The sequence below is a fragment of the Phenylobacterium sp. genome (genome assembly GCF_041691455.1).
Classification (GTDB): Bacteria; Pseudomonadota; Alphaproteobacteria; order Caulobacterales; family Caulobacteraceae; genus Phenylobacterium.
This window is the reverse complement of the sequence record NZ_JBEPUO010000002.1, coordinates 494,493-548,368: the sequence shown is the minus strand read 5'-3', so window position 1 is coordinate 548,368 and position 53,876 is coordinate 494,493. Positions and strand designations below refer to the sequence as shown.

62 protein-coding genes and 1 tRNA gene (2 of these 63 cut by a window edge) are annotated in these 53,876 nt (G+C 67.5%); 30 read left to right on the top strand and 33 right to left on the bottom strand.

All coding sequences use genetic code 11. The features are described 5' to 3' along the window. The 3 genes from ACESMY_RS06430 to ACESMY_RS06420 form a co-directional block, all read right to left on the bottom strand. Positions 1 to 655, bottom strand: partial view of an efflux RND transporter periplasmic adaptor subunit gene (locus ACESMY_RS06430; protein WP_372783362.1) — the beginning only. 812 nt of this gene lie to the left of the window's left edge; only the first 655 of its 1,467 coding nucleotides appear in the window; its start codon is at positions 653 to 655; the stop codon falls past the left edge of the window. Continuing rightward, positions 652 to 1,887, bottom strand: coding sequence for a TolC family protein (locus ACESMY_RS06425; RefSeq protein WP_372783360.1), 1,236 nt, complete (start codon positions 1,885 to 1,887; stop codon positions 652 to 654). Before ACESMY_RS06425 ends, ACESMY_RS06430 begins: the two co-directional genes overlap by 4 nt. Positions 1,888 to 1,958: 71 nt before the next feature. Beyond that, complete coding sequence (locus ACESMY_RS06420) at positions 1,959 to 2,324, bottom strand: hypothetical protein (protein ID WP_372783358.1); 366 nt, start codon at positions 2,322 to 2,324, stop codon at positions 1,959 to 1,961. A gap of 62 nt (positions 2,325 to 2,386) precedes the next feature. On the opposite strand from ACESMY_RS06420, the gene ACESMY_RS06415 reads away from it, so the two are divergent. The 3 genes from ACESMY_RS06415 to ACESMY_RS06405 all read left to right on the top strand — a co-directional run bounded on the left by ACESMY_RS06415 (position 2,387) and on the right by ACESMY_RS06405 (position 4,543). Continuing rightward, positions 2,387 to 2,917, top strand: coding sequence for a hypothetical protein (locus tag ACESMY_RS06415; protein WP_372783356.1), 531 nt, complete (start codon positions 2,387 to 2,389; stop codon positions 2,915 to 2,917). 221 nt (positions 2,918 to 3,138) lie between these two features. Beyond that, positions 3,139 to 4,248 carry an EamA family transporter gene (locus ACESMY_RS06410; protein WP_372783354.1) on the top strand — a complete coding sequence of 370 codons (1,110 nt, stop codon included), beginning with the start codon at positions 3,139 to 3,141 and terminating at the stop codon, positions 4,246 to 4,248. A gap of 157 nt (positions 4,249 to 4,405) precedes the next feature. Continuing rightward, positions 4,406 to 4,543 carry a hypothetical protein gene (locus ACESMY_RS06405; protein ID WP_372783352.1) on the top strand — a complete coding sequence of 46 codons (138 nt, stop codon included), beginning with the start codon at positions 4,406 to 4,408 and terminating at the stop codon, positions 4,541 to 4,543. A gap of 98 nt (positions 4,544 to 4,641) precedes the next feature. On the opposite strand, the gene ACESMY_RS06400 is transcribed toward ACESMY_RS06405, so the two are convergent. The 4 genes from ACESMY_RS06400 to ACESMY_RS06385 all read right to left on the bottom strand — a co-directional run bounded on the left by ACESMY_RS06400 (position 4,642) and on the right by ACESMY_RS06385 (position 6,786). Beyond that, a complete protein-coding gene (locus ACESMY_RS06400; RefSeq protein WP_372783350.1) occupies positions 4,642 to 5,034 on the bottom strand; it encodes an MAPEG family protein in 393 nt (130 codons plus the stop codon). A gap of 104 nt (positions 5,035 to 5,138) precedes the next feature. After that, positions 5,139 to 5,615, bottom strand: a complete 477-nt coding sequence (locus ACESMY_RS06395; RefSeq protein WP_372783348.1) for an SRPBCC family protein — start codon at positions 5,613 to 5,615, stop codon at positions 5,139 to 5,141. Position 5,616: 1 nt separating this feature from the next. Next, on the bottom strand, positions 5,617 to 5,913 hold the full coding sequence (locus tag ACESMY_RS06390) for an ArsR/SmtB family transcription factor (protein ID WP_372783346.1): 297 nt from the start codon (positions 5,911 to 5,913) through the stop codon (positions 5,617 to 5,619). Positions 5,914 to 6,126: 213 nt separating this feature from the next. Beyond that, a complete protein-coding gene (locus ACESMY_RS06385; protein ID WP_372783344.1) occupies positions 6,127 to 6,786 on the bottom strand; it encodes an ArsR/SmtB family transcription factor in 660 nt (219 codons plus the stop codon). A gap of 121 nt (positions 6,787 to 6,907) precedes the next feature. Between ACESMY_RS06385 and ACESMY_RS06380 the strand changes: the two genes are divergently transcribed. The 7 genes from ACESMY_RS06380 (at position 6,908) to ACESMY_RS06350 (ending at position 13,053) form a co-directional block, all read left to right on the top strand. Next, positions 6,908 to 7,645 carry an MBL fold metallo-hydrolase gene (locus ACESMY_RS06380; protein ID WP_372783342.1) on the top strand — a complete coding sequence of 246 codons (738 nt, stop codon included), beginning with the start codon at positions 6,908 to 6,910 and terminating at the stop codon, positions 7,643 to 7,645. After that, a complete protein-coding gene (locus ACESMY_RS06375) occupies positions 7,642 to 8,895 on the top strand; it encodes an MFS transporter (RefSeq protein WP_372783340.1) in 1,254 nt (417 codons plus the stop codon). Before ACESMY_RS06380 ends, ACESMY_RS06375 begins: the two co-directional genes overlap by 4 nt. Then, complete coding sequence (locus ACESMY_RS06370; protein WP_372783338.1) at positions 8,892 to 9,884, top strand: nucleoside phosphorylase; 993 nt, start codon at positions 8,892 to 8,894, stop codon at positions 9,882 to 9,884. The genes ACESMY_RS06375 and ACESMY_RS06370 overlap by 4 nt, the downstream gene beginning before the upstream one ends. Then, entirely contained in the window at positions 9,884 to 10,942 is a 1,059-nt protein-coding gene (locus ACESMY_RS06365; protein ID WP_372783336.1) for a helix-turn-helix domain-containing protein, read from the top strand. Before ACESMY_RS06370 ends, ACESMY_RS06365 begins: the two co-directional genes overlap by 1 nt. Positions 10,943 to 11,028: 86 nt before the next feature. Beyond that, positions 11,029 to 11,826, top strand: a complete 798-nt coding sequence (locus tag ACESMY_RS06360) for a sterol desaturase family protein (RefSeq protein WP_372783334.1) — start codon at positions 11,029 to 11,031, stop codon at positions 11,824 to 11,826. Positions 11,827 to 11,877: 51 nt separating this feature from the next. Continuing rightward, entirely contained in the window at positions 11,878 to 12,318 is a 441-nt protein-coding gene (locus tag ACESMY_RS06355; RefSeq protein ID WP_372783406.1) for a DUF2147 domain-containing protein, read from the top strand. Between the two features lie 66 nt (positions 12,319 to 12,384). After that, entirely contained in the window at positions 12,385 to 13,053 is a 669-nt protein-coding gene (locus tag ACESMY_RS06350) for a class I SAM-dependent methyltransferase (protein WP_372783333.1), read from the top strand. A 122-nt stretch (positions 13,054 to 13,175) separates the two neighbouring features. On the opposite strand, the gene ACESMY_RS06345 is transcribed toward ACESMY_RS06350, so the two are convergent. From ACESMY_RS06345 to copC, 10 genes are all read right to left on the bottom strand, one after another. Continuing rightward, complete coding sequence (locus ACESMY_RS06345) at positions 13,176 to 13,853, bottom strand: hypothetical protein (RefSeq protein ID WP_372783331.1); 678 nt, start codon at positions 13,851 to 13,853, stop codon at positions 13,176 to 13,178. 256 nt (positions 13,854 to 14,109) lie between these two features. Then, positions 14,110 to 14,607 (bottom strand): nuclear transport factor 2 family protein, encoded by a 498-nt coding sequence (locus ACESMY_RS06340; RefSeq protein WP_372783329.1) that lies wholly within the window; start codon positions 14,605 to 14,607, stop codon positions 14,110 to 14,112. Between the two features lie 16 nt (positions 14,608 to 14,623). Then, positions 14,624 to 15,208 (bottom strand): RNA polymerase sigma factor, encoded by a 585-nt coding sequence (locus ACESMY_RS06335; RefSeq protein WP_372783327.1) that lies wholly within the window; start codon positions 15,206 to 15,208, stop codon positions 14,624 to 14,626. After that, positions 15,205 to 15,645, bottom strand: coding sequence for a Spy/CpxP family protein refolding chaperone (locus tag ACESMY_RS06330; RefSeq protein WP_372783325.1), 441 nt, complete (start codon positions 15,643 to 15,645; stop codon positions 15,205 to 15,207). The genes ACESMY_RS06335 and ACESMY_RS06330 overlap by 4 nt, the downstream gene beginning before the upstream one ends. Continuing rightward, a complete protein-coding gene (locus ACESMY_RS06325; RefSeq protein WP_372783323.1) occupies positions 15,642 to 15,935 on the bottom strand; it encodes a hypothetical protein in 294 nt (97 codons plus the stop codon). The genes ACESMY_RS06330 and ACESMY_RS06325 overlap by 4 nt, the downstream gene beginning before the upstream one ends. A 74-nt stretch (positions 15,936 to 16,009) precedes the next feature. Beyond that, complete coding sequence (locus ACESMY_RS06320) at positions 16,010 to 16,327, bottom strand: copper-binding protein (protein ID WP_372783321.1); 318 nt, start codon at positions 16,325 to 16,327, stop codon at positions 16,010 to 16,012. 83 nt (positions 16,328 to 16,410) lie between these two features. After that, positions 16,411 to 16,899 carry a hypothetical protein gene (locus ACESMY_RS06315; protein ID WP_372783319.1) on the bottom strand — a complete coding sequence of 163 codons (489 nt, stop codon included), beginning with the start codon at positions 16,897 to 16,899 and terminating at the stop codon, positions 16,411 to 16,413. Positions 16,900 to 16,936: 37 nt separating this feature from the next. Continuing rightward, positions 16,937 to 17,677: a PepSY domain-containing protein gene (locus tag ACESMY_RS06310; RefSeq protein WP_372783317.1), complete on the bottom strand. Its 741-nt coding sequence runs from the start codon at positions 17,675 to 17,677 to the stop codon at positions 16,937 to 16,939. Positions 17,678 to 17,723: 46 nt separating this feature from the next. Beyond that, entirely contained in the window at positions 17,724 to 18,650 is a 927-nt protein-coding gene (gene copD / locus ACESMY_RS06305; protein ID WP_372783315.1) for a copper homeostasis membrane protein CopD, read from the bottom strand. Positions 18,651 to 18,656: 6 nt separating this feature from the next. Further along, complete coding sequence (copC, locus tag ACESMY_RS06300; RefSeq protein WP_372783313.1) at positions 18,657 to 19,019, bottom strand: copper homeostasis periplasmic binding protein CopC; 363 nt, start codon at positions 19,017 to 19,019, stop codon at positions 18,657 to 18,659. 213 nt (positions 19,020 to 19,232) lie between these two features. On the opposite strand from copC, the gene ACESMY_RS06295 reads away from it, so the two are divergent. From ACESMY_RS06295 to ACESMY_RS06285, 3 genes are all read left to right on the top strand, one after another. Then, positions 19,233 to 21,098, top strand: coding sequence for a copper resistance system multicopper oxidase (locus ACESMY_RS06295; protein WP_372783311.1), 1,866 nt, complete (start codon positions 19,233 to 19,235; stop codon positions 21,096 to 21,098). Beyond that, positions 21,095 to 22,282, top strand: a complete 1,188-nt coding sequence (locus tag ACESMY_RS06290; RefSeq protein ID WP_372783309.1) for a copper resistance protein B — start codon at positions 21,095 to 21,097, stop codon at positions 22,280 to 22,282. The genes ACESMY_RS06295 and ACESMY_RS06290 overlap by 4 nt, the downstream gene beginning before the upstream one ends. A 230-nt stretch (positions 22,283 to 22,512) precedes the next feature. After that, entirely contained in the window at positions 22,513 to 23,034 is a 522-nt protein-coding gene (locus tag ACESMY_RS06285; protein WP_372783307.1) for a DsbA family protein, read from the top strand. 22 nt (positions 23,035 to 23,056) lie between these two features. Here ACESMY_RS06285 and ACESMY_RS06280 read toward each other — a convergent pair whose 3' ends face one another. Beyond that, positions 23,057 to 23,563, bottom strand: a complete 507-nt coding sequence (locus ACESMY_RS06280; RefSeq protein ID WP_372783305.1) for a hypothetical protein — start codon at positions 23,561 to 23,563, stop codon at positions 23,057 to 23,059. Further along, positions 23,560 to 23,700, bottom strand: coding sequence for a hypothetical protein (locus tag ACESMY_RS06275; protein WP_372783303.1), 141 nt, complete (start codon positions 23,698 to 23,700; stop codon positions 23,560 to 23,562). Before ACESMY_RS06275 ends, ACESMY_RS06280 begins: the two co-directional genes overlap by 4 nt. Positions 23,701 to 23,819: 119 nt before the next feature. Between ACESMY_RS06275 and ACESMY_RS06270 the strand changes: the two genes are divergently transcribed. Beyond that, entirely contained in the window at positions 23,820 to 24,395 is a 576-nt protein-coding gene (locus ACESMY_RS06270) for a TetR/AcrR family transcriptional regulator (protein WP_372783301.1), read from the top strand. A gap of 34 nt (positions 24,396 to 24,429) precedes the next feature. Here ACESMY_RS06270 and ACESMY_RS06265 read toward each other — a convergent pair whose 3' ends face one another. Continuing rightward, positions 24,430 to 24,705 carry a metal-sensitive transcriptional regulator gene (locus ACESMY_RS06265; RefSeq protein WP_372783300.1) on the bottom strand — a complete coding sequence of 92 codons (276 nt, stop codon included), beginning with the start codon at positions 24,703 to 24,705 and terminating at the stop codon, positions 24,430 to 24,432. A 92-nt stretch (positions 24,706 to 24,797) separates the two neighbouring features. Here ACESMY_RS06265 and ACESMY_RS06260 point away from each other — a divergent pair, with 92 nt between their 5' ends. From ACESMY_RS06260 to ACESMY_RS06250, 3 genes are all read left to right on the top strand, one after another. Then, the gene (locus tag ACESMY_RS06260) at positions 24,798 to 27,125 is read left to right on the top strand and encodes a heavy metal translocating P-type ATPase (RefSeq protein ID WP_372783298.1); all 2,328 of its coding nucleotides are present in this window, start codon (positions 24,798 to 24,800) and stop codon (positions 27,123 to 27,125) included. Between the two features lie 93 nt (positions 27,126 to 27,218). Then, the gene (locus ACESMY_RS06255; RefSeq protein ID WP_372783296.1) at positions 27,219 to 27,518 is read left to right on the top strand and encodes a hypothetical protein; all 300 of its coding nucleotides are present in this window, start codon (positions 27,219 to 27,221) and stop codon (positions 27,516 to 27,518) included. A 112-nt stretch (positions 27,519 to 27,630) separates the two neighbouring features. Beyond that, the gene (locus tag ACESMY_RS06250) at positions 27,631 to 28,824 is read left to right on the top strand and encodes a hypothetical protein (RefSeq protein WP_372783294.1); all 1,194 of its coding nucleotides are present in this window, start codon (positions 27,631 to 27,633) and stop codon (positions 28,822 to 28,824) included. A gap of 645 nt (positions 28,825 to 29,469) precedes the next feature. Here the strand turns inward: ACESMY_RS06250 and ACESMY_RS06245 are convergent. From ACESMY_RS06245 to ACESMY_RS06235, 3 genes are all read right to left on the bottom strand, one after another. Beyond that, complete coding sequence (locus ACESMY_RS06245) at positions 29,470 to 29,898, bottom strand: hypothetical protein (protein ID WP_372783292.1); 429 nt, start codon at positions 29,896 to 29,898, stop codon at positions 29,470 to 29,472. A gap of 589 nt (positions 29,899 to 30,487) precedes the next feature. After that, positions 30,488 to 30,572: transfer RNA gene (locus ACESMY_RS06240), tRNA-Leu, on the bottom strand. Positions 30,573 to 30,664: 92 nt separating this feature from the next. Further along, positions 30,665 to 31,606 carry a polysaccharide deacetylase family protein gene (locus tag ACESMY_RS06235; protein ID WP_372783290.1) on the bottom strand — a complete coding sequence of 314 codons (942 nt, stop codon included), beginning with the start codon at positions 31,604 to 31,606 and terminating at the stop codon, positions 30,665 to 30,667. 225 nt (positions 31,607 to 31,831) lie between these two features. Here ACESMY_RS06235 and ACESMY_RS06230 point away from each other — a divergent pair, with 225 nt between their 5' ends. Then, positions 31,832 to 33,148, top strand: coding sequence for a hypothetical protein (locus tag ACESMY_RS06230; protein ID WP_372783288.1), 1,317 nt, complete (start codon positions 31,832 to 31,834; stop codon positions 33,146 to 33,148). Between the two features lie 442 nt (positions 33,149 to 33,590). On the opposite strand, the gene ACESMY_RS06225 is transcribed toward ACESMY_RS06230, so the two are convergent. Further along, positions 33,591 to 34,139, bottom strand: a complete 549-nt coding sequence (locus tag ACESMY_RS06225; RefSeq protein ID WP_372783286.1) for a DUF488 family protein — start codon at positions 34,137 to 34,139, stop codon at positions 33,591 to 33,593. A gap of 275 nt (positions 34,140 to 34,414) precedes the next feature. Between ACESMY_RS06225 and ACESMY_RS06220 the strand changes: the two genes are divergently transcribed. The 8 genes from ACESMY_RS06220 (at position 34,415) to ACESMY_RS06185 (ending at position 41,707) form a co-directional block, all read left to right on the top strand. Beyond that, positions 34,415 to 34,666 (top strand): hypothetical protein, encoded by a 252-nt coding sequence (locus tag ACESMY_RS06220; protein ID WP_372783284.1) that lies wholly within the window; start codon positions 34,415 to 34,417, stop codon positions 34,664 to 34,666. A 56-nt stretch (positions 34,667 to 34,722) separates the two neighbouring features. Continuing rightward, positions 34,723 to 35,493 carry a lysostaphin resistance A-like protein gene (locus ACESMY_RS06215; protein ID WP_372783282.1) on the top strand — a complete coding sequence of 257 codons (771 nt, stop codon included), beginning with the start codon at positions 34,723 to 34,725 and terminating at the stop codon, positions 35,491 to 35,493. Between the two features lie 442 nt (positions 35,494 to 35,935). Then, entirely contained in the window at positions 35,936 to 38,911 is a 2,976-nt protein-coding gene (locus tag ACESMY_RS06210; RefSeq protein WP_372783280.1) for a YdbH domain-containing protein, read from the top strand. Next, positions 38,908 to 39,096, top strand: coding sequence for a YnbE family lipoprotein (locus ACESMY_RS06205; RefSeq protein WP_372783278.1), 189 nt, complete (start codon positions 38,908 to 38,910; stop codon positions 39,094 to 39,096). Before ACESMY_RS06210 ends, ACESMY_RS06205 begins: the two co-directional genes overlap by 4 nt. 11 nt (positions 39,097 to 39,107) lie before the next feature. Beyond that, positions 39,108 to 39,464, top strand: coding sequence for a YdbL family protein (locus ACESMY_RS06200; RefSeq protein WP_372783276.1), 357 nt, complete (start codon positions 39,108 to 39,110; stop codon positions 39,462 to 39,464). 51 nt (positions 39,465 to 39,515) lie between these two features. Continuing rightward, complete coding sequence (locus tag ACESMY_RS06195) at positions 39,516 to 40,253, top strand: SIMPL domain-containing protein (protein WP_372783274.1); 738 nt, start codon at positions 39,516 to 39,518, stop codon at positions 40,251 to 40,253. 36 nt (positions 40,254 to 40,289) lie between these two features. Continuing rightward, the gene (locus ACESMY_RS06190; RefSeq protein ID WP_372783272.1) at positions 40,290 to 41,120 is read left to right on the top strand and encodes a class I SAM-dependent methyltransferase; all 831 of its coding nucleotides are present in this window, start codon (positions 40,290 to 40,292) and stop codon (positions 41,118 to 41,120) included. A 125-nt stretch (positions 41,121 to 41,245) separates the two neighbouring features. After that, complete coding sequence (locus ACESMY_RS06185) at positions 41,246 to 41,707, top strand: pyridoxamine 5'-phosphate oxidase family protein (protein WP_372783270.1); 462 nt, start codon at positions 41,246 to 41,248, stop codon at positions 41,705 to 41,707. Positions 41,708 to 41,768: 61 nt separating this feature from the next. Here the strand turns inward: ACESMY_RS06185 and ACESMY_RS06180 are convergent, their stop codons facing one another. The 3 genes from ACESMY_RS06180 to ACESMY_RS06170 all read right to left on the bottom strand — a co-directional run bounded on the left by ACESMY_RS06180 (position 41,769) and on the right by ACESMY_RS06170 (position 44,804). Then, positions 41,769 to 42,146 (bottom strand): hypothetical protein, encoded by a 378-nt coding sequence (locus ACESMY_RS06180; RefSeq protein ID WP_372783268.1) that lies wholly within the window; start codon positions 42,144 to 42,146, stop codon positions 41,769 to 41,771. Between the two features lie 731 nt (positions 42,147 to 42,877). Beyond that, complete coding sequence (locus ACESMY_RS06175) at positions 42,878 to 43,396, bottom strand: glycine zipper 2TM domain-containing protein (protein ID WP_372783266.1); 519 nt, start codon at positions 43,394 to 43,396, stop codon at positions 42,878 to 42,880. Between the two features lie 268 nt (positions 43,397 to 43,664). Beyond that, positions 43,665 to 44,804, bottom strand: coding sequence for an NADH:flavin oxidoreductase/NADH oxidase (locus tag ACESMY_RS06170; protein ID WP_372783264.1), 1,140 nt, complete (start codon positions 44,802 to 44,804; stop codon positions 43,665 to 43,667). Positions 44,805 to 45,297: 493 nt separating this feature from the next. Between ACESMY_RS06170 and ACESMY_RS06165 the strand changes: the two genes are divergently transcribed. Next, entirely contained in the window at positions 45,298 to 46,830 is a 1,533-nt protein-coding gene (locus tag ACESMY_RS06165; RefSeq protein ID WP_372783262.1) for a carboxylesterase/lipase family protein, read from the top strand. Between the two features lie 49 nt (positions 46,831 to 46,879). On the opposite strand, the gene ACESMY_RS06160 is transcribed toward ACESMY_RS06165, so the two are convergent. Further along, positions 46,880 to 47,869, bottom strand: coding sequence for a site-specific integrase (locus ACESMY_RS06160; protein WP_372783260.1), 990 nt, complete (start codon positions 47,867 to 47,869; stop codon positions 46,880 to 46,882). Between the two features lie 230 nt (positions 47,870 to 48,099). Here ACESMY_RS06160 and ACESMY_RS06155 point away from each other — a divergent pair, with 230 nt between their 5' ends. The 3 genes from ACESMY_RS06155 to ACESMY_RS06145 all read left to right on the top strand — a co-directional run bounded on the left by ACESMY_RS06155 (position 48,100) and on the right by ACESMY_RS06145 (position 50,744). Continuing rightward, positions 48,100 to 48,432 carry a ferrous iron transport protein A gene (locus ACESMY_RS06155; RefSeq protein ID WP_372783258.1) on the top strand — a complete coding sequence of 111 codons (333 nt, stop codon included), beginning with the start codon at positions 48,100 to 48,102 and terminating at the stop codon, positions 48,430 to 48,432. Next, entirely contained in the window at positions 48,429 to 50,318 is a 1,890-nt protein-coding gene (locus ACESMY_RS06150; protein WP_372783256.1) for a ferrous iron transporter B, read from the top strand. Before ACESMY_RS06155 ends, ACESMY_RS06150 begins: the two co-directional genes overlap by 4 nt. 75 nt (positions 50,319 to 50,393) lie before the next feature. Beyond that, positions 50,394 to 50,744, top strand: coding sequence for a hypothetical protein (locus tag ACESMY_RS06145; protein ID WP_372783254.1), 351 nt, complete (start codon positions 50,394 to 50,396; stop codon positions 50,742 to 50,744). Positions 50,745 to 50,754: 10 nt separating this feature from the next. Here the strand turns inward: ACESMY_RS06145 and ACESMY_RS06140 are convergent, their stop codons facing one another. The 5 genes in view from ACESMY_RS06140 to ACESMY_RS06120 are tightly spaced (at most 32 nt apart) and all read right to left on the bottom strand, a layout consistent with a single transcriptional unit that may run on beyond the window. Further along, positions 50,755 to 51,216, bottom strand: coding sequence for a MarR family winged helix-turn-helix transcriptional regulator (locus tag ACESMY_RS06140; protein WP_372783252.1), 462 nt, complete (start codon positions 51,214 to 51,216; stop codon positions 50,755 to 50,757). Then, a complete protein-coding gene (locus ACESMY_RS06135; protein ID WP_372783250.1) occupies positions 51,213 to 52,217 on the bottom strand; it encodes a fumarylacetoacetate hydrolase family protein in 1,005 nt (334 codons plus the stop codon). Before ACESMY_RS06135 ends, ACESMY_RS06140 begins: the two co-directional genes overlap by 4 nt. Positions 52,218 to 52,249: 32 nt before the next feature. Then, entirely contained in the window at positions 52,250 to 52,519 is a 270-nt protein-coding gene (locus ACESMY_RS06130) for a hypothetical protein (RefSeq protein ID WP_372783248.1), read from the bottom strand. Beyond that, positions 52,516 to 53,652: a homogentisate 1,2-dioxygenase gene (locus ACESMY_RS06125; protein ID WP_372783247.1), complete on the bottom strand. Its 1,137-nt coding sequence runs from the start codon at positions 53,650 to 53,652 to the stop codon at positions 52,516 to 52,518. Before ACESMY_RS06125 ends, ACESMY_RS06130 begins: the two co-directional genes overlap by 4 nt. Next, positions 53,652 to 53,876: the 3' end of an isoaspartyl peptidase/L-asparaginase family protein gene (locus ACESMY_RS06120; protein ID WP_372783245.1), read on the bottom strand. It continues 759 nt past the right edge of the window; the window shows 225 of its 984 coding nt (coding positions 760-984); the start codon falls outside the window, past its right edge; its stop codon occupies positions 53,652 to 53,654. The genes ACESMY_RS06125 and ACESMY_RS06120 overlap by 1 nt, the downstream gene beginning before the upstream one ends.

The following is a 53,876-nucleotide window of genomic DNA, read 5'->3' as shown; positions in this document are numbered from 1 at the left end:
TGATGACCCCGCCGGTCGGTGTGGACACGGTGACGACACTTCGGGCATGGCCGGTCTTCTCCACCGCCTCGATGAGCGAAGGCGGCATTCCCAGCAGCTTCAGGCGTTCGCGCGAAGCCTGGATCAGCGCCGGATCGCCCGTGTGCTGCACGGCCAGATATTCGCCCTGGGCGCCGGCCCATTCGGGAACCAGAAGGTCCGCCAGCGGCGCGCCGGCCGCCAGGGTGTCGCCGGGCGCGCGGCCGTAGACCCGCTGCACGAAGCCCGCGGCCTTGGCCTGCACCACCGCCACGTCGCGTTCGTTGAATGCGATGACGCCGGTGGCGTTGACGCCGCCCGGGAGGGCGCCGCGTTCGACGGTTGCGAGCCGGACGCCAAGGTTCTGCGCCTTGGCCGGATCGATCTGTACGCCCGCCGCACCGGGCGCCTCGGCCGCGTATTTCGAGATGAGCGTCATGTTCATCGACGATTTGCCCGGGCCGGAGTGGCGCTCCATGGGGATCATCGGGTCGTACCAGTAGAGAATGCGACGCGCGCTCTGCTGGACCGGAAGGGCGGCCCTGGGCTGCGTCGCCGTCAGCCGCCCGACGCCGAAGCCGAGGATGGCGACCAGGCCGGCGCCGGCCGCCGCGAAAAGGATCAGGCGGGGATTCATTGGTCGCTCCCATAGGTCAGGACGATGCGCGCGCCATCGCGGACGACCGTCGCCTCGCGTTCCAGGGCGGTGAGCTTGGCGTCGGCCAGGGCAGTCATGGCGTCGAGGACATCGGCCAAGGTCGCCGTGCCCGCGGCGTAGCTGGCGGTCTCAAGGTCGGCCCGTTGCTTGGCCGCCGGGACCACCACGCCCGTCGTGCGCATCCATCGCTCGTGGTGCATCTCGTGGTCGGCCAGGTCGGCGTCGAGCAGAGCCGCCAGACCGCGCCGGGCGTCCTCCCGGTCGGCATGCACGCGGGAGGCGTCGGCCCGCCGCGCCGCGAGCAAGGGCTCCTGCCGAGTGCTAGCGAACAGCGGAAGGCTCATGGTCACGCCTGCCGACAGCATGTCGCCGAACCTGGGATCGCGGCGCTGGTAGGCGACCTCCCATCCCCAGTCCGGATGTTCGGCGGCCTTGGCGGCGTTCACCTCGGCGTCGGCGCGGGAGGCGGCCGAGTGATAGGCCAACAATGTGGGGTTGGTCTCCAGCGCCGCGCGCAATCCGGTGGGATCGATGTTGAACGCCGGCGGGGCGCCTATGACGGAGGGTGCGGTCTCGCCTGTCCATCGCGTCAGCTCGGCGCGAGCGCGAGCCAGGTTGGCGACCCGCTCGGTGCGCTGATCCTCCAGCGTCGCTCGCATCTGGATCGGCGAAAGCGCTTGCCCCGGCCGCTGGCGGCCCGCCGCGACGGCGGATGGTTGCGCCTCCCACAGCGGGCGCAGGCTGGTCAGAACCTGATCCACCGCAGCGAGGCGGCGCTCTGCGTAGGCCACGTCGATCCAGGCCAGGGCAGTCGCCACCCTGACCTTCCGCAGCTCCACAAGCCGAGCGGCTTCAGCCTGCGATACGGCCGCGGTTGCGCCCGCCACCGCCGCCTGCCGGCGTCCCTTGTTCGGCACGTCCTGCATGATCCCGACCTTCACGTCGGAGAAGTCGTCGCGCGATGGGTGGCCAGCGTTCGGGCCGGAGATCGGGAAGCCCTCGACGCCGACGCTCAGCTTCGGATCAGGCAAGGCGCCGGCGGCGCGTGCGGACGCCCGAGCGGCCTCGGTTTGCAGCGCGGCGGCCTGAAGGCTGGGCGCGTCCGCGGCGGCGCGATCCAGCGCCTGGGCGAAGGTGAGCGGTCCGGCGTGGGCCGGGCTCGCCAGGGCCGCGGCGACCACGAGGGTCGGCAGCCATCGAATGGGAGACATGCTCTTAAAGTCCTGTTGACGGCGCGCATGCGCCAAGGTCCGGCGGTTGGAGCCGCCGGGTCACGAGGAGATCAGAGCTGTATGGGCGGCCTCAGCGTCGGGTCGGGGGGCCGCGAGGGGGCCGCGAGCGCGCCGACGAGATCGTGCGCGGTGGTTTCAGCGAGCAGGACCGTCTCGACCGCTGTCTGCGGAAGCAGCGGCACGGCGAAGGCCGTCTGGCAGACCGCCGTCGATTTGCAGGGCGTCTCGGCCCTGCCGCTCTTCCCTGGCGCCTGGTCTTGGTGGTCAGCCATCGCGCCGGCCTGGGCCATCTGCGCCATCATCGGGCAATCGGGCGGGCAGGGATTGCAGGGGTTCGAAGTCGCACTCGCGGGCGCTCCGCCGACCATCAGGATGATCGCGGCGAGCAGGCCGAGAAGGACACGGACGCGCTGCATGCTACCCTAGGATGGAGAGTGAAGACCTTGAGCGCAAGGCTCGGCTGTCTGCCGGAGACCCAATGGCCGATCCCCTGACCGTCATGGCCGGCATTCCGATCCCCTCGACCTCTCCGCTCTTCCTGGCCATCGTCGGGCTCCACATACTCGCCGGCCTAGTCTGTGTGGTCGCCGGGGCCATCGCCATGTTGTGCCCCAAGGGCCACGGCCGTCATTCGGACTTCGGCACGGTCTACTTTTGGGGTCTCGCCGCGGTGTTCGTGTCGGCGTCCGGCTTGTCGGCAATGCGTTGGGCCGAAGACCATCTGCTGTTCGGTCTTGGCGCGTTGGCCTTCCTGCTGGGCCTGTTTGGTCGAACCGCTCTTAAGCGTCGCTGGCGGGCTTGGCCGCGGCTCCACATCGCGGGCATGGGCGGTTCGTACGTGGTGTTGCTGACCGCCTTCTATGTGGACAACGGCAAAATCCTTCCGGTTTGGAGTTCACTCCCGCCGCTCACTTACTGGCTTGGTCCGGCCTTGATGGGCTTGCCGATCATCCTCTATGCGATGCTGCGTCACCCTATCGCCCGCAGTGGCGGCCACAGCATCCGCTAACCGGCCGCCTGCAGCATCTCCGGCACGGGGTGACCTTCAGCGCCGCCGCCTTGAAGCGGCTCTATCCCCATGCGATCTGAGCGATGAAACAGCTTCCCTTGGCGACGGTGGTCGGCCTCGCCGGAGTGGCTGTGGCTGTGGCTGTGGCTGTGGCTGTGGCGGTGGCATGGTCGCGTCGTCCTGCTGCGCGACCCCGATGGCTCTAGGGTGACGATGTAGAGTTGACGCTGGAGGACCGGCCGCTGGCTTCGATCAAGAGTTTGCTCGCGTGGCCGGGCGCGCCGCTGGCGATCACCTCGGCTGCGCTCTTCGGCGCGAGCACGCCGCTCGCCAAGGCGCTGCTCGGCGGCGGGGTCAGTCCATGGCTGCTGGCGGGGCTCCTTTATCTCGGCTCCGGGTTGGGACTGGCGGTCCTGCACTATGGCCGGCGGCTGGTCCGGCGGCCCTCGTCGGAGGCGCCGCTGGCGCGCGGCGATTGGGGCAGGATGGCTCTTGTCGTCCTCTCGGGCGGCATCGCCGGTCCGGTGCTCTTGATGCTCGGCCTTTCGACAACTCCGGCCGCCAGCGCCGCCCTTCTGCTCAACCTCGAGGGGTTGGCGACCATGGTCATCGCCTGGCTGGCGTTCCGCGAGAATGTGGATCGGCGCCTGCTGCTGGGCGCCGCGGCGATTCTGGCGGGGGCGCTCCTGTTGTCATGGCATGGTCGCTCGCAGTTCGGAGGCTTCGGCTTCGGCTCGGTCCTGATCGCCGGCGCATGTCTCGCCTGGGGCATCGACAACAACCTCACGCGCGGGGTCAGCGCTTCCGACCCTGTACAGATCGCTATGGTCAAGGGGCTCGCCGCCGGTGCGGTAAACCTGACCCTGGCGATTGTCGGAGGCGCTCGCTTTCCGACCGGCCTCCTGCTCGCCGGGGCAGGCGTCGTGGGCTTCCTCGGATATGGCGTGAGCCTGGTGCTGTTCGTCCTCGCCCTGCGGTTCCTCGGAACCGCGCGAACTGGCGCCTACTTCTCGACGGCGCCCTTCATTGGCGCGCTGCTGGCGGTGGCGATGTTCGGAGAGCCCGTAACCTGGCGGCTCATCGCCGCCGCCTTGCTCATGGCGGGGGGTCTCTACCTGCACCTCGTGGAGCGGCATGAACACGAGCACATCCATGAGCCGCTGGAACACGAGCACCCGCACGTTCACGACGAGCATCACCAACACACGCACGCGGCTGGCGAACCGCCCGCCGAGCCGCACACTCACCGCCACACGCACACGCGCCTGGCGCATAGCCATGCCCATTTCCCCGACCTGCATCACCGGCACGACCACGCTCACCCGCCTTAAGCGGCTGGCGTAGGACCACAGTCCCGCGCGCGCTTGGACCTGCGGCCGAGGGCGCTGGTGTGAAGGCTGCCGGGCCGACGCGGTCGCCCGGCCAGAAGGTTCGCCATCCAAGACCCCGCTCCTGTCGGGACGGCCGCGAGCCGGGCGGAAGCGGCACATGGCCGACGCCTTCGGCCAGCGCGGTGGCGAGCAGGGTGATGCTGCCTCTTCCACCCGAGAGGCCCTGGCCCATGATCCCGAGGCCACAACAGGCGTGACGTTTCCCACTAAGGGCAGCGCCGACGTTCGCATCTGACTTATCGCGGGCGTGCGGGCGGTCCGCTTTCGAACTGAGACCCAAAGATCGCGATCCACCCATTGCGGACGTTCAGATGGTCCGCCTGGCAGATCACGCTAACCGCCGAGGAGGTGTCTCGCGACGCCGATGGTCGCCCACAGGAAGAGCAAGATGCAGGCGCTCGATTGGATGAAAAAGCCGGGCAAACGCTTCTCAACGGCCTGGGTATAGCCAACAGCATAGATGATCCGCCCGATCAGCCAAACGACTCCAAGCGCGGCGGCGCCCACATCGCTCAGCGACAGGGCGCATAGCCATAGCGGGACCAGGAAGACCAGCAGCCATTCGTTGGTGTTCTGATGGATCCGGAAGATGCGCTCGAAGTCCGCGTTGCCCGAGGTGGCCGGAAGGCCGACACCAAACCGGCCACGCGCCCTGGCGACGCGCAAGGCGAAGGCGAAATAGAGCACTACAGCGAGCAGCGTCACGAGTGCGGTGTAGGGTGGCATGCTCGTTCCCTGTGGGGGTGCTGCGGGCCGTGCGCGGTCCGCTGCGGCGCAAACAAGTCGGACCGAGGCGTTGGTCTCGGTTCGACTTGCGTTGGATTGGCGGCTTAGCGCGCAGCCTCCGCAAACCGCTGGAGATAGAGCGGCCAGCCCTGATCGCCCCGGACGCCTTCGGCCAGGCCCTGCCAGCCCTCGCCGTGCCGCTCAAGGTTGCGGTGGTCCAGCTCCACCCGAGTGCGCCGCTCGCCCTCTGCGATGAAGCGGATCTCCACTTCGCTAGCGTGGGTGGGGTCGGTTTCAATCTGCCAGCGAGGGCTGATGTCCCAGGTGAAGACCAGGCGCGTCGGCGGCTCGTAGGCAAGCACTCGGCCCCATTGGCACTCGCTACCGTCGACGCCGCGATCGAAGATGCGACCGCCGACCTTGGGCTCGAAAACCGACTGGGCGATATCGACGCCCAGCATGTTGTGCTCGCGCGGCTTGATCTGGTCGAAGCGCTCCGTGAACACCCGGAAAGCGCGCTCGAGGGGAACCTCCAGCGTGATCTCCGTGGTGACGGTGGCCGGGTCAGCGTCGATGCTCATGCTATTGATCCTCTTGCTCGGCGATCTGTTTGAAGTTGAGGAGGGTTTGACCCCAGAACCGGTCGAGCTGCGCGCGAAGCGCGGCCAGGCCCGCGGGGTTGACGCGATAGATGCGCCGGGCGCCGGCCGCCTCGTCGATGACAAGGCCCGCCTGCTTCAGCAGCTTGAGGTGCTGGGAAACCGCGGGCCGGCTCACGGGAAGGCGATCCGCAAGCTCGCGTACAGCCCGCGGGCGGGCCGCGACGAGCTCCAGGATCGTTCGCCGCGTGGGGTCAGCAAGGGCGCTCCATCCATCCATAAAGGGTCACATATCACTTACCGTAAGTAAATCCTAACCGGAATTCGAGGCGGCAATCCAGCTTGCACAGCGGCGAATCCATTCAGGTCGGAGAAGGTGCTTAGGCGCGCGACCCCGCACGGCGACAGGCCTCCCCTCTTGCCGCTGTCCCATGATCCGCAACTGGTCGCGGGCAAGGCCTTCCCGAGCTTCGGTTACGACCCAGCCCGAACGTCAGGCGACCTCGACCGGCAACCCCGCGCGCCGCCATTCGGGTAGGCCCCCGTCAAGCCGCCGGGCGTCGCGACCGGCTTCGCGCAACAGGGCCACCGCCTCGAACGCCAGGACGCACCAGGGGCCCCGGCAGTAAGCGATGACCTCGGCGCCAGGCGGGATTTCGTCGAGGCGCGCCCTGAGTTCGGCGAGGGGGATATTCCGTGCGCCGGGCACGTGGGCGGCGACGAATTCGTCGGCGGGACGCACGTCGATGAGCGTGACGAGGCCATCCCCCATGCGCTGTTCCAGGGTGGCGAAAGGTACCGCTTCCAGAGCGTCGCGCGCCTCGAAGTAGTCGCTCACCACCGTCTGGACCGCATCCGCGTGGCGTTCGCCCACGGCGCGCAACGCCGCCATCAGGTCCAGGACGTCGTCGCCGGACAATCGGTAGACGACCTGTTTGCCGCGGCGCTCGCCGATCACCAGGCCGACGCGGCGCAAGGCCTGCAAGTGCTGCGAGGTGTTGGCAAACGTCAGGCCGGTCTTGGCGGCCAGCGCCTCGACGCTCTTTTCACCCTGGGCCAGATGCTCCAGCAGGTCGAGGCGGTGGGCGTTGCCCAGGCCGCGCGCAATGTCGGCGAAGGCGGCGAAGAGATCGAGTTTAGCGCCCAGGGCCAAGCTCCAGATCGGGGTTGACGTTCATTCAAGAGAGTTCTTGAATATAAGCGATGGCTCCCGTGGTCAAGACGGGCCCCCGATTCTGCTGCGCCGGCAGCCTGTTTCATCGCCCGAGGACTCCATGATCCTGCGCCAGTTCCTCCACACCGATCCCGTGGCGATCTCCTACCTGTTCGGCTGCGGCGGCCAGGCCATCGGCGCGGTGGTCGATCCGGTGGGCGAGATCGCGCCCTACCTGCGGGCGGCTGCGGACACCGGCATGGCGCTGCGCTATGTGATCGACACCCACCTGCATGCCGACCACCTTACCGCGGGCCGCCGCCTCGCCAAGGCGGCCGGCGCCGCCTACGTTCTGTTCGCCGAGGCGCCGGCCGCGGCGCCGTTCACCGGCGTCGAGGATGGGGCGGTCTTGCCCCTCGGCAACGTCGAGGCCCGCGTGCTGCACACGCCCGGCCATACGCCCGAACACATCTGCCTGCTGGTGACCGACCGCAAGCGCGCGGACGAGCCCTGGCTCGCGTTCACCGGCCATACCCTCATGGTGGGGGACCTAGGCCGCACGGAACTGGCGGCCTCGGCGGAGGAGGGCGCTCGTGCGCTGTTCCGCTCCATCGGGCGGCTGAAGGCGTTGCCCGACTATGTGGAGGTCCTGCCCGGCGCCTATTCGGGATCGGGTGGCCGCACCCTGAGCGGCAATCCTTCGTCGACCATCGGCTTCGAGCGCCGCCACAACGCGGCTTTCCGGATCGACGACGAGGACACCTTTGTCCGCGCCATGCTGGCCGACGTCCTCGAGGCGCCGCTCCAGGCCGCCGAACTGCGCGCGCTGAACGCCGGCGTGGCGCCTGCAGCGGCGTGACGAAGCCCACCGCCGCCAACCCCGAAGCGACCGCCGGCGTTCGCCTCGGCCTGGCCGAGAACTGGCGCCAGTTCGCGCTGCTGGTCGTCGTCAACGCCTTCGTCGGCGGGATGGTCGGCCTGGAGCGCACGGTGGTGCCGCTCATCGGCTCCGAAGAGTTCCGCATCGCGTCAACGACCCTGGTGACGGCGTTCATCGTCAGCTTCGGTGTGGTGAAGGCTTGCACCAACCTGGTCTCCGGACACTTCGCCGAGGTCTACGGGCGCAAGCCGCTGTTGGTGGCCGGCTGGGTCGTCGCCCTTCCGGTCCCCTTCATGATCGGCTGGGGCCCCGGCTGGGGGTGGATCGTCGCGGCCAACGCGTTGCTGGGCGTTAGCCAAGGGCTCGCATGGTCGATGACGGTGATCATGAAGATCGACCTCGTCGGCCCGAAATCGCGCGGCCTTGCGGTCGGTCTCAACGAGTGCGCCGGCTATGTCACTCTGGGCCTCACCGCCCTCGCCACGGGCTTCATCGCCGAGCGATATGGCCTGCGGCCAGCGCCGTTCTATCTCGGCGTCGCCTATGCCATCCTGGGCCTTGGCCTGTCGGTCTTCGTGGTCCGTGACACGCTCCGGCACGTGGCGCTTGAGACCGCTGGCCATGCCGTCGCCGCCGAGCCGGTACGGTTCTGGGAGGTCTTCCGGCGAACCTCCTTTGGTGACCGCAACCTCTTCGCCGCCTCCCAGGCCGGGCTAGTGAACAACCTCAACGACGGCATGAGCTGGGGGCTCTTCCCCTTGTTCTTTGCTGGCTTCGGACTAACGGTCGGGCGCATCGGCGTGTTGAAGGCCGTCTATCCCATCGTCTGGGGCGCGCTGCAGGCCGTCACTGGGCCCTTGAGCGACCGATGGGGGCGCAAGGGCCTGATCGTCGCCGGTATGTGGGTGCAGGCCTCCGGCCTCTTCCTGACCGCGGCGACCCGCCAGTTCGGCGGGTGGCTGGCGGCCAGCGTCCTGCTCGGCCTCGGCACCGCGATGGTCTACCCGGCCCTGATCGCCTCGGTCTCCGACGCGTCGCATCCGTCTTGGCGCGCCCGCTCGCTCAGCGTCTACCGCTTCTGGCGCGACATGGGTTACGCCATCGGCGCACTCGCGGCCGGGATCGTCGCCGACCTCTTCGGGGCGAGCTGGGCCATCGGCGCGGTGGGCGTCCTGACGGCGCTGTCTGGCGCCGTGGTGGCCGCCGTCATGCGGGAGCGGGCCTCGTGAGGCGGCCGCCGATCCTGGCGGACAAGGTCCACGGCGCGCCCTCGGCGTTCCGGCCCGAGAACCTGCTTCGAGAAGCCCGCCGCCAGAAAGGCCTGCCCGACCGGGCGGCGCCCGCGGTGTGCCTGCTGGATCCGGATGGCGACATCGTTCGCCAATTGAAGGCCGATGGCCGGGCCCGGCGCGACCCGGCCTGGGCCTGCTACCACACCGAACTCTACCGGTTCGACATGGCCGGGCGTGAGTATGGCATCATCGGCTGCGCGGTTGGCGCGGCCTTCGCCGTGCTGGTCGCCGAGCAACTGTTCGCGAGTGGCTGCCAATTGCTGCTCAGCATGACCTCTGCGGGCCAGCTCGCGACGGTCGGCGCCGAGCCGCCGTACTTCGTGCTGATCGACCGCGCCCTGCGCGACGAGGGCGTCAGCTACCACTATCTCCCGCCCAGCGATTTCAGCCTCGCCGGGGCGGACCTGCTGGCCACGGTCGATGGCGTCTTCGCCGGGTTGCGGGCGCCCGTGGTGCGCGGCGCGAGCTGGACCACCGACGCCCCCTTTCGCGAGACCGCTGCGCAGATTGCCGTCATGCGCGAGCGCGGGCTGCTGGCCGTCGAGATGGAGGCCGCCGGGCTCTATGCCTTCGCCGAGGCTTGCGGCCGGCCCGTCCTCTGCTTCGCGCACGTCACCAACCAGATGGGCCAGGCCGGGGACTTCGAAAAGGGCGAGGCGGACGGCGCGGTCGACGCGCTCGCCGTCCTGGACGCCGCCGCCTACAGGCTGATGAAGGATCGCCCGTCAGGTTTTCGAGCGCCGCGAACATCCACCTGGACCGCAAGGCCAGCAACCCGGTCGATCCGCGATGTGGAGCCGGCCCTGTGGCCCGACTTGGCCTCCGATGAGAACGTTGTCGGGATCACCAATGTCGCGGCGTCACCCGGCAGGCTGCGCGGCTCCCCTGGCTCCGCATCGACAGCCGCGCTAAGCCCACCTAGCTGATGACGCCGCAGATCCCCATCGCCGAGTTCCTGATCCGCGGGGCCGCGGCCGGCGGCTTCATGCTCCTGGCGCTGGCGATCGGGCACGCCCGTCGCATGCCGATCCGGGTCACCGGCGCGCTCTTCTGCCTGGGCGCGGCATCCCACACCTTGACGCAAGTGCGCCCGGTGTTCGAGGCGCTGGGCTACCTCAAGTCGCCGATCTGGGCCCTGTCGGTGATGGCGTCGGGCCTCTTCTGGGGCTTCGCGATCGAGCTCTTCGGCGACAACCGGCGGCTCGCGCCGACCCGGTTCATTCCCGCGGCCGCCCTGCTCGCCGATGGCTTGGCCGCGGTGGCGGCGCCTGAGCCGGTTTCCCGCGCGTTGTGGCTGCTGCAGAACCTCATCGGCGCGGGCCTTATGATCCATGTCCTGGTCGTGGTCTGGACCGGCTGGCGCGCCGATCTGGTCGAGGCCCGCCGGCGCCTGCGCGGGCCGCTGCTGGGCGCTGCGGCCATCTATGCGCTGGTGATCGTCTCGGTGCAGTCCGCCGAGCTCTTCGCGCGGACGCCCGAGCAGCTCTCGCTGGTGGCGGCCGTCAGCCTGCTGGCGCTGAGCATCGCCGGTGGCCTGGTGTTCCTGCGCGCCGAGCCGCAGCTGTTCGGCTCGCCGGCGGGCTCCTCTGAGGGGCGGCCGGTCGATGCCCGCGACCAGGCGCTGCTGGCGCGCTTGCGGCAGGCGCTGGACGCAGACGAAATCTGGCGCGAGGAGGGCCTGACCATCGGCGCGCTCGCCAGCCGGCTCGGCGCGCCCGAGCACCATCTGCGCCGGCTGATCAACGAGGGCCTCGGCTACCGCAACTTCATCGCCTTCATCAACGAGCGCCGGATCGCCGCGGCCAAGCAGGCGCTGGCCGATCCCGCCAAGGCGCGGACGACCATCGCCACGGTCGCCTACGAGGTGGGCTTCGGCTCGCTCGGGCCGTTCAACCGGGTATTCCGGCAGATCACCGGGCAGACGCCGACGACTTGGCGCAAGGCGGCCCAGGCCGACTGGCCGATGCCTGGCGCGGCTGCCTGATCCCGAAGGAGTCTGGCTGATTTCGAAACCGGAGAGACGGGCCCGGCGCGCGTCAGGCTGGCTCGGCGCTCGCTTTGGAGCCGACCATGTCCCTGTCCCCGACACTTACGGCCTACGCCCAGCACTGGGTCACTAACCTCTCGTATGATCTGTCGCGCTACGCGATGTTCGCCATCGCCGTCTGGCTGGTGATCTGCGTCCTGCTGCGGGTCCCGCTCGCGCGCCGCAAGCTGCGCGACACCAGTCCGGCCGCCCGCCAGCTGATCACCGAGTTCGCCACCTCGCTCAGGACCGTGGCGATCTTCTCCACGGTCGGCCTGATCGCCTTCACACTCGAACGGGTGGGCATGCTGCCCGGCGCCGCCTTCGCGCTCCGCCTCGGCTGGAGCTGGGGCGTTGCATCCCTGATCCTGATGATCCTCGGTCACGATGCCTACTTCTACTGGACGCACCGCGCGATGCATGACCCGCGGCTGTTCCGGGCGTTCCATCGGCGCCATCACCGATCGCACAATCCCTCGCCGTTCAGCGCCTACAGTTTCGATGTGGCCGAGGCCGCGGTGATGGCCGCCTTCGTCCCAATCTGGATGCTGCTCGTGCCGACGAGCTGGCCGGTCGTTGGCCTCTTCATGCTCCACCAGATCGTCCGCAACACCATCGGCCATTGCGGCTATGAGCTGTTCCCCGCCAACGCTGAGGGTCGCCCGCTGCTCGGCTTCCTGACCACCGTCACCCACCACGACCTGCACCATGCTCAGGCCGGCTGGAACTACGGCCTGTACTTCTCATGGTGGGACCGCTGGATGGGCACCGAACACCCGGAGTACCTGACGCGCTTCGCCGCCGCGAGCGGTCGCCGGCTCGAATTGCAGAGCGCGGCCTGATGTCGACCGCGAGGATAGCGCTCATACTGTCGGGCGGCGGTCACCGCAAGCATCGCAGCAGTTGTCGATGCCCGGGCGCAACCGGCGGACCTCGCCGGTCGCTGGGCGACGCAGGGCTTCGGCTCCGTCGTCGAATTCCATCCCTGCGGCGGCGCGAAGACGACGGTGTGCGGGCGCATCGTCTGGCTGCGGGAAAAGAACGACGTCTCAGGACGGCGCCGAACCGACCAACACAACCCGGACCGGGCAATGCGGTCGCGACCGCTCTTGGGCGTCGAGATCGTGCGGGGCCTGCGCCAAACCGGCGAAGGCCTATGGAGCGGCGGCAAGCCCTACAATCCCGACGACGGTCGCACCTATACGGGCACGGTCCGTCTCCGGGCCGGCGGCCTGGCCTTGCGCGGGTGTGCGCTCAGGCTCGTCTGCCAGACGCAGACTTGGCGCAGGCCGTGGGACGCGCCGGCGGCAGGTCAAGGTTCGGGAAGGTCCTGAACCCACATGCGTAGGCCGCGCTTCATCGCCGAACAGGCGCGTCACGCCCGAGGGCCGCTCGGGAGATTGATCGCCTACATCATGGCGTTCGAGACCTGGGGTGAGAACCAGCGCGCGATCGATGCGCTGGCGATCGAGAGCGGTGACCAGATCCTCGACATTGGCTGCGGTCCGGGTCGCAGCCTGGCGGAACTAGCGGCGCGCGCGCCAAGCGGGCGCGTCGTGGGCGTCGATCCCTCAGACGTCATGGTGGCGAGCGCCGCGCGCAGGAACCGCCAACTCATCGCGGCCGGCCGGGTCGGCGTGGCGCCAGCCGGTGTCGAAGCGCTGCCGTTTCCTGACGGGTCGCTCGACAAAGCGCTCTGTGTCCACGTGGTCTATTTCTGGACCGATCTGGATGCGGCCCTACGAGAAATCGGCCGGGTGCTGAAGCCTGGCGGGCGCCTTGTTTTGTGTTTCCGATCCAGTGTTGACGAAGCTGCTGTTCGCGCGTTTCCGGCGGACGTCTACCGGTTTCCCGCACTCGCCGATGTCCTTGCCTCGTCCGTTTTCGCCGGCTTCGACGCCAAGCTCATCGCCAGGCCGTCCGAACCGGAATCGGAAAGCGCCGTGCTCATCCTCGCGACCAAACAGGCGGCGTGCCTCCCGGAGGTGCTTTCGCACGCCGGAGGCTTTCCGACGCCTAAGCCGTCTGCGAGCGCACGGCTTCACTTTACGCATCCGTTCTTCGAATAAAGAGTGCCGTCACCCTAGACCTGAACATTGCAGCTATGAAAAAAACGGCCCGGCGAGGGGTTCGCCGGGCCACTTCGTTTTGACCCGTTGGCCGGTCTGATTCGTCGGGTTGGCTTTGCGTACTATCGGCGGTAGTTGTTGTCGCCGTAGCGATCCTGCAATTCATGACCCCGCTCGTGCGCGGCGTGCATCGTCTCGTGCAGGCGTTCGAGCCGAGCCTGGGTGTCCTCAGGATCGTAGCGGCCCTGCCGTTCCATATGGTTGGCGCGGGAGCGGATCTGCTGCATTGAGCGGTAGAAGCCTTGAGCTTGGCGGCGCGTGTAGGAGCCGTCGCTGACGCCGTGCTGAATGTTCTGCCAGATGTGCTGATATTCCTGGTCGAACTCGGCATAGGTATCGCCGCCGTTGTTCCAGGTGTCGCCGGATTGAGCGCGGTCCTGGGCAGCGTGGCCCTCGGTGTGGGCCTCATGCATCGTCTCATGCAGCCGCTCGAGGCGCGCCTGGGTGTCCCGCGGATCATAACGCCCATCGCGTTGCATCACATCGGCTCGGGCGCGGATGTCTTGCATGGCGCGCATATATTGCTGGGCCTGGGGCCGGCTGTAGGACCCATCGCTCAGGCCGTGCTGAATGTTGTCCCAGATGTGCTGGTATTCCTGGTTGAAGTCGGCGTAGCTGGCCCCGCCGTTGTTCCATTGCTCGGCTGCGCCAGGCGCAGGATGGTCGTCAGGATGCGCCAGGGCAGGGACCGCAAAGGCCATGGTGGAGGTCGCCAGCAAGGCGATCATTAGGCGTTTCATCGTCAGCTCCAATTGTTCGCCCATCGCGGGCATGTCCATTGTTTCAACATGGACACGGTGAGCGAACGCTGAGCCGCACAGTCACGTTCCGTTCACGCCCGGCCGGCGCGTGACCGGTCAGGCCAAGCGGGCAGCCGACGTAGCGATTGGGGTCGGCGCCACGTCGATCGCCATCATCAGACCACCGCCGTTGCTCTCGACGTTGTTGTTCGGTGTGTGGCGCCCCAAGTGGCCGTGGATCGGCCGACAATCGGGGTCAGTGAGCGGCCGTCACGGCGCGCGACGACCAGTGGACGTGGACGATCTTCCAGCCCTCGGTAGTTCGACGCAGGACCATGGTCTCGGTGGTTACGCGGTCGATGTCTCGCCCCTTGAACTGGCCCTTGGTTTGGCCCTCGCTGGCAACCCAGGCCAGGTCGCCGGCACGCCCGCCGCTCCTTCGCGCGAGCTTGCTTCCGATGGCCTGTTCGAAGGCCGCGTCCGCGGGCAGATGGGCGCCAGCGTACTCGCTGCGGGAGCGCTCGGCTGTCCCGCCTTCGAAGATGATAACCGCTGCTGAAAGCAGGTTTGCAGCCGCCGCCGTGTCGCCTCGCGCGAGCGCCGCGTGGAAGTCATCAACAACTCGGCCAGCGCCAGCGTCCGCTGTCGGCCCGCTTGCAGAGGCGTCAGACGAGGGCGTCGGTGGATGGGCGGCCGCCGCCGACGCCAGCACTAAAAGGCCGCAGGCCGCCATGACGGTGCGAAGTTGGGGCATGTCTCTCTCCATTGACCTAAGGGCTCGTTCGGATTGCGGGGTCCAGCGTCCGCGCCAGTGCCCTTCTGGCGCGGTAAACTCGCGTTTCGATTGTCTTGGCGGACACGCCCAGGATCTCGCCGGCCTGCTGTTGGGAACGGCCGTCGATCGCCGTGAGGATCAGGGCTTCCTTCAGGTTGGTCGGAAGTTGGGAAATGGCTCGGTCGAGTTCGGCCAGTCTGGCGCGCTCCACCAGATCGTCCTCAGCGTTTGGAGTGCGATCAGGGATCTCGGCGGTCGAAGACTCGGCGCCTGATGGTGTTCCAAAGACGAACCGGCGCACAGCGAGGCGGCGGCCACGGTCACGCGCCTTGTTAATCGCGATCGTCCGCAGCCAAGCCCCGAACGGCCGGGAGGGGTCATAGCGTTTCAGGGCGCTCCAGGCGGCGATGAAGGCTTCGTGCGCGGCTTCATAGGCCTCGTCGGGATCGCCGACGTAGCGGCGCAGGAGGCGATAGAGACTGTCCTTATGCCTCTCAACAAGCTCTGCAAATGCACGCTCATCGCCGCCGGCGGCAAGCTGCGCCAGTTCGGCGTCCGACCGCTCTGGCGGAGGGTTCACGGAGCGTCTTCGGTGAGGGCTTTCGCGACTGTCTCGTCGAACACCGCCGACTGCTGGGGGGTTAAGACCTGCCGCATCGCCAGGACGTGCAGGATGCTCTGCTTCTGAAGGTCGCCCATCGCCATGTGGAAGCGATCGACGGCGTGCTGGACCTCAGGCGAATAGCTGTGGCTCTGCTGAATGGCGCGCGCGAGATCGGCGTTGGCGGCCCGCATCTCAGCCTCCAGCGCCTTGCGGCGTACGGCGTAGTCCTGCTCCACGCCCGCAATACGCTGCTTCTGCTGGGCGGAGAGATTGAGCTTGTCGTGCACCACTTCGTGGAGCGGTTCGGCGTGGTGCATGTGGCTGACGACGTAGCGCGCGCCGCCCCAAGCGCCCGCTCCGGCGGCAAGCGCCGAGAGGACGACTGTCAAGATCAGGCTGCGCGCCAGGCTCACCGTCCCCCCTCGAGGAGCGTCGAGGGTGCGAGGTGGGCATCGGCCGAAAAGGTGCTGAGCTGTCGAGGCTCGACGGCGGTCCGCGGGGCGGCCATGCCGCCCGCCGTCACGCCGATCGCCATCGCCAGGCCGATTGACGCGACCCGGAACGGGGTCAGGGCCGCGCTCGTGCGCATGGCCTCACGGCGTCGCATGATGCCGCCAAGGACGCTCGCTTCCAGGCCCGCGAGCGATCGATCCGGCCCGCTCTGCGCCAAGCCGCTCAGAAGGTGGTCCAGATCGTGTGACATCAGTTCGTCCTCGCCCCTACCCAACTAGGTATACGCGGTCGCGCGCCTGACCCCGCAAGTCGCGTGGCGACGCCCTAGTTCGGCGCCAGCGCGATGACTTGGTTATCGGCCGCGGTATCCAGGGTGAACTTCACCTTCTGGCCCGTCCTGGCCGTCTTCAGGACTTCGGGCGACGCCTTGAAGGTCATGGTCATGGCCGGCCACTTGAGCGCTGCGATGGGACCATGGTGCAGGGTGATCGTTCCAGCCTTTGCGTCGACGCTCTGGACCACGCCAGAACCCTCGGCCGTCTTCGACGAGACGGCCTGCGCCGACGCGCCGGCTGCGGGTCCTTGCGCGAACGCCGGAGCGGCGATCAATGCGCCGATGACGGCGAGGGCTGCGAGTTTCATTGTCGTGCTCTATATGCGGTCTGTGGCGGCAGCCAGCCGCCGACCGCCTTGCTATGAGTTACGCGTCAGGGCGCCGGATACCCTCACGTCCGCCGGATTTCCGGCCGAATTCCGGGCTGACGCTGGCCGGGGAAGAGGTCCCTGGCGGCGGCTCGCCCTTCCAACAGGTAGAGGACCAAGGCTAAGGCCCAGACCATCGCCAGGGCGATCAAGGGCCATTTGAAGTCCGAGGCGATGAGGACGTTGACGGCGGCCATCAGGCCCACGGAGGTCAGTCCAGCGAAGGCGGTCGTCATCGCGGCGCCGCGCGCCCTGGCGCGAAAGCTCGTGACCGCGACGTAGAACGTCAGCGCTCCCGTCGCCAAGATGTATCCTCCAAGCACCCAGAACACGCGCTGAAGCCAAATCGAGAGCCGGGGCAGGCTTGATCGGAGTTCAGCGTCCGAGGCCCCCAGGAACCGCAGGTCCTCAGGCAGCAGCGGTGGTCGGAGAAATATGAAATAGAGCGCCATCGCCATCAGGATCGCTCCGCCGAGCGCCAAGACGACTGCCGACCGCGGCTTCCAGCTCATTGTCGTCTCCCAGCGCGGACGTTGAGCCACCTGCGCCTCAAGTCTTGGCCCGCCCGAGGCGCAAGGCTTGCGATCGCCGGGCAAGTAGCCCCGCCAGGTCGCGGCCGATCTTGATCCAAAGCAGGACGAAGCCCGTGAGGACGATCATCAAGGTCGCGGCCGTCACGATCACAATGGCGGGGTGATTGTAGCTGCGGGAGGCGCCGAAATTCATGATGTGGATCTGGTAGAAGACGTCGTAGAGGCCCCAGAGGGACGAGCGGCGGCTGAGCACCTCGCCGGTAAAGGCATCGAGATAGAGGCGTGTGTGCTCGGCGTCCGAGAAGCTGGCGCGCCATAGCGGCCCGCTGACCTGGGCTTCCTTGGGAGCTGTCTCCTCATAGTCGACGGCCGCGAGCTTCCCCGCGCCCTTGTAGGCCATCAGGGCGTAGCGGCGGGCGTCCGGACCCTTGATCTCGTCGATGTTCTCGCCGGTGTAGGCGTTCCACCAGCCCTCGCTGCCGGCCGCCGACTTCAAGACCCAGATCGGGCCGCGTGGGGTGTTCTTCAGGGTCGCGCTAGCGACGTCGGTCTGGTCAGCGAGGGCCAGCTGTTTCTCCAGCGACACCAGCTTCTTCAGGTCGATGGGGGCCAGGGCCGGGGTCGCGGCGTGCTGGTCGCCGTGCACCTTCTCGATGGGGATGGCGGTCATAATCAGGCCGCCGAGCACCCAGCCCAGCACCTGGACGCCGACGATCAGCGCGATCCATTTGTGAAACCAGATCGACCAGCGAAGCATAGCGGTTCCCCTCGATAGTCGCCGCACGACGACGGCTCTGCCCAGCTTACTGCGCCGCCACCGGCGCGAGCATGCCCAGGATCGCCACGAGAAGAACCACCGCCAGGCCAAACAGGGTTTCGAGGATGATGCTGACCCGCAGGGTCTTCAACGCAGACACCGCGTCGCCGGCGTCAAGCCCCCGGGCAAGGGCGGGCGTGTGGAAGAACCGGTTCAGTCCCGCCAGGCCGATCATCGCGGCGAAGAGCGCGATCTTCACGAGCAGCAGAACGCCGTAGGTTGAAGCGCCCATCCGGGCGATGCCCGCAAGGCCCACCAGGAACCAGCTGTTGATCAGCCCGGTCACGAGGATCACGGCGACCACGGCAGAGCCGATGCCCGAGAATCCCTCAAGCGCGCGGTGCAAGACGGCCTGGCTTTCGAGACTGGCGCGGCCAGGGGCGCACAGCAGAATTGCGAAGGCCGTGAGCGCGCCAAGCCAGACTCCCGCCGCGAGAAGATGCAGGACATCGGCTGGCGTGTGGATCAGCCCATGCAACCCCTCGTCCACCGCCCCATGCCCGGTCCAGGCGAAGCTCGCCATCACCGCGGCCCCTAAGGCCGCGAGGATCGCCCAAAGGATGCGGCCCGGCTTCAGCACCAGGCAAGCCACAAGCGCCGCGAGCGCCGCGGCAAGGCGAGCGACCACCGCATGACCCATGGCGCTGTCGTTGAGCACCCCCAGGAGGGTCTCGCGATCGAAGGCCGCCGCGGGGTCGTCCGCCATCATGGCCGTCTGGCTGCAAAGGTAGACTATCGCGGCCACGATGACGGCGAGCGCACAGGCGCCCAGCACAGGCCTCGGCCAGGGGAGGGTCATCGCGGACCCGACCCCGGCCTTCGGCAGCGCGTAGAGGAAGAACAGCGGCGTTCCGAACAGGATCGCAGCGCCAATGAACTGCGCAATCCGCGCGATGACGACCGCCGTCTCCATTTCCGGCTAGCGGACGGTGAAGCTGTAAGTTCCCTGCATCCGGTGGGTGTCCGCCGTGACCGCGTGCCACTTCACCGTATAGGCCCCCGCCATCAAGGCCGCGGTCGGCTGGACGATCATCGTCTTGCCGTCCTTGGCGAAGCTCACCTTTGCCGGCGTGACCATTCCGGGCATGGCGACGTCGGCGCCCGAGAACTTCGGCTGCAGCTTCTCGCTGAACTTCAGGACAAGCTGCTTGGGTGCGGCGACCGTGGCGTTGGCGCCCGGATTGGAACTGACGAGCTTGGCGTGGGCCTGGGCCCCGGTGGCCGCGAGCATGGCCGCCGCGCCGGCGACGGCCGCAAGGCCGAGCATCTTGGACATTTTCATCGGTATCTCTCCAGCGTTTGGTCGTGAACCCTCGCAGGGCTTACGCGCCGGCTGGCGAACATCCCTCATCTCGTTTTGATGTGTCTTCGGGCGCGCGGCGCGGGAATATCTTCGCGGACATGCGGCCTTCATGAGGGCCGGGCCGTTTGCGGCGCGTAGTGCAGTGCAGGCCGGCGGTCCAGTGATCGGCCTGACGCAAGACTGGGATATCGCATGACGAAGCTCGACCGCCGGCAGTTGCTGCGCGGCGCCACAGCCGGAGGCACCGCCGGAGCGTTCGCCGCGCTCCTTCCGTCGTGGGCCCAAAGCGCGACGCCGGGCGTGGGCCCGACGCTGCCGACGCTCTCGGGGACCGACATCGCCCTGAATATTGGGCACAGCGCTCTCATGGTGGACGGACGACACGGTCACGTCGTGGCGATCAACGGCACGGTCCCCGGGCCGCTGATCCGTTTGAAGCAGGGCCAGACGGTCCGCATCGCGGCGACCAACAACCTCGACGAAGACACCTCGATCCACTGGCACGGCGTGCTCGTGCCCTTTCAGATGGATGGCGTCCCAGGCGTCAGCTTCCCGGGGATCAAGCCCGGCGCGACCTTCGTCTACGAGTTCCCGGTCATCCAATCAGGGACCTACTGGTACCACAGCCACTCGGGGCTCCAGGAACAGGAGGGCCATTACGGCCCGATCATCATCGATCCCGCCGGGCCCGATCCGGTGCAATTCGACCGTGAGCACGTCGTGGTGCTGTCCGATTTCAGCTTCCTGCACCCCCACATGATCATGGCGAAGCTGAAGCAGCAGGCCGGCTACTTCAATCTCCAGAAGGAGACCATTTCGGGGCTGCTGGCGGGGAAGGACCAGACGCTCCAGGAGCGGATCGAATGGGCCAAGATGCGCATGGATCCCACCGACATCTCCGATGTCACCGGCGCGGCCTATAAGTTCCTGATCAACGGCCACGGCCCGAGCGACAACTGGACCGCGCTGTTCAAGCCGGGTGAGCGGGTGCGCCTACGGTTCATCAACACCGGCGCCCAGACCATCTTCAACGTCCGCATCCCGGGCCTGCTTATGACGGTCGTGGCGGCCGACGGGCAGAACGTGCGGCCGGTGGAGGTCGAAGAGTTCCAGATCGGCAATGCGGAGACCTACGACGTCATTGTCCAGCCCACCGAGGACAAGGCCTTCACCCTGGTGGCCGAAGCCGTCGATCGCTCCGGCATGGCGCGCGCCACCCTGGCGCCGCGCGAGGGCCTGACCGCCCCGACGCCGCCGCTTCGCGAACGGCCGCTCGCCGTCATGAAGGACATGGGGATGGATATGAGCGCCATGACGGGCATGGCGGGAGGCCAAGCCAAGGGCGCCGCCGCTCCCATGGCGGGCATGGACCACATGGCGATGGGTCACGCCGCCGCCGGCAGATCGATGCCCGGAATGGCGATGGGCGCCGAACCGGGCATCGGCCCGCCGCGGATTCGAGGATCGGACGCCATGGGATCCATGGGTGGCATGCAGATGTCCATGCGCGACCCGCTGAATGCGCCGGACCTCAAGCTCGGCCCTGGCGTGCAAACCATCGCCCCCAGCCCGACCGACCGCACCGGAGAACCCGGACAGGGGCTCGAAAACGTCGGGCATCGCGTGCTGGTCTACAAGGACCTCATCGCGCTGGCGCCGAACCCCGACAAGCGGGCCCCGTCGCGGTCGATGGACATCCGCCTGACCGGCAACATGGAACGCTTCATGTGGGGCTTCGACGGCGAGAAATTCAACGAGGAGACCACCAAGCCCTATCCCTTCCGCAACGGCGAGCGGGTGCGGGTAACGCTGATCAACGACACCATGATGGCCCACCCGATCCACCTGCACGGGCACTTCTTCGAGCTCGCGCACGGCCCGAGAGGCTTCATGCCGCGCAAGCACACCGTGACCGTCGCGCCTGGCGGCAAGGTTACCTTCGACCTTACCGCGGACGCCCCCGGCGACTGGGCCTTCCACTGCCACATGCTTTACCACATGCACGGCGGCATGTTCCGCGTGGTCACCGTACGGCCTTTGGGCGGAGCCGCTGCATGAACCGCACGGCGCTCCTGCTTCTCCTGCTGCCAATGGTCTGGGCAGCGCCCGCGGCTGCGCAGCCGATGGATCCGAACATGCCCGGCAGGAACATGTCCGCAGCGAAGGCGAAGCCGGCCGCGAAACACACAACCCACAAGCGCCTCAGCCGAAAAGCACCGGCGGCGGCGGCTGATGCCGGCCATGACATGTCTAAAATGCCGGGCATGGCAATGCCGGCCGCGCCGGCCCAAACCGGCCCCCATGCGGGCCATGACATGTCGGCGATGCCCGGAACGGCGATGCCGGCGGGCCCCGCCAAGACCGGCCCAAGTGGCGGACACGACATGTCCGCGATGCCGGGGATGACCAAGCGAGGCACGGCTGCGATGCCCGGGATGGATATGCCGGGGTCAGCGGGCGTTGCTGGTCATGACATGGCCGCGATGGGCCCCCCGCCGCTCGCTGAAACGCAGCCGCCGCCGCCGGCTCCTGCCGACCATGCGGCCGAGCGCTTCTACGATCCAGCCGCCATGGCCGCGGCCCGGCAGCAACTGCGCCGGGAGCACGGCGGCGAGACCTATTCGACGGTGATGGCCAACATCGCCGAGTACCAGGCGCATTCCGGCGGGGGCGGATATCGTTGGGAGGGCCAGGCGTGGTTCGGCGGTGACATCAACCGCGTTCTGTTGACGTCGGAGGGGCAAGGCGCCCGTCGCGACGGGCTGGAGGCCGCCGAGGTGCAAGCGCTCTATGCGCGCGCCATCGGCCCCTATTTCAATCTGTTGGCCGGCGTGCGGCAAGATTTCAAACCGACGCCGCGGCGGACCTACGCGACCCTGGGCGTCGAAGGCCTCGCGCCCTACCGGTTCGACGTGCAGGGCGAGGTTTTCCTGTCAAACCAGGGCGAGCTTCTGGCCCGCGCCGAAGGCTCCTATGACCTGCGGCTCACCCAGCGCCTTGTCCTGCAACCGAGGGCGGAGTTGAATTTCGCCGCGCAGGACACGCGGGAAACTGGGATCGGATCAGGGCTGAGCGACGCCGCACTGGACTTGCGCCTGCGATATGAGATCCGCAAAGACTTCGCGCCGTACATCGGGGTCTCCTACGACAAGCAATTTGGCCGGACGGCCGACTACGCGCGCACCGCGGGGCAGAAACCCGGCCGCACGAGCCTTGTGGTCGGCATCCGGGCTTGGTTCTGATCGGGACACGCGGGCTGGCCGGTCGACATCTTTGTCGCTCACCCCGGCGGCGAGCGAGGTAAGCGATGCTCCAGACGCCCGCTGCGCGACCTTCCGGAGGGTGGCTAAACCGTCACCCCAGGGCGGGCCTGGCGGCGGCTGTCGCGCTTGGGGTCGCGGTTACCGTGGGCTTGCGGGTTGGGCCACCGCCCGCGCAGGGCCTTACGCCGACGCCGGTGGTGCGGGCGGTCTTGAACGATCCCGGCAGTCCGGCGCTCGGCGATCCGTCGGCCGATGTCACAATCGTCGTCTTCACCGACTACCAGTGTCCCATCTGCCGCGGCACGGACGGCGCGCTTGAAGCCGCGCGACGGGCTGACCCGCATATACGTGTCGTCTACAAGGACTGGGCGATCTTCGGGGAGGCTTCCCGCAATGCCGCCCGCGTGGCGCTGGCCGCGCAGCTGCAGGGACGTTACGGCCCCGCGCACAGCGCGCTGATGACCACGCGCCGGCGCCTGGACGGCAGGTCTGTCCGCGATGTGGTCGTAGCCGCCGGGGTGGATCCGCAGAGACTCGACGCCGACCTCGCGACGCACGGCGCGGAGATCGACACCCAGCTAAAGCGGCACGCCTTCGAGGCCTGGTCGCTCGGTATCGAAGGGACCCCGGCCTACCTGATCGGCCCGAACCTCTACCGGGGCGGAATGGATGGCTTGGCGCTGCGGCGCGCGATCGCCAAGGCGAAAAAGTCGCCCTGGAGGCCTGCCTAGCCAGGCGGGTCGTGGCGGGAGGCTATTCTGAGGGCCTGCGCTGTCCGAACGGCGTCCGGCCTCGCGGTTTGTAGATGGACAATGCCGTCGCCACGATCAGGGCGAGAATTGCAGCGATCGAATACCCCAGGAGCTGCGTCCTCAGGCCCAAGGCCTCGGTGGCGGATAGCATTTGGGCCGCGGCCGCCGCGGCCAACTGATCGACCGGCTGAGTGTGCAACAGCAGCAGCAGGGTGAGGGGTACGGTCATCAGGACCTTCACGAGCACCCAGTAGTGCCGGACCAACCCCCAATCGGTCCCCAGCGACGAGGCGAGGCCGGATAGGGCCGAAGCGATGCCGAAAGGGACGACCACCCAATCATAGACCAATCCCAACGCGAGATAGGCCGCGCGCACCCTTTCAGGCTCACGGCTGGCGACACCCGCGATCGCCAGCGCCACGAAGGCGGCGATGGCGCCCAGCCAACCGACCGAGGCGATGATGTGCGCCGTGAGCGCGAGCTTCCGCAGGTTGGGGGCCAGGGTCACGGCTGGTGCAGCTCGTGCATGTGACGGCCAAAGCCGTGGCCTGTGAGGTGCAGGCCGACGATCGCCAAGAGCAACACAACGGCGATGCCGCCGAACACCCTGACCCATCGCGGCGCGCCGGTTTGCGACTTGGACATGTTCGTCTCCTCCGCCGGGCCGGCGTCAAAGTCGCCGCCGAGGGATCAAGGAATTATCGATACACCATGTCGCTGTCGAATCATTATGTCTCGATAGCGTCATCGCGTATGCTGGCGCGATGCCAAGGCTATGGAACGATACGATCGGGGCGCATCGCCTGGCGGTGGTCGATGCGATCGTCGAGAGCACGGCGGCGCTGCTGGCCGAGCATGGGCCGCGGGCGGTGACGATGTCCCAGATCGCCGAGCAGGCCGGCATCGGGCGCGCGACGCTCTACAAATATTTTCCGGACGTCGAAGCGATCCTCGCCGCCTGGCACCAGCGCCACGTGGCCGGTCACCTGGAACATCTGGCCAAACTCCGGGGCCAACCCGGCCCCGCGGGCGAGCGTCTCGCCGCGGTGCTGGAAACCTACGCGCTTATTTCACATCATCGCGGGCGACATGGTGCCGAACTCGACACGCTGCTGCATCGCGGCGAGGCCTTCGCCCGGGCGCAGGAGCAGCTGCTCGACGTGTTTGAAAGCCTCCTGGTCGAAGTGGCGGCGACCGGTGAAGTCCGGGACGATGTCGCGCCCGCCGAGCTTGCGCGCTACTGCCTGCATGCGCTGGGCGCCGCCAGCGACCTGCCGTCCAAGACGGCGGTCGGCCGTCTCGTGACCGTTACGCTCTCCGGATTGCGTCCTCCGCGATAGGCCATCCGGTTTCAAGCGGCGCGCGGATGACCGTTCACCGGTTTGTCCGGTGCAGCACTTCGATCAGTTCTTCGGTCTTCTGGCGCTGCTCTGCCGCGTCGCCGCTGGTGAACGCGCCGTGGACGCAATGTCCGATGTGGTCGCGCAGCAGCTCGGTTTCGACCTTCCCTAGCGCCGCTCGGACCGCCTGGATCTGCGTGAGGATGTCGATGCAGTAGCGGTCGTCGTCGACCATCTTCGCCACCCCCTTCACCTGGCCGCCGATACGGTTCAGCCGGTTGAGCAATTTGGGCTTTCGCTCTTGATTCATGTGAGGGCTCCGGTCGGCGTGGCGCGTACCTATATAGGAAGTTCATCGAGATACCCGCCATGGGTATCAGGTACGGTCTCGCGGAGAACCCCTTGTCCGATCCCCACCACGCCCCAACGCAGGTCGATGACGCTGCAGGCAGCGCCTTCGACCCCGTCTGCGGAATGACCGTCGATCCGGCCAAGACCCCGCATCATGCCGAGCACCTCGGCGCGGCCTATCACTTTTGCTCGGCCGGCTGCCGGACCAAGTTCACGGCCGATCCCGACCGCTACCTCCACCCAAAGGCTGGCGAGCCTGTGCCGGCAGGGACCATCTACACCTGCCCGATGCATCCCCAGATCCGGCAGGAGGGACCGGGATCGTGCCCGATCTGCGGCATGGCGCTGGAACCCGAGACGATCACCGCCGATGCGGGTCCCAATCCCGAGTACGCGGACATGCGGCGGCGCTTCTGGATCGGCCTCGCCCTGGCCGCTCCTGTATTCGTGCTGGAAATGGGCGGCCACCTGCTCGGCCACACCTTCATGGTCCCGCGGGTTACGTCCGACTGGATCCAGTTCGCGCTGGCGACCCCGGTGGTGCTCTGGTGCGGTTGGCCGTTCTTCCAGCGCGGCTGGGCGTCGCTGGTCTCCCGAAACCTCAACATGTTCACGCTGATCGCCATGGGGGTGGGTGTCGCCTACGCCTACAGCGTCGTGGCGATGCTGGCGCCCGGCCTCTTCCCGCCCGCGCTTCGCGGCGAGGGCGGACTGCCGCCGGTCTATTTCGAAGCCGCCGCGGTGATCACCGTCCTGGTGCTGCTGGGCCAGGTGCTCGAGCTGCGCGCCCGCGAACAGACCAGCGGCGCGATCAAGGCGCTGCTCAACCTGGCGCCCAAGACGGCGCGGCGGGTGCGCGAAGATGGGACCGACGAGGAGGTGACCCTCGATCTCGTTCACGTCGCCGACCGGCTGCGGGTGCGGCCCGGCGAGAAGATCCCGGTCGACGGGGTGATCCTCGACGGGCGCGTCTCCATCGACGAGTCCCTGGTCACCGGCGAGTCCATGCCGGTCACCAAGCAGGCGGACGACAAGGTGGTCGCGGGATCGATCAACAAGACCGGCTCCTTTGTCATGCGCGCCGAGAAGGTCGGCGCCGACACCCTGCTCTCGCAGATCGTCCAGATGGTCGCCCAGGCGCAGCGGAGCCGCGCGCCGATCCAGCGGCTGGCAGACCAGGTCTCGGGCTGGTTCGTGCCGACCGTCATCGCCGCGGCCCTGATCGCGGCGGCCGTCTGGGCTTTGGTTGGACCTGAGCCGCGCTTCGCTTACGCCCTGGTCGCGGCGGTCTCGGTACTGATCATCGCGTGTCCCTGCGCCCTGGGCCTGGCCACCCCGATCTCAATCATGGTCGGCGTCGGACGCGGCGCTCAGGCCGGTGTGCTGATCAAGAACGCCGAAGCCCTGGAGCGCCTCGAGAAAGTCGACACCCTCATCGTCGACAAGACCGGCACCCTTACCGAAGGCCGTCCGGCGGTGACCGCCATCCATCCCGTCGCCGGGTTCGACGAAACCGAGCTCCTGCGTCTCGCAGCCAGTCTGGAGCGGGGCAGCGAGCACCCACTGGCGGACGCGATCCTGCGCGCAGCCAAGGACCGCAACATCACCTTGTCGGAGGCAAGGGACTTCGACTCTCCGGTCGGCCGCGGCGTTCTAGGGACCGTAGACGGCCGCAAGGTCCTCCTCGGCAACCCGAAATTCCTAGCCGAGCAAGGCGTGCCCACGAGTGCGCTGGAGCCCGACGCCGAAGCGCTGCGACGGGAAGGAGCCACGGCGATTTTCGCGAGCGTGGATGGGGTCTTGGCAGGGCTGCTCGGCATTGCCGATCCGGTGAAGCCGACGACCGACGCTGCGGTACGAGCCCTGAAGGCTGAGGGTGTTCGACTGGTGATGATGACCGGCGACAACCGCACCACGGCCGAAGCGGTCGCCAAGCGATTGGGGATCGACGAGGTGGAGGCCGAAGTGCTGCCGCAGGACAAGGCTGCGGTCGTGGAGAAGCTCCGCAAGGAGGGCCGCGTCGTGGCCATGGCCGGCGACGGGGTCAACGACGCGCCCGCCCTGGCGGCCGCCGACGTGGGCGTCGCCATGGGCGCGGGCGCCGACGTTGCCATCGAGAGCGCCGGAGTCACCCTGCTGAAGGGTGACCTCCAGGGCATCGTGCGGGCGCGAAAGCTCTCGCGCGCCGTCATGCGCAACATCCGCCAGAACTTGGTCTTCGCCTTCATCTACAACGCGGCAGGCGTGCCAATCGCGGCGGGGGTGCTCTATCCGACCTTCGGCCTGTTGCTGTCGCCGGCCATCGCGGCTGCGGCCATGGCCCTGTCGTCGGTCAGCGTCATCAGCAACGCGCTGCGGCTGCGCGCCGTGAAGCTATGAAGCGCATCGCAATCGATCGGCGCGCGTTCGTCTACCAGCGCTACGTCGAGGCGCTCGGCCCTTGATCGGCGCAATCAGAACTGGACAGGCCAGATGGCCGCTCAAGACATCCTTCCTCCGGGCGGGGCGCTGACCCCGGCGCGGCTCGGCCTCTCGCGCTGCGCGCTGACGGGCGCGGTCGTGGTCGGGGCGCTATTTGCGCTGTGCTGGATTGGCGTGGCAGCAGGTCTTGCCAGCCCATCCCACATGTTCATCTCGCTGTTCACAGTCGCCCCGATCGCCTCGGCGGCGGCGCTGGGAATCGGCCTGTGCTGGTCGCTGGTGTTTGGAGCCCTCTCGGGGGCCCTGATTGCGGTCGTTTACAACGCCTCCAGCTTCCTCGGGCGGCCCTGACATCGAAGGTTCTCGCAAGGACCCCGACACGGTGGGGCGGGCAGCCCGAGGCGCGGCCGGCGTCGCGGAACAACTCAACCGCGGCTGCTTCTGCGTCACCCTGGACAGAACGATGCTGTCTGAGGCGCTGGACCAGGAAACCGGCGTCCCGGGCTTCGCCGCACAGCTTAGCGCGTCCCACCCGACGCTCTTCTCTAACGTACCTGTCTTCGTGCCTTCCGAGACCCTCGCCGAAATGGTCCGGTTCATGACGGCGGTCGAGGCGGCCGCACAGCTGCCAGGATACCGAGAGGCGGCGATGGCCTACGCACCGCCCGCCGCGTCCCGCGACTTCGGACCTGTCGGCGCTTTGATGGGCTATGACTTCCATGTGACGCCGGAGGGACCAAGGCTGATCGAGGTGAACACCAATGCCGGGGGCGCCTTCCTGAACGCTGCCCTCGCGCGGGCTCAGCGCGCGTGCTGCGGAGACACCCTTGGGACTGAGACCGAGGCCGCAGACGGGTTTGCTGCGAAGGTCGCTGCGATGTTCCGCGAGGAGTGGCGTCGGCAGCGAACCACACCGGGTCCGACGCGCATCGCCATCGTCGATGACGCGCCTGAACAGCAGCATCTCTATCCCGAGTTCCAACTCGCCAAGGGCTTGCTGGAAGAACACGGCCTGGAGACCGTGATTGCCGACCCCGAAGAGCTGGAGCCCGACGGGTCGGGGGTGTCGGTTCGCGGCCGGCCGGTCGATATGGTCTACAATCGGCTGGTCGATTTCGCCTTGGACGAGCCGCGTCACGCCGTCCTGTTGGCCGCCTATCTGGGGGGCGGCGTGGTGGTTACGCCCAATCCTCACGTGCACGCTCTTTTCGCGGACAAGCGTAATATGGCCCTTCTGTCCGACATCGCGGCCCTGAAGGCGTGGGGGCTCTCGCCGGGCGACAGCGAGGCGCTCGAACGCGGCGTTCTGAAGACCGTCCAGGTGACCGCGGCCAACGCCGAGGAACTCTGGCGCAGGCGCCGCAGCCTGTTTTTCAAGCCGGCGCGCGGACACGGGAGCAAGGCCGCCTATCGTGGCGACAAGCTCACCCACCGGGTCTGGGCCGAGATTTCCACGGGCGACTACGTGGCCCAGGCCTACGCTGCACCCAGCACGCGGGACATCGCAGTGGGCGCCGAACGCTCTGAGCTGAAGGTTGATATACGGCTCTATACGTACGCGGGCTCCCCGCTGCTGGCGGCGGCCCGCCTCTACCAGGGCCAGACGACAAACATGCGAACCCCCGGCGGCGGGTTCGCGCCGGTGTTGGGCGTGTGAGCTTCGTCGCTTTGACGCCTCGGCGAGGACACCCCGCAACGCATCATGAAAACGGCGGGTGGCCGGCGGTCGTGCTCGGTCCCGCCGCAGTTCCTGCGGCTCCTACGGGTCCGCCCCTGCGGGCGCCTTAAGGCGCCGCACCGATCGGCGCGTCCCGCCGCGAGAAGGGCACGGCTCCTTGCAGCCTGCATTGTAAAGGTTGGGGCTTACGGCTCCGCCCTCCGCGCGCTTCGGAGCGCCTTCCGCCCAGCTTCGGTGTCCTGAGGGGCGACACGGGGTCCCACAGGGCCAAGGCCCCTGCAGCCGGTTCCCAGCGAAGCCGCCCTCTGCGCTTGCACACCCGGTCTCGCCGACGGGCAGGGCCGTAGGCGCGCGCTTTGCGCCTGCGGCCCATAACTACGCGGCGGATCGCTGCGTCTTCGAGGCGTCGCAAAGCTTGTCTAATTTGCGCATCGTCGCTTCATCGACCAGGCCAGAGCGGTATAGGCAGAGCATCTCCCCGGCCAATCGAGTTAGAAAGACGAGCCGGGGAAACAGCCCCACGTGACGTTAGAAAAGGCGAAAGTGCCTTTCGTGGGCGCGCTACGGGAATTCATCCCCCGTGCCGAGGTTCCGGCCTCGGCGCCAATCGTCTGCGACACCCAGCTAGTTGAAGGTGAACACCGCGCAAAAAATCACCAGTAGGATCGCCGCCCCTGCCATTCGCCCGCCCAGGAACATTAGCGGCACGGCTCTCTCATCCCCGCGCTGGAACCGCATCCTCGCCCATTCGTGCAATCCGATGCTGATAACCGCGAGAGCGACGAACGTCATTTTCGCCCAGAACCAGCCTGTGAAACCGCCGGGACCGCCAAACTTCAACCAGACCATCAAAGGTCCCGTGAACAGCAAGAGTCCCAGCCCGACGGGCCCGATCCGGCTGAAAAAGGTCTCCAGCGGCCACCAAATGGCGCGCTGATCGAGGGGGGCCTCGATCAATCTCGGTCCGACCTGCGAGAGCGCTATGCCGCCGCCGACGGCCATCCCGATGCCGACGAAGTGGAGGCACATGAGCAGGTTGATCACGGTGTTCACGCGGCCGCTCCCTGTCGCCTGAAATACACTCGCGACGGCGAAGCCTAAGCCTTGCCGCCAGCATCTCCTAGTCTGCGGCGTCCCAATGTCTGCGGCGAGTCCGCAAGCGGAAGATGACCGCTAGCCCGAAAAGGGAAATTCAGCCGCCCCGCCGGTAGGCGGACCTCAGGAACGTCAGTTCGGGGTCGTGAGCGATCTTCCGCGCTCAACCCTACAAGCTGACGCCGTAGACCTCTGCAAGGGGAAGGAGACATCCCCGGCGCGTTGCTTCGACCATACGACCAGCCTAACGTTGCGAGGGCGAACGCCGCCTAGAGGATGTACGCATGATAGAACGACGGCGTGTGCTCGCGGCTCTTCTCGCGGCGTCTGCCTGCAGTGGGGCCTCCGCCGGCGGTAAGCCGTCGCGGGCGACCAAAGGGGTCCCTGATCTTCAAGGCATGTGGACGAACGTGACGGGCAGCTGTGACCCCCAATGCGCTCCGATCATCGGCGTACATTGGTGAACCCCAAAGAAGCGACTGAGGTCATATATAGCTGATTTCTTGTAGTATTTCCACCCATCCGCGCACCTTAGCGTGCAGCGTGATGGTGCCCCCGGTCGGACTCGAACCGACACACCTCTCGGTACTGGATTTTGAATCCAGCGCGTCTACCAATTCCACCACAGGGGCCAAGCAGGAGCGGCTTACCAACACCGCCTCACGGCGACAAGTGCGGGCGCCGCCGCGGCACATCCGACGGCCCCTTGGCGCCCGCGGCGAACTCAGGGCGAGGGGTCCAGACGGTCGTTTTCGGCGGCGATGTCCGCCGGTGGTTCCGGGAAGCTCTTCCAAGGGAGATCCTTGCGCAAGGTGCGCGACCATCGGCTCAACCACTCGTCTCCGTCCGGGCCCGCGTAGTCGTCGGCGATCTTGTAGGCTGGGTCGCGCATGGCGCGGTCGAGAGACATAGCGTGCAGGTCCTGGCGCCTGAGGATTGCCGCAAGCTGGTCGAGACTGTCGGCGTTCAGGCGCGTCGCGTGCAGCAGGAAGACGAAGTCCGGCCGCCGCCCGAGCAGCTGGAGGCCGGCCTCCCGATACCAGACGACCACGCGCTCGGTGTAGTCGAGGTAGGCCCGCTGGACGTGCGCGGCGCCGGCCTTGTCGTGGCGCAGGATGGCGTCGTCGTAAGGCAGGGCGAACATCCAGTCGGAGTTCTCCATCGTCACCGGCGCGACGCGATAGCCGTGCGCCGCCAACCAGGTCTCGAAGGTTCGCCGCGCTTCGAACGTCAGGCCCGTCTCGAGATAGGGATGGCGGAACCAACGTAGTGGGCGCCCCTGTGCGGCTACCAGCGGCCGAAGGACCCCGTCGGCGCGGCTCACCTCGGCGATGTAGGCCTGGACCGGGACCTTGTTGAGCGAGACGTGGGAATAGGTATGGTTGCCCAGGTCCATTCCCGCCGCCAGCCACTGCCGGGCCAGGCGGGTCTGGGCCACGCCGCCGTCGCCCTCAAGCTTGTCGGCGATCACGAACCCGGTCGCCGGGAGGTGATGACGCCGAAGTCCTGCCAGCAGCGCCTTGGTCGTGGCCTCCGCGTACGGCGCATCGCCGGTCAGCGCCATGGTCGGCAGATCGTCGAAGGTGAGGGCGACGCCCTCGGCGACGGCCGGGCCGGCCCCAACGAGCAGCGCGATAACGACAGCTGAAAGGAAGGACCGCAACACCAAGACCTCTCATATGCCGCGTTGGCGCAAGAGCTCTACCTTAGCTGCAAGACCCGCAAGTTTTCATTGAATGCGCGCCTCCGCGGGAAATCAGGAACTTTTGTCCGACCGCCTAATCCAATGACGCGCGGCCTCAGGGCAAACCTGTGGTCGCCAACCCTGTCGCGGCTCCCCAGTTCCGCAGTTCCCGGCGCCGCCTCGCTCGTCCAAACGAAGAGACTTTCAATGTCCAGGGCTACCCTCGCCGCGGCGCTCGTCGGTATAAGCTCGGTCGCTCTGATCGGAGCCTCCAAGGTTCCCACCATACCGTCGCCAGCCGACGCGACGACCGCGCGCTACGCCCAGACTATGCTCGCCGAGGGCCGGCAGACGTTCCGCTTCGATACCTTCGGCAGCGAACACTTCTGGGGCGACACCCTGCAGCTGCACAAGGCCATCGCCGGCGCCAAGAACGGCGGCGTCGGCCCCGGCGTCTCGCCCAAGGCGGCGCTGTCTGTCGGCCTGAAGGTCGACGCCGACGCGCTGCCCGCCGCGCTCAAGGCCCAGATCGCCGCCGGCAAGGTCAACCTCGATGACCCCGCGACGACGATCGCGCTGCTGAAGCTCAACGCGGTGGTCGGGGTGAAGGCCTTCACCAACCCGGACGGCAGCGTCAAGTCGATGGGCATCCAGTGCTCGTTCTGCCACTCGACGGTGGACAACTCCTTCGCGCCGGGGATCGGCAAACGGCTGGACGGCTGGGCCAACCGCGACCTGAACGTCGGCGCGATCATCGCGCTGGCGCCCAATCTGCAGCCGGTAGCCGACCTGCTGGGCACGGATGTCGGCACGGTCAAGAAGGTGCTGGCCACCTGGGGTCCGGGCCGGTTCGACGCGGAGCTGTTCAAGGACGGCAAGGCCATGCGCCCAGACGGCAAGCAGGCCGGCACCCTGATCCCGCCGGCCTTCGGCCTGGCCGGCGTGAACCTCGCCACCTGGACCGGGTTCGGCTCGGTGCCCTACTGGAACGCCTATGTGGGCGTGACCGAGATGCATGGCTCGGGGACCTACTACGACGCCCGGCTCAGCGACAAGACGCAGTATCCGGTCTCGGCCAAGAGCGGCGAATGGAACACCCGTGGGACGCCCGACCGGACCACGCCGAAGCTCGGCGCCCTGCAGTTCTACCAACTCGCCATCCCCGCGCCGAAGGCCGTGGCCGGCTCCTATGACCGCGTCGCCTACACGCGCGGCAAGGCGCTGTTCGACGGCCCGGCCAAGTGTGCGACCTGCCACGTCCCGCCGCTGTTCACCGAGCCGGGCCAGAACCTCCACACGCCCGCCGAGATGGGCGTCGACGCCTTCCAGGCCGACCGGTCACCAACCCACATGTACCGCACGGCGCCGCTGGCGGGCCTGTGGACGCACCAGACGGGCGGCTTCTATCATGACGGCCGGTTCGCGACGCTCGCCGACGTGGTGGAACACTACGACAGCCACTTCGCGCTCAAGCTCAGCCCGCGCGACAAGCGCGACCTCGTCGAATACCTGAAGGGGATCTAGCCATCGGCTCGGTCAAGCGTGACGCGCTTCCGCGACGGATCTGCACACCGTGACAGACGCGGCGCGTAAAGGGGGCCCTGCGGGCAGGCGCGGCTAGTCGTTCGCCGCCGCGCCTCGCGCGGAAGGGACCTTCCGCCTTCCGGACGTTGATCGCGGCGGCGTCCAACGTTGGCGATGGGAGAGGCGTAGATAGTCTTGCACAAGACCCGGCGGGATGTCGGTGACGACCTTGTCGCCGAAGAACGACCGACGCACGTCAGCGATCTCGCCCTACAATGACTGGCACGCGCCAGGCGCGCCGGTCCCCGCAGGGCGAGATCTCCGACGGGTGAGCCGGCTGGCCTGTCCGAGCCCTGAGCAAGGCGGACCGCGCAGGCGATCGCCCCGACAGACCGGGCGCGGCTGTCCCGCCGGGGACGTCTGAGCCTGCATCGCCGCGGCGTTAAGCGGCCGGGGTGTCAGTTGCCGGGTAGGCAAGGGTCCCGTCGCCGCGCAGGCGCGCGCCAGGCGTCATGACAGCCTCATCGATATGCGAAGGCCCCAGGATGTGAAGGACCCGGTCTCCGCCCGCGAGCAGATAGTCTGCGATGATGCGCCGGTGGCAGCGCCACCACAGAACCTCGGCGCACATGATCGCACATCGTCGTCGAGCGCCCAGGTCGCGCAGCCGGGACAGGCCCACGGCAAAGGGCGCCGTCAGCGCATAGTCGGCGTAGTTGCGGAAACTCTTGACCCGCCAGTAGCCGTTCGGCGAAGGCTCCGCGCCGCGCTGGCGGCCGCGAAGCCCGCCGAGCGCGGCGATGGGCTCGTAGCCGATCTGCCAGGCGGCCAGGCTCTCGGGAAGCGTGTCGCCGTTGAACTGCGGGTTGGCGCGGGATCGCGGCATCGATCGCACATCGACGACGAGATCCGCGCCGGCCTCCTGAAGAAGATCGCCGAACTCGGCCAGGGCGCGCGTCGAGTGTCCTATGGTGAAGAATGTGCTGGCCATGGCTATGGCAACCCCCGAAGCGCCGAACGGTTACGCCGAAGGTTATGACGGTCAAACGCAAGTGTGCGGCTGAAAGCCCGCTCAACGGCGAGAGACCACTCCGCGCCTTCCGCCCGTCTCGGTCCGCTCAGGCGTCGCCGGGGACCATGGGCTGGACCCTCGAACGGTGGAATCGGGCGATGATGGCGGGGTGAGGACGTTCAGCATCCAGGCGCCGACCCCGCAGGGTCCCGCGTCCGCCGACGAGCAAGCCTATCTGCTCGCGGCGAGCTTTCATGAGAGCGCGCTGCGCGCCGGAGGTGACGGAGCACGACAGCGACGGGGTTCCGATCTCTGCACTCTGCCCGATGCTCGTCGCCTACGCGCTCGCAGCGGAGCTTTACCTCAAGTCGCTTGCGCGGGCTGCCGGCGGCAGGCCGCCGGCCAAGAGCCACATGATCTCGGTCCTGTTCAACCGGCTCGACCGGTCGATCCAGGCCGACATCGCGGACGCCTATCGATCTGGCGTTTCGGTAGAGGGGCCCTGACCGGCATTGCCCATCCTTAAATTGGAGCCTGAACACGCGCTTGGTATGCGTTGGACATGAACCGCCGCGCCATGGGTCCAATCCTGGTCTTTCTCGTCGTCTCCGCCGCGGCGTCGCCGTTGTTGTCGATGATGCAGGCAGGGTCGGCCATCGATCCGGTCGTTTTCCAGCTGACCGTTCTGTCGACTGCGGTTGGGGCTGCGGTCGTTTGGGTCATCTGGCGCGGTCGCCTGGCCTATCCTCCAACGGTGAAACGAGGCCTTGCTCGGCCATTGTTGGGGGGCGCCGCTGCTATCGCGGTCCTGGCTGGCCTGCTGTTCGAGCTGGCGCACGCCCAGCATGCACCCTGGCGCACCGCCGGCATGGGCGACCTCGGAGGCCCGCTGGCGATTCTGTTGCTCGTGCAGCTGTTAGGCGCCGGAGCCGAGGAGGTGGGCTGGCGCGGATTGGTCCAGCCGCTTCTGGAAACGAGGCTGCGTCCCGCACTCGCGGCTCTGATCACCGGCGCGCTGTTTGCTGTCGGGCACTTCTACCTGGCGTTCTCTATCAGTGCGCTGGCTTTCACGCTTTTCGTCGCCGCAGCAACCGCGATGTCGCTGCTACTGGCGGTGTTTACGCTCGGCCGATCTTTCGCCGACCGGGTCGCGATCGCCACAGTCCTCCACTTCCTGATCAACATGGCGACGTTCAGCCTGTTTAGCGACGGTGATGGGAGCGTCTTGTACTTCGCCGACTTGGCGACCGTGTTTGGCGTTGGCGGCGTCATCGCCTTCGCCATCATGCTCAAACTGCGACCGACAGCCCGGTCGCGATCCATTCCAGGCTGACAAGTGTTGGCGGCGCCACCGCCGATGCGATTGGGCCGCGGCGCGTTGTGAACGTCCGCGCGCCAAGTATGGTCTGACAAAGCCTCCGGGATCGTGTTCATCTCACCCGGTGCCGCCGGTGCCCCCGGCGTGCGGCTGAAACGCTAGCATTCCTCCACGGTGTACCGTGACCGAAAGTGGACAAACGATCTTAGTCGCGGAATGCGGCTGGCAATTCGCCGGAAATCTGCTTGTGCCAGGGTCGTTGGGACCAAGGTGCTGAGGGCCTCCATAGCCGCGGCAATCGACGCATGGCCATCGGAGCCTCTGAGCGGCGCCATCGAATTGCGCGGATTGAGCGGTCAGGTGTCGCCGTGAACTCCGCTGGCTGTCCTTGACCTACCCTTCCGAGGCAGCGCCGCGCCGACGCTTCAGGTGGGCATGGCCCCTGGCGGTCACCCTGTTGTTGCTCGCGCTGTTGGCTGTCTATGCCGCGCGCAAGGTGATCGCGCGCGACGTCCTGACGGCCTGGCTGCGTTCCCACGGCGTGGCCTCCGCGGTGCAGATCGACGAGCTAGGTCTCAGCCATATGGGCGGGCGCGTGCGCCTCGGCGCGGCCGAGGCGCCGGATTTTGCCGCCGCTGATGTGGCCGTGATCTACGGCTTGCGCGGGCTAAGCTTTGAGCTTCTCTCCGTCACCCTGCGCCAGCCCGTCCTGCGCGCCCGCCTGCACGACGGCCGGGTCAGCCTGGGCGGGCTCGATCCGCTTATCGCTGACGTCCTCAAGAGGCCCCCGACGCCAGGTGCGCCGAAGCCTCGCATCGAGATCGACCAGGGCGTCCTGCTGCTGGTCAGCGACTACGGTCCGGTGCGGCTGACGGCCGACGCCGTGGTGAGTGATGGCCGGCTGGTCTCGCTGACGGCGCGGTCGGACCCGGCCCGGCTGCGGGGCGGCGCCTTCGACGTCGCCGTTGGGACGATGGCCGGAAGCCTTCGAACCCGTGGAGATCGCGTCTCGCTGGCGCTGGACGTCCCGGTCGCCTCCGTCCGCGCCGGGGGTCTGACCGGCGCCCCGATGCGACTGCGGCTCATTGGAGAGGCGCCGTACCCGGACCTGAAGCACCAGAGGATCGACGGACCCCTTGTCCTCCACGCCGACCTCACCGGCGAGCAGGTTGATCTGGCCGGCGCGACCTTCACGGCGCCCGCGATCGTCGCCGACTTCCAGGGCGCGGCCGGCGGTGGGATCGCTGACCTCGCGCTGGTTGGCACGATGACCGCCGATCTGCGCAGCAGGACCGCAGCGTTCGGTGCAACTCGTTCCGGGGCGATCAGGCTCCAGGTCAAAGCCGACGACCTTCATTGGACGCGCCGTGCGGGCGTGATTTCGGCGACGCCTCGCGTCACCGCGCTGCTGCACGACCTCGTCGCTGGCAGCCTTCATCTTTCTCAACTGCTGACCGACGGCGGCGGCGCGGTTCGCTACGGTCCCGGCGGCGTCCAAGCGGACCTGAAAGCTCGTCTCGATGGTCGTGGGGCTTGGAGCGGCCTTGGTCCCGGCGAGCCTTCAGACGCGCCGCAAGTCGCGGTCCTGAAGCGGGCCGCAAAAGGGTTCCAGATCTCCGCGCCAGACGTGTCGTTGAGCCTCGACCAGGGCGGGACGAGGGTCGGCCTGCCGCAGCCTTTGCAGATCCGCGCCGACCAAGGCGGGACAGCAGAGGTGAGCGCGCGGCGCGCCGAGCCGGTGTTCAGCGCGCAGAGGGGCGCCTTCCGCCTCGCGGTCTCCGGCGGCGGCTTTCCAACCCTGAACGCTGACGTGCGCCGCCTGCAGGTCCTCGGCGGTGTAGTGACCGCACAGGGCGACGCCAGGGTCGCCGGCTCGATCGGGCCTCTGGAAGACGGCAAGCTGATGATCGACGGCGTGTTACGAGTCGCGAACGACGGCGTGAGCTTTTCCGCGAGCGGCTGCGCGCCCCTGTCGGCCCGCCGCCTGGTGTTCGGCGCCAACGACCTGGAGGGCCTGACTGGGCGGCTTTGTCCCGATGAGGGCCCGCTCTTCGGCTCCGGAAAGGGCGGCTCGTGGCTGCGCGCCAAGGCCCAAGGCTTTGCCGCCGCCGCGCCGTTCCTGCAGGCCAGGATCGCCGACGGGTCGGGTCGCGTGGTCGTCCTGCAGGCCGCCGGAAAGCTTGGCGTCACCGCCGCTCTCGGTCACGCCCAGGTATTGGACATGGCGCCGCAGAAGCGCTTCAACCCCTTGCAGGTCGGCGGAAGGGCGGGGCTCGCCGACGGGGCCTTCACCGCGGATCTTCGGTTCGCCACCCCGGCCGGCCAGCCCGTGGCAACCGCGGCGCTGCGGCACGACACCGTTCGCGGTAAGGGAGGACTGACGCTCGATACCTCAGCGCTGGTTTTCGCCGACAACGGCCTGCAGCCGAGCCAGCTCTCGCCGCTCGCCGAGGTGCTGGGAGGGCCGGTGCGAGGCCAGGCGCGGTTCGTGGGCCGCTTCGCCTGGACGCCGGAGAGCGTCGAGAGCGATGGAACGCTCAGCGTGAAGGACCTCGATTTCGGGAGTTCGCTCGGCAGGGTCAGCGGCCTGAAGGGGGACATCGTGTTCACCAGTCTTTCGCCTTTGACCGCGGCGCCGGGCCAGACGCTGCACGCCGCGGCCGTCGCGGCCGCCGTCCCGCTCACCGGCCTTACGGCGAGCTTCGCCCTCGACGGCAAGGCCCTGACCGTCTCCAGCGGAGAGGCGGCCGTGGGCGGCGGAAAGGTTCGCGTCGAAACCCTCGAGGTCCCGCTGGCCGCCGACCGGCCGATCAGCGGCGTGCTGGTCGTCGAAGGCGTGCAGCTGCACGACCTGGTGGAAGCCTCGCCCTTCGGCGACCGGATGGCCCTGGACGCCAGGGTCAGCGGCCACGTGCCGTTTCAGAGCCAAGCCGGCAAGATCCAGATCGCGGGCGCGGACCTGCACGCCATCCAACCCGGCCGCCTGTCGATCAGTCGCCAGGCGCTGACTGCCACCGCCGCGGGAGGTTCGGTGAGCGCCTCCACCGGGGCGGTGGCGCCCGTCCAGCCCAACGACACCTTCACCGACTTTGCCTACCAGGCCATGGAGAACCTGGCCTTCGACAAGCTGGACGCCGGCATCGATAGCCGCAGCGACGGCCGCCTGGGCATCCTGGCGCACATCGTGGGCCGTCACGATCCGCCGCAACATCAGGAGATCCGGCTCTCGCTCTTCGACCTGATCGGGCGCAAGTTCCTGACCAAGCCCCTGCCGCTGCCCTCCGACACCGGCGTCGACCTAACGCTGGACACCACGCTCAATCTCGATGAACTCCTCGCGGACTATGCCGACTATCGGCGCCTGCGCGGTTCACCCGCAGTTCAGCCTGCCCCGTCGACAACAAAGGCCAAGCCCCTGGAGACGCCCCGATGACCGCGCCGCCCCGACCCACGATCGCCCTGGCGGCGCTGGCCCTGACCGGCCTCGCCGCCTGCGCGCCGACCATTCACGTCAAGGTCGACCCGATCACTATCTATGCCAAGCTGGACGCCAACGTCCGGCTTAGCCTGGACGCGGACGTGAAAGCCTTGATCCAGAAGAACCCGAACCTCTTCTGAGGGATATGACCATGCAGACAAAAACCTTCTTCGCCCTGGGCCTGGCTGCCGTTCTGGCCACGCCCGTCGCCGCCGTCGCCCAGTCGGCGCAAACCAAGGCCACGGTGGATGCCGCCAAGGCCGCGGGCATTGTCGGTGAGCAGGCCGACGGCTTCCTGGGGTTCGTGACGGCCGCGCCCGATCCGGCGATCAAGGCCGCGGTCACCGAGACCAATGCCGGGCGCGCCCAACTTTACGACCAGGCCGCCGCCAAGAACGGCGTCACCGCCGCGGCGGCCGGCGCGGCGGCCTATCAGGGCGTGGTGCAGGCTAAGCTGCGCCCCGGCGACTACTACCGCCCGACCGGTGGCGGATGGACCCGGAGATAGGTCATTCCGCCGCCCAAGTGGGCTGGCCGACCGATGCCAAAGGAGTCCCGAATGAAGACTATCCTGCGCGCCTTCGCGCTAAGCCTCGTCATGGCGACCGCCGGCGGCGCCGTCGCCCTGGCGCAGGCCGCGCCATCCGCCGGCGACACGATGTTCCGATCCACGACGTTGAGTCTTGCGGCCCATGGCGAGAGCAAGATCAAGCCGGACATGGCGACGATCAGCCTGGGGGTCATGATCCGTGCGGACACCGCTGCGGCGGCCATGCGGGCGAATGCGGCGCGGATGGACCAGGTGATGGCGGCCTTGGCCAAAGCCGGCGTCGCCGCCAAGGACATCCAGACCTCGAACCTCAGCCTGACACCGCAGTACCTCTATGTGCAGAACCAGGCGCCGCGTCCGAACGGCTATCAGGCCTCGAACCAGGTGACGGTCACGGTCCATGATCTGGCGCGGCTCGGCGCGGCGGTGGACGCCACCGTCACCGCCGGCGCCAATGAGGTGAACAGCATCAGCTTTGGCCTCAACGACGCCACGGCCGCGGAGAATGTCGCGCGTGAAAAAGCGGTGCAGGCCCTGCAGGCCAGGGCCGATCTCTACGCGAGGGCCACCGGCTATCGGGTGCAGCGCCTGGTGTCGCTCAGCGAAGGCGGCGGCTATGCCGTCTCCCCGCCGATGCCGATGGCGAGCTTCGCCAGGAGCGCTCTCGCGGTCTCCGCATCACAAGTTTCTCCGGAGGAGCTGAACGTCCGGATCGATGTAAGTGGGCTCTACGAACTGACGCGATAGGAATTCGCAAGGGGCCCGGGTGTCGAGGAGTGGATTGTGTCCAAAGTCCCAGCTGATGCCTCGAATTCGGCCCAGATCGACTACTGGAACGCCGCGGCTGGGAAAACCTGGGCGCAGCACCAAGATCGACTTGACCGCCAGATCGAACCCCTGGGCCTGGAGGCCATACGCGCGCTCGCTCCGTTGGCGGGAGAGCGAATGCTTGATGTCGGCTGCGGCTGCGGACAGACGACCTTCGAACTCGCCGCTCGGGTCGGTGTTGCGGGCCACGTCACGGGCGTAGATATCTCAGCTCCCATGCTCGCGGTGGCTAAGACCCGCTCCGTTCCGACTGATGCAGCGCCGCCAGAATTCCTCCAACTCGACGCTCAGACGGCCGACCTTGGCCATGGTGTCTACGACGCCGTCTTCTCCCGCTTCGGCGTGATGTTCTTCAGCGATCCGACGGCGGCGTTCGCAAATTTGCGCCGCGCATTGACGCCCAACGGCCGGCTGGCCTTCGTGTGCTGGCGGCCCTTGCAGGACAATCTGTGGATGAGGGCGCCGATGGAGGCTGCCCTGCCCTTCCTCCCGACGCCTACACCGGCGGATCCGCTAGCACCGGGCCCGTTCGCCTTCGCGAGCGCAGATCGCATCCGGTCTATCCTTTCGGATGCAGGGTTCGCGGAAGTCACGCTGCACGCGTTTAACACGTCGATCGGTGGCGCAAGCCTGGATCAGACCGTCAATCTGGCGTTCCGCGTCGGCCCCTTAGGCGCGGTGCTGCGTGAAAAGCCCGAACTCAGGGCGGCGGTGTCGGGTTATGAGACCCCAAGCGGGGTGCTCATGCCGGCTTCAGTTTGGATTGTACGCGCGCAGGCGAGCTAGGGCGGTCGCTCCCAATTGCCGCGGTCGGCTTTTGACGAAGTTCGCGGGGGACATGGAAACGGTTCGCCTCTTGAGCGTTTGAGAGTCCCGCGCGCGACGCGCTTCCACGGCCGAACGATCCCCCTATGTCTGAGAAATCGCTAGACGACCTTGCCAAGGCGATGCGTGACATCGATATCACGATCCTAAGCACTATCTCGGAGACAGGGGCGATTTGCGGCCGGCCAATGAGCAACAACCGCGACGTCGATTTTGACGGTAACTCATACTACTTCACAAGCAGCGAGGGGGAGATCGCGACCCAGATCGCCGCCAACCCTCAGGTAGGCCTAGGCCTGCAGGGCCACCACGGTCTCTACATCGCGGTAACCGGCCACGCCGCGCTCATCCGCGACAAAGCGGCATTCTCCGAGCACTGGACTAAGAGTCTCGACAAGTGGTTCGAGCACGGCATTGAGACCCCAGGCCTCGTCCTAGTGCATGTCAAGGCCGACAGCGTCCAGTTTTGGGATGGTCGTGACACTGGCGAGTTCAACGGTCCACAGCCGCACCCGTCCAACCCCCATTTCAAGTGGACGTTCTTTTGATCCGAACGCGTGGCGCTGCAATCCGCTTCAGAACCGGGCGGGTAGGCGGGCGAGCCGGCTATCAGCCATCGAGTATCTGCGACCAGGCGTTGATAGCGACCTGATGGGCGTCACTCTGGATCAGATCGCCATGCGACAGTACGATCTGCTGAAAATTCCACGCCAAAATGCGCCGAAGGGATATTGCCGCAGCCTGCCGGTCGCTCCAGCCCATCTGATATTCCGGCGCGGGACGGGGATTGTTCCACATGCGGAATACGTACTGGAACCAGAACTTCAATGCCCCTCCGATATGCGGCGTGGCGTCGGTGAAATTCTCGATTAAGTCGACCAAGATCAACGTTCGGCTGGCTCGGTGAAACATCGCAACCTCGCGCATGATGCGCGCGCCTTGCACGAGCGCCTGGCCAATCTCATCATCCCAGTCCGGGGGCGCCACGTCGCCGAGGACGCCGTCGTATTTCAGGCCAGGGCGCTTGCGCTCGACGCCGGGGCAGATCCAGGTCTTCGCGCTTGGGAACGCGGCTTGCGCTGTGGCTGCGTACAGGTAGTGAAATTTCCGGGACGAGGATATGGGCGACGGGACCCAACGCCGCTATCTCTTCGGCCATCGCCGCCGTGATTTCGCAGGGTGAGTGCAGGATCAGTTTGCCGGAGGCGAGGCGGATCACTGTCATTCGCGCTTCGAACCGGGTGCCCGCCATTCGAACGGAATATGGGCAAAGCCAAATCTGATCTGCGACATAGGGCGTGAGCGGCATCGCGGTCTCGGCGACACCGGCAAGGTCACGGTCCCCCCTCATATCAGGGACGGCAACTGGTCGCGAACCGCCTCGGAATCCCGACATTCGAGGTTGCCGCGCATTGCACCAAACCGCGCGCTGTTGACCCTTCAGTCCAGCTCCCGGTGCATTCGCCCTTAGCACTATTTTCGATATTGCTTATTTGAATCAATTTGTTTGTACCCGCCTGGGCGATCCAGGACACCCGTCCAATATCAGGCGATGGTCCTTGGGCCTGCGCCCGCGACGCGGACCAGGCTCAACCACGAACTGGGCACGTGCGGCCCCTTCTCATCCGACATCCACCCGCGGGCGCAAAGCCGCTCTCCCTGAAGAGCAGCGATGAAACAGCGATCCTCTGACTTGGGATCCACTTCGTCAGCCGGACTTAATACTCCGGATAGTAGTAATTATTGCGACCGCGGCATGCACGCACGTGGTCGCCACGCTCATTGCTCACCCATCGGCAGTCATGTTGGCGATACCAGTTGTCATCCCGCCTACCCCGGTAACCGCTGTAGCTGTTGTATTCGGCGGTCTGATCGCGCGTCCAATAGGGCTGACCGTTGTCGCAGTTGATACTCGATCGGGCGATGTTGGAGCCGACGGCGGCGCCAGCGGCCGCTCCTATGATCGTACCCCCGGTCTTACCCCCACCCGACGATACAGCGTTGCCCACCAGACCGCCGGCGATCGCGCCAAGGGCTATCCCGGCAACGTTGCGGTTCTGCTTTTCGCTTTGGCACTGATCGGCGTAGTAGCGATAGCCTGCGTAATTCGGATTGTCATCGCCGTTGGAAACTATCCTGGGGTCGGGACCATAATTGTTCTCCGCGCATCCCGCGAGCGTCATGGACGTTGCGAGGAGAGCGAGGGCCAAGGTGGCGCTTGCGGCTTTGGTTTTCATGTGGGTCTCCTGGGGCACCCGCGGAAACCCATTCCGCATAGCTTTGTTCCGATTGCCGCCGGCCTGATGGCGGCAGACGTCCTTCCCGCTGATGCAGGAGTTCCCTCAGCGCCCGAAGCAAGATGTACCGCTGCTCGCACCGGCGATTTGCGGATCCCCAAGGCGCGCTCCTTAGGTCCCCTGTGCATCGGGTGCGGCGGTCAGTTCGCGACCTGACCTGAAGAGCTTGGCGCGGAGGTTCGTAAAACTGCAACGCTGGATGTGCGCGCTACGGCGGTGCCGGTGCTTTTGGCCACCCAATGGAGTCTTCATGGCCGCGGAAGTTGCGCAGCCACCACCCCCAGTCTTCCGGCACCAGAGAGAAGGGCTCCGGGACTCCGAGCTCCCGGGCGGCCCAGACAGGCCAGTGCGGGTTGGACAGCGCCGGGCGGCCCAGCAGCACCAGGTCGATCATCTCGTCGCGGATCATTCGGTCGGCCGTGGCCGGCAGGCCGAGGTTCCAGCTGACACCCACGGGGATGCCGATTTCGCGGCGGACGCGCGAGGCGCGCTCGACCATGAAGCCGAGCTCGTTGAACGGCCGCGTCTGCAAGTGCGGCGTATTTAGACCAAGGCTCAGGTCGGCGAGGTCGAGGCCGTGATCCTTCATCACCCGCACCGCGGTCATGGCGTCCTCGAACTGGACGCCCTCTGCGTGCAGGTCGTCGGAACCTAGGCGCATGGAGAGCGGGAACCGCTCGGGCCAAACGGCGCGGACCGCGTCCAGCGCTTCGAGGTGGAACCGAAGGCGGTTCTCAAGCGAGCCGCCGTATTGATCGGTCCGGGCGTTGGCCAAGGGCGAGAAGAAGCTCGCGCCCAGGTAGCCATGAGCGAAGTGCAGCTCAAGCCACTCAAATCCAGCGACCACGGCGCGTTTCGCGGCCCGGGCGTAGGCCCGATGGATCTCCTTGATCTCGTCTATGCTCAGGGCATGGACCGGATAGGGCGACTTGGCGCCATAGGGGATCGCCGAGGGACCGACGACCTGCCAGCCATCCGGGTGGTCGGGCGGCAGCTGGGCGCCGCCTTCCCAGGGCTTCAGCTCGCTGCCTTTTCGCCCGGTGTGGCCAAGCTGGATGGCCGGGACCGCACCCATGTCCTTGATGATCGAGGTCACCCTCTTGAGGCCCTCGATCTGCGCATCGTCATAGATGCCGCCGCAACTGACGCTGGTGCGGCCCTGCGCGGTGATCGCCAACTGTTCTGGGAAAACCAGTCCGAAGCCGCCGGCTGCGCGGGAGCCGAGCAGCATCACATGGAAGTCGTTCATCAGTCCGTCCCGCGACCGGTACATGGTCATCGGTGACATCACGATGCGATTGCGCAGGGTGACACCCTTGAGCGTGTAGGGACTGAAAAGGTCCGGCATTTGCAGCTCCAGGAGCGTGGCGCGGGAGCCTCGCCAACTTCTGCCTATCGTCGGGTTGCCGAGGTGGCCAGCGGGTTTTGCGAGGTTCAACGGCGAGAGGTGGCAACCCCCACATCTACCCTGGCGGCTTCGTAGATCGAGCGGGTCACCTTGCGCTCCGGCGTGTTCGGGAAGCACCGGCTCTGGAGCGCATAGGTGTCGCAGTCGGCTTTGGTCGCGCACGGCGTCCATGCTGATGCCTACGAATGGCATTGCACTCTCTCCGCGCGCGCCTTCGTCGCCCGCTCGAAGCACGAGTTCATCGAGGTGAGGTTCGAGCGGCCCCTTCTGGACCCTGCGCGGCTTGAACCGCCCGCGCTTCGGCCGCGGTCGGATTAGGCCCTATCGCGGGACGAGCATGCCGAATAGACGACACTCATGACCGCATCGACGCGGAGCGACGCGCCGACCGGGCGCGGGCCGGTCCACTGGATGTGCGTAGGGAGAAGCAGGCATGCGATCGAGATTCGCGATGCGATCGGCCGCTGCGGCGGCCTTCGCCTGGATGGGGGTGGTCAGCGCCCAGGCTGAGGCCGCGCCTCGGGCTCATATCGATACAGGGGTCGTCGTCGGCCTCGAGCGTGGCCCAGCCGAGGTATTCCTCGGCATACCCTACGCCGCGCCGCCGACAGGGCCCTTGCGCTGGAAGCCGCCGGCGCCTGCCGCCAGTTGGGCCTCGGAGCGGCCGGCGACCGCCCCGCCGCCCGCCTGCCCGCAGAAGGTGAACGCCAACGGTACAGGCAATGTCGGCGGTTATGCGGGACCGATCAGCGAGGACTGCCTGACCCTCGATGTCACGGCGCCCAAGGGCGCCAAGCGTGCGCCGGTGATGGTTTGGATCTATGGCGGGGGGAACATTGGCGGGGCCACCAACCTGACCAGCCTGGACGGTCGGAACTTCGCTCGCGACGGGGTCGTGCTGGTGGCGATGAACTATCGGCTCGGGCCCTTCGGGTTTTTCGCCCATCCGGCCCTGACGGCCGAGGCCGCCGCCGGCCAGCCGCTCGGTTCCTACGGCCTGATGGACCAGATCGCAGCCCTCAAATGGGTAAAGCGAAACATCGCGGCCTTCGGCGGCGACCCCTCGAATGTCACGATCTTTGGGGAGTCGGCGGGCGGCATCGACGTCCTGGCGCTGCTCAATGCGCCGTCGGCGAGAGGTCTCTACAAGAAGGCGATCGTCGAGTCCGGCGCGGGCTGGGATGCGCCCATCACCCTTGCCCAGGCGGAGGCCAAGGGCGCCGCTGTCGCCGGCAAACTCGGCCTTTCCAGCGCGAGCGCCACCGCCCTCGAGCTTCGCGCCCTACCGATGGACAAGTTGCTGGGTACGATCACCGAGATGTCGTTCCCGATCGTCGATGGACGGCTGTTGAAAGAGGGAACCGCGCAGGGTTTCGCCCGCGGCCACGCCAACCCCGTGCCCTTGATCATCGGCTCCAACAGCGATGAGGCGACGCTGATGAGCGCCTTCGGCCTGAACGCCAAGGCGGTCGTCACCCAGGCATCTGCGGCGATGCGGACAGCCTATGCGTCGGACGCCGCGACCGAGTCCAACCAAGGTCGGATGATGTTCAACGACCAGAACATGGGCGCGCCGGCGCGATGGATCGCGCGCAAGCAATCGATGAAGGCGCCAGCCTGGCTCTACTACTTCTCCTATGTCCCCGAACGGCAGAGGTCGGCGAGGCCGGGCGCCGCCCATGCCTCGGAGATCGTGTTCGCGTTCGATTCCATCGACGCCATTCCAGGCCGCACACCGTTGATCACGCCGGGCGAACGCGCGCAGGCGACGCTGATGCATTCCTGCTGGGTGGGGTTCGCCAAGACCGGGCGGCCGACCTGCGGGGGACAGCCGTGGCCGGCCTATAATCCGGCTTCAGACCAACTTCTGGAGTTCGGCGAACCCGCGGGGGTCCGTGCCCATTTCCGCAAGCCGCAGCTCGACGCACAGGAGGCGGCTGCGGCGGCGATCATCGGCGCAAAGTAGCTCGCTCCGCGGTGATCAGTTTATGGATCCGCGTGCACGGAGCGGCGCTTTAGGCCTCCGCCAACGCCTTGACCGCGGAAGGGACCTTCCGCGGTTTCGCCTTCCGCACGTTGATCGCCGCCGCGTCCAACGTGTTGGCGATGTGGGAAGCGTAGAATTTCTCGATCATCTCCACGCTCGTGCGACAGTTCTTCGCGATTTGATAGATGTCCGCCCCCTCCATCAGCCGCATGCTGATGTAGGTGTGGCGTAGGCTATAGGCCGTCCGGGCGTTGCCTTCCCGATCCTTTTTGAGGTCGAGCTCGCCGAGGACGGCGTTGAGGAGCTCGCGCTGCACCGGCCCGAAAATCAGGTCCTCAGGCTTGGGGCTGTTGCGCTTGCGCAGCCGCTGGAACGGCAGCACCGCGCCGGTCATGGATTTGCAGTAGCCGACCCCGCGCTTGCCGCGGACCACGATCTCCAGGATGCGCTCGTTGGTCGCCTCGTCCAGGATGATCGTCACGTCCCGGTACTGCAGGTTGGACGCCTCGTCGGGCCGCAGACCGGTGTTGGCCATGAACAGCACCCAGTCATGGAACTGCTCGCACTCCCAGCGCCACCGCTCGTTCAAAGGATTGCGGGCCCGCTCCCGGGTCGCCTGGTAGAAACGCTTGTACTCGTCGGGCGCAAACCAGGCCCGGTGCGAGACCTTGCCGTTGGTCTTGTAAGGCGCCGACATGTCCGGAACCGCGGCGATCCAGCCCTTGCGGTTCGCGGTCTTCATCACCTGGCGCAGGGTGACGATTTCCTGATGTAGGGTCGCCCGGGCCGGGCGCTTGAACGTGCGGCGCTGGCGGCCGATCTTGCTGCGCCATCCGGTCTCTTGATCCGGCGGCGCGGTCACGCGGGAGACGCGGTACTCCGAGATCAAACCGGACGTGACCTCAGTGACCGGCAGCTTGCCGAAGAACGGCAGCAGGTAGAGCCGCAGGTGCCGCTCCTTGCCATCCACATACTCCTCGTTGCGCTCGCCGAGCGTCATGACCCGAAACTCCGCCATGAACAGCTCGGCCGCCTCGCGGAAGGTCGGTCCCGTCGCGGCGTCCTTCTTGGGCTTGCGGCGACGCTTTTGAGTCCGGCGCGTCTACCAATTCCACCACTCGGGCACGCTGAGGCCCCTATAGCGGCGAGCGGGCGCTTCGCCAACTTCGGCCTTGGCCTTGCGCATCGACATCGGCGTTCGTAACTGATAATCAATCGCAACTAAGCGTCTGGTCCGAGTTCAACGCCATGCATGACATGCTCGCCGAGCCTGCGAAGGCCGCGGCCGCCGAGACGGCGGCGCCGGACGGCCAGCCCGTGCGGCTAAGCGCGGCCCGGCCCGGCGACCGCGGCGTGATCGTCGACGTGCGGGCCGAGAGCCATCCCGGCGACCATGGCGTAGCGGTCGACGAGCTGCAGCGCCGGCTGCTGGAGTTCGGCTTCGTCGAGGGCGCGCGGGTCGAAGTCCTGCATGAGGGCGCGATCTGGCGCGACCCGATCGCGGTGCGGCTCGACGACATGCGCATCGGCCTGCGCCGCCGCGACGCCGAGGACGTCTGGGTCCTGCTGGACGCCAAATGAGCGACGCAGCCCTGCCGGGCGCCCGCCTGCCCACCGCGAGGGTGGCGCTGGTCGGCAATCCCAACTCCGGCAAGACCGCCCTCTTCAACGCGCTGACCGGCAGCCGCCAGAAGGTCGCCAACTACGCCGGCGTCACCGTCGAGCGGAAGGAGGGCCAGGTCGCCACCTCCAGCGGCCGGTCGCTGTCGATCCTCGACCTGCCCGGGACCTATTCCCTGCGCGCCCGCAGCCCCGACGAGGTAGTCACCCGCGACGCGGTGCTGGGCAAGCTGGCCGGCGAACAGGCGCCCGACGTCCTGGTCTGCGTGGCCGACGCCACGAACCTGCGCCTGGTGCTGCGGCTGATCCTGGAGCTGAAGGCGGTGGGCCGGCCGATGGTGCTGGCGCTCAACATGTACGACATTGCCCAGCGCCAGGGCCTGCGCATCGACCTTGAGGGCCTGGCGCGCGACATCGGCTGCCCGATCGTCACCACGGTCGCCACCCGCAAGCGCGGCATCGAGGATCTGGTGGCCCAGGTCGAGGCGCTGGTCGCCGCCGGCGCGATCGGCGCCGACAACACCTGGCGCGAACCGGACGCCGGCCAGATCCGCGACGCCCACCGCGAGGCCCAGCGGATCCTGCGGGCCAACGTCCGCGCCGCCGAGCGGCCCGACACCTTCACCGGCAAGGTGGACTCCGTGCTGCTGCACCCGGTCGCGGGCCTGGCGATCCTCTTCACCCTGCTCTTTGTGATGTTCCAGGCGGTCTTCACCTGGTCGAAGGCGGCGGGCGACCTGCTGGGCGAGGGCTTCTCGGCGACCGGCGCCTTCCTCGCCGCCCACCTGCCGCCCGGCATCCTGACCAGCTTCCTGACCGACGGGCTGATCTCCGGCGTCGGCTCGGTGCTGGTGTTCCTGCCGCAGATCCTGGTGCTGTTCTTCTTCATCATCCTCCTGGAGGACTTCGGGTACATGGCCCGCGCGGCCTTCCTGATGGACCGGATCATGGGCGGGGCGGGCCTGCACGGCCGGGCCTTCATCCCGCTGCTGTCGAGCTTCGCCTGCGCGATCCCGGGGATCATGTCGACGCGGGTGATCGACAACAAACGCGACCGGCTGACCACCATCATGGTCGCGCCGCTGATGACCTGCTCGGCCAGGATCCCGGTCTACACCCTGATCATCTCGGCCTTCATTCCCAACCGCCAGGTGCTGGGCGTCCTCAGCCTGCCGGGCCTCGTCATGTTCGGGCTCTACGCCGCCGGCATCGTCAGCGCGCTCGGGGTCTCGTTCATCACCCGGCGGCTCTTCTGGCGCGGCGCGGTCGAGCCCTTCCTGATGGAACTGCCGGCCTACAAGCTGCCGGACGCCGTCAATGTGACGCGCAGCCTCTATATACGCGGCAAGATCTTCATCACCCGGGCCGGCACGATCATCCTGCCGATGATGATCCTGGTCTGGTTCTTCTCGTCCTTCCCCGGCGCGCCGGCCGGGGCGACGGACCCGGCGATCAACTACAGCCTGGCCGGGCGGATCGGCCACCTGATCCAGCCGCTGCTCGCGCCGATCGGTTTCAACTGGCAGATGACCGTGGCGCTGATCCCCGGCTTCGCTGCGCGCGAGGTCGCGGTTGCGGCGCTGGGCACCGTCTACGCCATCGGCAATGCGGACGCCGCCCCCGGCGCGCTCGCCACCACGCTCTCGCACCACTGGTCGATCGCCACCGGCCTCTCGTTCCTGGCCTGGTACGTCTTCGCCCCGCAGTGCGCCTCGACCATCGGGGTGGTGAAGCGCGAGACCAATTCCTGGCTCTGGCCGGCGGTGATGCTGGTCTACATGACAACCCTCGCCTACCTCGCAGCCCTGGTCGTCTACCAGACCGCGCGGGCCTTCGGACTGGGCTGAATCCGGGCTTTTCGGGACGACACCGGAAGTTGCGAATTAACCTAGAATTCAACCTACCCTTTAACTGGGCGCTAAATGAGATGGGCGCAGGTTGCGCTGGTGATGCAGAAAACACACGAAACCTCCTCCGACGCAGCCCACGGCAAGAAGCCCGCTCGCGGGACTCAAACCCTGGCCAAGCGTGTTCGCGAGGCTCTCCTTTCGCTCGGCGGCGAAGCGCACCGCGCGATGGTGATTGAATCCGTGGCCAAGAAGCTTGGTCACGATGTCCGGCAGATCCCCGAAGACCTCGAGGTGGCCGTCATCCTCTCCTTCGAGGAGAACTGGCGCGACGAGCGCAGGCGAGCCGCCTACGGCTTCCACCTGCCGTTCGGCGAGGGTTCGCATCGCTGGGGCGTGCTCAAGGAACCGGCCTACCTCCACTAGGAGGTGCGCGTCAGGACTGAGCGTCCCCCGCGAGCTGCCCCGCCGCCGATTGCAGGCGCGTGAGCAGACGCTTCAGCAGCGCGACCTCGTCGGGCGCAAGGCCCGCGATCAGCGCCGCCTCATAGGCCAACGCCAACGGCGCGATCTCGGCGTGCAGCCCAGCGCCTTCCGGCGTCAGCGCCAGGACGTGGCTTCGCCCGTCCGCCTGGTGGTCCGAGCGGGCCACCAGATGCCGCTTCAGGAGCCCCTGGGCCGCGCGGCTCACCGTCACCTTGTCCATCACCGTGCGGGCCACCAGCTGGCCCTGGGTCAGGCCGTCGCCCTCGGCCAGCACGCAGATCAATCGCCATTGCGGAACGCTCAGGCCGAAACGGTCCTGGTAGGCGCGCGCGATCAGGCCGGAGACGGCGTTGGAAGCGACCGACAGGCGGTAGGGCAGATAGGCGTCGAGCCTGAGCTCAGCCTCGCTCATACCGCGACCACCGCCTGTTCTATGGCCCCGAAGATCGAGTGGCGCTTGGCGTCGCGCATCTCGATGCGCACGGTGTCCCCCGCCGCCAGGAACGGGGTCTTGGGCGCGCCCGACGCGAGGGTCTCGATGGTGCGGATCTCCGCCAGGCAGGAATAGCCGACGCCGCCGTCGGCCACCGGCTTGCCGGGCCCGCCGTCCGGGCCGCGGTTGGAGACCGTGCCGGAGCCGACGATGGAGCCGGCCGACAGCGCCCGGGTCTTCGCCGCGTGGGCGATCAGGGTCCCGAAATCGAAGGTCATGTCGACGGCCGCGTCGGCCTCGCCCAAGGACTTGCCGTTGAGTTCGACGGAGAGCGCGCCCGAGAGCTTGCCGTCCTTCCAGCCCGGCAGGTCGTCCGGCGTGACGGCCACCGGCGAGAAGGCCGAGGCGGGCTTCGACTGGAAGAAGCCGAAGCTCTTGGCCAGTTCTCCCGGGATCAGGTTGCGCAGCGAGACGTCGTTGCAGAGCATCACCAGCCGCACCGCGGCCAGCGCCTGCTCGCGGGTGGCGCCCTGCGGCACGTCGCCGGTGATCACCGCCACCTCGCCCTCCAGGTCGAGACCCCAGGCAGGGTCGGCCAGCGGGATCGGATCGCGCGGCGCCAGGAAGCCGTCGGAGCCGCCCTGGTACATCAGGGGATCGGTCCAGAAGCTCTCGGGCATCTCGGCGCCCCGGGCCTGACGGACCAGGGCCACGTGGTTCACATAGGCCGAGCCGTCGGCCCACTGGTAGGCGCGTGGCAGGGGGCTCGCGGCCTGGTGCTCGTGGAAGCGTTCCTGCGGCACGGCGCCATGCTCAAGGCTTTCGGCGAGACCCCGAAGCGCCGGCGCGCAGCCTTCCCAATGGTCGAGCGCCGCCTGCAGGGTGGGCGCGATGTGATGGGCCTCGGTGAACCAGGCGAGGTCGTTGGAGACCACCACCAGCCGCCCGTCACGGCCGCCCTTCAGGGACGCAAGCTTCATCGGAATTCCTTCTTCAGGCCGCAGCCCCGTCTTCACGCAAGGGTTTGGCGGAGGGTTCGGTTCAGCGTAACGCCTTCTTCGTAGGCGTGGGCCTCGTAAACGGTGACCTCGACACGAATATCGCCGCCTGCCTCGCCGTCCCACAGATAGCTGCGCTCGAAGGTGACCTCGCGGCCGGCGGGCGTGAAGCCCTCGAAGTTGTCGCCCCAGGGCGTGTGGGCCGAGAGCTCCTTCCAGCCCAGGGTGCAGGCGCGCTCCAGCTCCTCGCGGGCGGCCTCCTCCAGGTCGGTCTCGAAGCTCAAGCCTGGGCCTTCCAGCTGTCGACATAGGCGGGGTTCTCGACCGAGGCGGCGGCCTCGCCCACCTCAAGCGGATCGCGGGTGTCGATCATCACGGCGTATTCGTCGGTGGCCGGCTTGGGCTGGGAGAGCATGTTCTTCAGCGCCTTGGGATGCGGCCCGTGAGTGAAGCCGGAGGGATGGAAGGTCATCATCCCGGCCTCGATGTGGTCGCGGCTGAAGAAGTCGCCGGCGTGGTAGAACAGCACCTCGTCGAAGTCGTCGTTGTTGTGGAAGAACGGCACCTTCAACGCGCCGGGATCGGTCTCGAACGGGCGCGGGGCGAAGGTGCAGACCACGAAGCGGTCGCTCAGGAAGGTCGTGTGGACCGACGGCGGCAGGTGGTAGCGGTGGCTGGAGACCGGCCGCAGGTCCTTCACGTTCAGCCGCACCGGGGCGAGGTCGCCGTGCCAGCCGACGGCGTCCAGCGGATTATAGGGATAGGTGACCGTTGAGACCTCGCCGCGCTTCTTGATCTCCACGCGGTATTCGCCGGTCTCGTTCTGGTGGGCCTTGAAGGCCTCGTCGATGGCGGGCGTCTCCAGCATGGCCGGATCGAAGAGCGCGTGGCCGCCGAGCAGGCCTTTGTCCGGCAGGCCGAAGTGGGTGTTGGTGGCCTGGATCATCAGGACGGCGGTGGGCTCGGCCGGGGTCAGCCGCCACATGGTGCCGCGCGGCAGGTAGAGATAGTCGCCGGCGCTGTAGGCCAGGCGCCCGTAGTCGCAGAAGAGGTCGCCCGCGCCTGCGTGGATGAACAGCAGCTGGTCGCCGTCGGCGTTGCGGGCGAGCGCCCGCATGGCCGAGGCCAGCTTCCAGAAGCGGATCTCGACGGCGGGATTGTAGAGCACCTTGCCGGCCGCCCAGGGGCTGGGCTCGGCGGCGTTCAGCGCATTGAGGTCGAAGGCGCGAGGGCGAAGCGGGCCCTCGAAGTTCACCCAGCCGGTCGGCGGGCGCCTGTGATGGATGAAGGCGGCGGGGCCGAAGAAGCCCTCCTTGGAGATTTCCCGCTCATAGGTGCCGGCGGGCATGTCGGCGTGGGCCTGGCGCGAGTGCACGCCTTGCGCGCCGCGGACGGGGATCCAGTTACGAGACGCCATCAGGGTTCGTCCTTGTAGATCGCCACCGCCAACGGCTGACCGTCGGCGATGCGGGCACGGTACATGCCCGAGGTGTTGAAGCTCCAGGCCATTTGTCCGTCCGGAGCGACGGCGATCACCCCGCCCTGCCCGCCGAGCGCGGTGAGGTCGGTCTGGATGACCTGGTCGACGGCGGCCTGCAGCGAGAGTCCCTTCAGCTCGACGAGCGCGCAGATCTCGCGGGC

Excerpts from the sequence above, each read along its gene's own strand:
- ACESMY_RS06425 (WP_372783360.1), bottom strand. The coding sequence starts at position 1,887 with ATGTCTCCCATTCGATGGCTGCCGACCCTCGTGGTCGCCGCGGCCCTG.
- ACESMY_RS06420 (WP_372783358.1), bottom strand. The coding sequence starts at position 2,324 with ATGCAGCGCGTCCGTGTCCTTCTCGGCCTGCTCGCCGCGATCATCCTG.
- ACESMY_RS06415 (WP_372783356.1), top strand. The coding sequence starts at position 2,387 with ATGGCCGATCCCCTGACCGTCATGGCCGGCATTCCGATCCCCTCGACC.
- ACESMY_RS06405 (WP_372783352.1), top strand. The coding sequence starts at position 4,406 with ATGGCCGACGCCTTCGGCCAGCGCGGTGGCGAGCAGGGTGATGCTGCC.
- ACESMY_RS06400 (WP_372783350.1), bottom strand. The coding sequence starts at position 5,034 with ATGCCACCCTACACCGCACTCGTGACGCTGCTCGCTGTAGTGCTCTAT.
- ACESMY_RS06395 (WP_372783348.1), bottom strand. The coding sequence starts at position 5,615 with ATGAGCATCGACGCTGACCCGGCCACCGTCACCACGGAGATCACGCTG.
- ACESMY_RS06390 (WP_372783346.1), bottom strand. The coding sequence starts at position 5,913 with ATGGATGGATGGAGCGCCCTTGCTGACCCCACGCGGCGAACGATCCTG.
- ACESMY_RS06380 (WP_372783342.1), top strand. The coding sequence starts at position 6,908 with ATGATCCTGCGCCAGTTCCTCCACACCGATCCCGTGGCGATCTCCTAC.
- ACESMY_RS06365 (WP_372783336.1), top strand. The coding sequence starts at position 9,884 with ATGACGCCGCAGATCCCCATCGCCGAGTTCCTGATCCGCGGGGCCGCG.
- ACESMY_RS06360 (WP_372783334.1), top strand. The coding sequence starts at position 11,029 with ATGTCCCTGTCCCCGACACTTACGGCCTACGCCCAGCACTGGGTCACT.
- ACESMY_RS06345 (WP_372783331.1), bottom strand. The coding sequence starts at position 13,853 with ATGAAACGCCTAATGATCGCCTTGCTGGCGACCTCCACCATGGCCTTT.
- ACESMY_RS06340 (WP_372783329.1), bottom strand. The coding sequence starts at position 14,607 with ATGCCCCAACTTCGCACCGTCATGGCGGCCTGCGGCCTTTTAGTGCTG.
- ACESMY_RS06325 (WP_372783323.1), bottom strand. The coding sequence starts at position 15,935 with ATGTCACACGATCTGGACCACCTTCTGAGCGGCTTGGCGCAGAGCGGG.
- ACESMY_RS06320 (WP_372783321.1), bottom strand. The coding sequence starts at position 16,327 with ATGAAACTCGCAGCCCTCGCCGTCATCGGCGCATTGATCGCCGCTCCG.
- ACESMY_RS06315 (WP_372783319.1), bottom strand. The coding sequence starts at position 16,899 with ATGAGCTGGAAGCCGCGGTCGGCAGTCGTCTTGGCGCTCGGCGGAGCG.
- ACESMY_RS06310 (WP_372783317.1), bottom strand. The coding sequence starts at position 17,677 with ATGCTTCGCTGGTCGATCTGGTTTCACAAATGGATCGCGCTGATCGTC.
- copD (WP_372783315.1), bottom strand. The coding sequence starts at position 18,650 with ATGGAGACGGCGGTCGTCATCGCGCGGATTGCGCAGTTCATTGGCGCT.
- copC (WP_372783313.1), bottom strand. The coding sequence starts at position 19,019 with ATGAAAATGTCCAAGATGCTCGGCCTTGCGGCCGTCGCCGGCGCGGCG.
- ACESMY_RS06295 (WP_372783311.1), top strand. The coding sequence starts at position 19,233 with ATGACGAAGCTCGACCGCCGGCAGTTGCTGCGCGGCGCCACAGCCGGA.
- ACESMY_RS06290 (WP_372783309.1), top strand. The coding sequence starts at position 21,095 with ATGAACCGCACGGCGCTCCTGCTTCTCCTGCTGCCAATGGTCTGGGCA.
- ACESMY_RS06275 (WP_372783303.1), bottom strand. The coding sequence starts at position 23,700 with ATGTCCAAGTCGCAAACCGGCGCGCCGCGATGGGTCAGGGTGTTCGGC.
- ACESMY_RS06270 (WP_372783301.1), top strand. The coding sequence starts at position 23,820 with ATGCCAAGGCTATGGAACGATACGATCGGGGCGCATCGCCTGGCGGTG.
- ACESMY_RS06265 (WP_372783300.1), bottom strand. The coding sequence starts at position 24,705 with ATGAATCAAGAGCGAAAGCCCAAATTGCTCAACCGGCTGAACCGTATC.
- ACESMY_RS06255 (WP_372783296.1), top strand. The coding sequence starts at position 27,219 with ATGGCCGCTCAAGACATCCTTCCTCCGGGCGGGGCGCTGACCCCGGCG.
- ACESMY_RS06250 (WP_372783294.1), top strand. The coding sequence starts at position 27,631 with ATGCTGTCTGAGGCGCTGGACCAGGAAACCGGCGTCCCGGGCTTCGCC.
- ACESMY_RS06230 (WP_372783288.1), top strand. The coding sequence starts at position 31,832 with ATGTCCAGGGCTACCCTCGCCGCGGCGCTCGTCGGTATAAGCTCGGTC.
- ACESMY_RS06225 (WP_372783286.1), bottom strand. The coding sequence starts at position 34,139 with ATGGCCAGCACATTCTTCACCATAGGACACTCGACGCGCGCCCTGGCC.
- ACESMY_RS06220 (WP_372783284.1), top strand. The coding sequence starts at position 34,415 with ATGAGAGCGCGCTGCGCGCCGGAGGTGACGGAGCACGACAGCGACGGG.
- ACESMY_RS06215 (WP_372783282.1), top strand. The coding sequence starts at position 34,723 with ATGAACCGCCGCGCCATGGGTCCAATCCTGGTCTTTCTCGTCGTCTCC.
- ACESMY_RS06205 (WP_372783278.1), top strand. The coding sequence starts at position 38,908 with ATGACCGCGCCGCCCCGACCCACGATCGCCCTGGCGGCGCTGGCCCTG.
- ACESMY_RS06200 (WP_372783276.1), top strand. The coding sequence starts at position 39,108 with ATGCAGACAAAAACCTTCTTCGCCCTGGGCCTGGCTGCCGTTCTGGCC.
- ACESMY_RS06195 (WP_372783274.1), top strand. The coding sequence starts at position 39,516 with ATGAAGACTATCCTGCGCGCCTTCGCGCTAAGCCTCGTCATGGCGACC.
- ACESMY_RS06185 (WP_372783270.1), top strand. The coding sequence starts at position 41,246 with ATGTCTGAGAAATCGCTAGACGACCTTGCCAAGGCGATGCGTGACATC.
- ACESMY_RS06175 (WP_372783266.1), bottom strand. The coding sequence starts at position 43,396 with ATGAAAACCAAAGCCGCAAGCGCCACCTTGGCCCTCGCTCTCCTCGCA.
- ACESMY_RS06170 (WP_372783264.1), bottom strand. The coding sequence starts at position 44,804 with ATGCCGGACCTTTTCAGTCCCTACACGCTCAAGGGTGTCACCCTGCGC.
- ACESMY_RS06165 (WP_372783262.1), top strand. The coding sequence starts at position 45,298 with ATGCGATCGAGATTCGCGATGCGATCGGCCGCTGCGGCGGCCTTCGCC.
- ACESMY_RS06160 (WP_372783260.1), bottom strand. The coding sequence starts at position 47,869 with ATGGCGGAGTTTCGGGTCATGACGCTCGGCGAGCGCAACGAGGAGTAT.
- ACESMY_RS06155 (WP_372783258.1), top strand. The coding sequence starts at position 48,100 with ATGCATGACATGCTCGCCGAGCCTGCGAAGGCCGCGGCCGCCGAGACG.
- ACESMY_RS06150 (WP_372783256.1), top strand. The coding sequence starts at position 48,429 with ATGAGCGACGCAGCCCTGCCGGGCGCCCGCCTGCCCACCGCGAGGGTG.
- ACESMY_RS06145 (WP_372783254.1), top strand. The coding sequence starts at position 50,394 with ATGAGATGGGCGCAGGTTGCGCTGGTGATGCAGAAAACACACGAAACC.
- ACESMY_RS06140 (WP_372783252.1), bottom strand. The coding sequence starts at position 51,216 with ATGAGCGAGGCTGAGCTCAGGCTCGACGCCTATCTGCCCTACCGCCTG.
- ACESMY_RS06135 (WP_372783250.1), bottom strand. The coding sequence starts at position 52,217 with ATGAAGCTTGCGTCCCTGAAGGGCGGCCGTGACGGGCGGCTGGTGGTG.
- ACESMY_RS06125 (WP_372783247.1), bottom strand. The coding sequence starts at position 53,652 with ATGGCGTCTCGTAACTGGATCCCCGTCCGCGGCGCGCAAGGCGTGCAC.